The sequence below is a fragment of the Pseudomonas lactucae genome (genome assembly GCF_036688725.1).
Classification (GTDB): domain Bacteria; phylum Pseudomonadota; class Gammaproteobacteria; order Pseudomonadales; family Pseudomonadaceae; genus Aquipseudomonas; species Aquipseudomonas lactucae.
Genome location: NZ_JAQQPT010000012.1, coordinates 115344 through 171478, shown reverse-complemented (window position 1 = coordinate 171478; position 56135 = coordinate 115344). Strand labels below are relative to the sequence as shown.

At 60.8% G+C, this 56135-nt stretch carries 55 protein-coding genes (2 of these 55 cut by a window edge); 33 read left to right on the top strand and 22 right to left on the bottom strand.

The annotated features are described in order from the left end of the window. The 6 genes from pcaH to pcaR all read right to left on the bottom strand — a co-directional run. Positions 1–266, bottom strand: partial view of a protocatechuate 3,4-dioxygenase subunit beta gene (pcaH, locus tag V6M90_RS15830; protein ID WP_003172396.1) — the start only. The gene continues 439 nt to the left of window position 1, outside the view; the window shows 266 of its 705 coding nt (coding positions 1–266); its start codon is at positions 264–266; its stop codon lies beyond the left edge, outside the window. A 17-nt stretch (positions 267–283) separates the two neighbouring features. After that, positions 284–1486, bottom strand: a complete 1203-nt coding sequence (gene pcaF / locus V6M90_RS15825; protein WP_181408622.1) for a 3-oxoadipyl-CoA thiolase — start codon at positions 1484–1486, stop codon at positions 284–286. Next, positions 1483–2262, bottom strand: coding sequence for a CoA-transferase subunit beta (locus V6M90_RS15820; protein WP_003172394.1), 780 nt, complete (start codon positions 2260–2262; stop codon positions 1483–1485). Before V6M90_RS15820 ends, pcaF begins: the two co-directional genes overlap by 4 nt. Further along, complete coding sequence (locus V6M90_RS15815) at positions 2262–3119, bottom strand: CoA transferase subunit A (protein WP_003172393.1); 858 nt, start codon at positions 3117–3119, stop codon at positions 2262–2264. Before V6M90_RS15815 ends, V6M90_RS15820 begins: the two co-directional genes overlap by 1 nt. A gap of 163 nt (positions 3120–3282) precedes the next feature. After that, complete coding sequence (locus V6M90_RS15810; RefSeq protein ID WP_078731926.1) at positions 3283–4623, bottom strand: MFS transporter; 1341 nt, start codon at positions 4621–4623, stop codon at positions 3283–3285. A 146-nt stretch (positions 4624–4769) separates the two neighbouring features. Continuing rightward, positions 4770–5612, bottom strand: a complete 843-nt coding sequence (gene pcaR / locus V6M90_RS15805) for a pca regulon transcriptional regulator PcaR (RefSeq protein ID WP_003172390.1) — start codon at positions 5610–5612, stop codon at positions 4770–4772. Between the two features lie 559 nt (positions 5613–6171). On the opposite strand from pcaR, the gene V6M90_RS15800 reads away from it, so the two are divergent. Next, complete coding sequence (locus V6M90_RS15800; RefSeq protein WP_003172389.1) at positions 6172–6372, top strand: hypothetical protein; 201 nt, start codon at positions 6172–6174, stop codon at positions 6370–6372. 312 nt (positions 6373–6684) lie between these two features. Then, the gene (locus V6M90_RS15795; protein WP_003172388.1) at positions 6685–8160 is read left to right on the top strand and encodes an inorganic phosphate transporter; all 1476 of its coding nucleotides are present in this window, start codon (positions 6685–6687) and stop codon (positions 8158–8160) included. Positions 8161–8328: 168 nt separating this feature from the next. Here V6M90_RS15795 and ccoM read toward each other — a convergent pair whose 3' ends face one another. The 3 genes from ccoM to V6M90_RS15780 all read right to left on the bottom strand — a co-directional run bounded on the left by ccoM (position 8329) and on the right by V6M90_RS15780 (position 9197). Continuing rightward, the gene (gene ccoM / locus V6M90_RS15790; RefSeq protein ID WP_279654131.1) at positions 8329–8445 is read right to left on the bottom strand and encodes a cytochrome c oxidase subunit CcoM; all 117 of its coding nucleotides are present in this window, start codon (positions 8443–8445) and stop codon (positions 8329–8331) included. A 143-nt stretch (positions 8446–8588) separates the two neighbouring features. Further along, a complete protein-coding gene (locus V6M90_RS15785) occupies positions 8589–8750 on the bottom strand; it encodes a hypothetical protein (protein WP_003172386.1) in 162 nt (53 codons plus the stop codon). A 105-nt stretch (positions 8751–8855) separates the two neighbouring features. Continuing rightward, on the bottom strand, positions 8856–9197 hold the full coding sequence (locus tag V6M90_RS15780; protein WP_042944308.1) for a hypothetical protein: 342 nt from the start codon (positions 9195–9197) through the stop codon (positions 8856–8858). Between the two features lie 220 nt (positions 9198–9417). Between V6M90_RS15780 and rapA the strand changes: the two genes are divergently transcribed. Next, positions 9418–12264, top strand: a complete 2847-nt coding sequence (gene rapA, locus V6M90_RS15775; RefSeq protein WP_003172384.1) for an RNA polymerase-associated protein RapA — start codon at positions 9418–9420, stop codon at positions 12262–12264. Positions 12265–12382: 118 nt separating this feature from the next. Here the strand turns inward: rapA and V6M90_RS15770 are convergent, their stop codons facing one another. Further along, on the bottom strand, positions 12383–13729 hold the full coding sequence (locus V6M90_RS15770) for a spinster family MFS transporter (RefSeq protein ID WP_042944306.1): 1347 nt from the start codon (positions 13727–13729) through the stop codon (positions 12383–12385). A 251-nt stretch (positions 13730–13980) separates the two neighbouring features. Between V6M90_RS15770 and V6M90_RS15765 the strand changes: the two genes are divergently transcribed. Further along, the gene (locus V6M90_RS15765) at positions 13981–14349 is read left to right on the top strand and encodes a YkgJ family cysteine cluster protein (protein ID WP_003172382.1); all 369 of its coding nucleotides are present in this window, start codon (positions 13981–13983) and stop codon (positions 14347–14349) included. Between the two features lie 235 nt (positions 14350–14584). Continuing rightward, positions 14585–16780 (top strand): hypothetical protein, encoded by a 2196-nt coding sequence (locus tag V6M90_RS15760; protein ID WP_003172381.1) that lies wholly within the window; start codon positions 14585–14587, stop codon positions 16778–16780. A 45-nt stretch (positions 16781–16825) separates the two neighbouring features. Here V6M90_RS15760 and V6M90_RS15755 read toward each other — a convergent pair whose 3' ends face one another. Together V6M90_RS15755 and V6M90_RS15750 are read right to left on the bottom strand one after the other, a co-directional pair. After that, positions 16826–17914: a hypothetical protein gene (locus tag V6M90_RS15755; protein WP_003172380.1), complete on the bottom strand. Its 1089-nt coding sequence runs from the start codon at positions 17912–17914 to the stop codon at positions 16826–16828. Positions 17915–18174: 260 nt separating this feature from the next. Continuing rightward, a complete protein-coding gene (locus V6M90_RS15750; protein ID WP_332846750.1) occupies positions 18175–18477 on the bottom strand; it encodes a DUF2288 domain-containing protein in 303 nt (100 codons plus the stop codon). 341 nt (positions 18478–18818) lie between these two features. Here V6M90_RS15750 and V6M90_RS15745 point away from each other — a divergent pair, with 341 nt between their 5' ends. From V6M90_RS15745 to V6M90_RS15705, 9 genes are all read left to right on the top strand, one after another. Further along, a complete protein-coding gene (locus tag V6M90_RS15745) occupies positions 18819–19946 on the top strand; it encodes a branched-chain amino acid ABC transporter substrate-binding protein (RefSeq protein WP_003172377.1) in 1128 nt (375 codons plus the stop codon). Positions 19947–20175: 229 nt separating this feature from the next. Continuing rightward, positions 20176–21099 carry a high-affinity branched-chain amino acid ABC transporter permease LivH gene (gene livH / locus V6M90_RS15740; protein ID WP_003172375.1) on the top strand — a complete coding sequence of 308 codons (924 nt, stop codon included), beginning with the start codon at positions 20176–20178 and terminating at the stop codon, positions 21097–21099. Beyond that, a complete protein-coding gene (locus V6M90_RS15735) occupies positions 21096–22349 on the top strand; it encodes a high-affinity branched-chain amino acid ABC transporter permease LivM (RefSeq protein ID WP_003172374.1) in 1254 nt (417 codons plus the stop codon). Before livH ends, V6M90_RS15735 begins: the two co-directional genes overlap by 4 nt. After that, a complete protein-coding gene (livG, locus tag V6M90_RS15730) occupies positions 22346–23113 on the top strand; it encodes a high-affinity branched-chain amino acid ABC transporter ATP-binding protein LivG (protein ID WP_012722652.1) in 768 nt (255 codons plus the stop codon). Before V6M90_RS15735 ends, livG begins: the two co-directional genes overlap by 4 nt. 1 nt (position 23114) lies before the next feature. Continuing rightward, positions 23115–23816, top strand: coding sequence for an ABC transporter ATP-binding protein (locus V6M90_RS15725; protein WP_078731918.1), 702 nt, complete (start codon positions 23115–23117; stop codon positions 23814–23816). Positions 23817–24013: 197 nt separating this feature from the next. Further along, on the top strand, positions 24014–24310 hold the full coding sequence (locus tag V6M90_RS15720) for a BufA1 family periplasmic bufferin-type metallophore (RefSeq protein WP_332846749.1): 297 nt from the start codon (positions 24014–24016) through the stop codon (positions 24308–24310). A 26-nt stretch (positions 24311–24336) separates the two neighbouring features. Further along, complete coding sequence (bufB, locus tag V6M90_RS15715) at positions 24337–25191, top strand: MNIO family bufferin maturase (protein WP_003172370.1); 855 nt, start codon at positions 24337–24339, stop codon at positions 25189–25191. Beyond that, on the top strand, positions 25188–25964 hold the full coding sequence (locus V6M90_RS15710) for an HvfC/BufC N-terminal domain-containing protein (RefSeq protein WP_332846748.1): 777 nt from the start codon (positions 25188–25190) through the stop codon (positions 25962–25964). The genes bufB and V6M90_RS15710 overlap by 4 nt, the downstream gene beginning before the upstream one ends. Further along, positions 25961–26446, top strand: a complete 486-nt coding sequence (locus V6M90_RS15705) for a DoxX family protein (protein WP_003172368.1) — start codon at positions 25961–25963, stop codon at positions 26444–26446. Before V6M90_RS15710 ends, V6M90_RS15705 begins: the two co-directional genes overlap by 4 nt. On the opposite strand, the gene V6M90_RS15700 is transcribed toward V6M90_RS15705, so the two are convergent. Further along, a complete protein-coding gene (locus tag V6M90_RS15700) occupies positions 26443–27351 on the bottom strand; it encodes a LysR family transcriptional regulator (RefSeq protein WP_003172367.1) in 909 nt (302 codons plus the stop codon). The genes V6M90_RS15705 and V6M90_RS15700 overlap by 4 nt on opposite strands. A 104-nt stretch (positions 27352–27455) precedes the next feature. On the opposite strand from V6M90_RS15700, the gene V6M90_RS15695 reads away from it, so the two are divergent. The 3 genes from V6M90_RS15695 (at position 27456) to V6M90_RS15685 (ending at position 30544) form a co-directional block, all read left to right on the top strand. Beyond that, positions 27456–28055 (top strand): short chain dehydrogenase, encoded by a 600-nt coding sequence (locus tag V6M90_RS15695; protein ID WP_003172366.1) that lies wholly within the window; start codon positions 27456–27458, stop codon positions 28053–28055. 97 nt (positions 28056–28152) lie between these two features. Beyond that, entirely contained in the window at positions 28153–28824 is a 672-nt protein-coding gene (locus V6M90_RS15690) for a COG3650 family protein (RefSeq protein ID WP_078823544.1), read from the top strand. Positions 28825–28930: 106 nt separating this feature from the next. Further along, positions 28931–30544, top strand: coding sequence for an NAD(P)/FAD-dependent oxidoreductase (locus V6M90_RS15685; RefSeq protein WP_332846747.1), 1614 nt, complete (start codon positions 28931–28933; stop codon positions 30542–30544). Positions 30545–30621: 77 nt separating this feature from the next. Here V6M90_RS15685 and V6M90_RS15680 read toward each other — a convergent pair whose 3' ends face one another. Next, positions 30622–31716 (bottom strand): PLP-dependent cysteine synthase family protein, encoded by a 1095-nt coding sequence (locus V6M90_RS15680; protein WP_003172361.1) that lies wholly within the window; start codon positions 31714–31716, stop codon positions 30622–30624. 216 nt (positions 31717–31932) lie between these two features. Between V6M90_RS15680 and nhaA the strand changes: the two genes are divergently transcribed. The 3 genes from nhaA (at position 31933) to V6M90_RS15665 (ending at position 34830) form a co-directional block, all read left to right on the top strand. Beyond that, the gene (nhaA, locus tag V6M90_RS15675; protein WP_003172359.1) at positions 31933–33108 is read left to right on the top strand and encodes a Na+/H+ antiporter NhaA; all 1176 of its coding nucleotides are present in this window, start codon (positions 31933–31935) and stop codon (positions 33106–33108) included. A 151-nt stretch (positions 33109–33259) separates the two neighbouring features. Next, positions 33260–34498, top strand: coding sequence for an S-type pyocin domain-containing protein (locus V6M90_RS15670; RefSeq protein WP_141064249.1), 1239 nt, complete (start codon positions 33260–33262; stop codon positions 34496–34498). Next, positions 34495–34830 carry a hypothetical protein gene (locus V6M90_RS15665; protein ID WP_141064250.1) on the top strand — a complete coding sequence of 112 codons (336 nt, stop codon included), beginning with the start codon at positions 34495–34497 and terminating at the stop codon, positions 34828–34830. The genes V6M90_RS15670 and V6M90_RS15665 overlap by 4 nt, the downstream gene beginning before the upstream one ends. A 91-nt stretch (positions 34831–34921) precedes the next feature. Here V6M90_RS15665 and V6M90_RS15660 read toward each other — a convergent pair whose 3' ends face one another. After that, entirely contained in the window at positions 34922–35386 is a 465-nt protein-coding gene (locus V6M90_RS15660) for an outer membrane lipoprotein (RefSeq protein WP_003189251.1), read from the bottom strand. A gap of 157 nt (positions 35387–35543) precedes the next feature. On the opposite strand from V6M90_RS15660, the gene V6M90_RS15655 reads away from it, so the two are divergent. Further along, positions 35544–35789 carry a hypothetical protein gene (locus tag V6M90_RS15655; protein WP_003172354.1) on the top strand — a complete coding sequence of 82 codons (246 nt, stop codon included), beginning with the start codon at positions 35544–35546 and terminating at the stop codon, positions 35787–35789. Between the two features lie 50 nt (positions 35790–35839). Here V6M90_RS15655 and pdxH read toward each other — a convergent pair whose 3' ends face one another. The 5 genes from pdxH to dinG form a co-directional block, all read right to left on the bottom strand. Beyond that, the gene (pdxH, locus tag V6M90_RS15650; RefSeq protein WP_003172353.1) at positions 35840–36487 is read right to left on the bottom strand and encodes a pyridoxamine 5'-phosphate oxidase; all 648 of its coding nucleotides are present in this window, start codon (positions 36485–36487) and stop codon (positions 35840–35842) included. 27 nt (positions 36488–36514) lie between these two features. Further along, complete coding sequence (locus V6M90_RS15645) at positions 36515–37660, bottom strand: OmpA family protein (RefSeq protein ID WP_078823539.1); 1146 nt, start codon at positions 37658–37660, stop codon at positions 36515–36517. 143 nt (positions 37661–37803) lie between these two features. Next, the gene (locus V6M90_RS15640; RefSeq protein WP_332846764.1) at positions 37804–38949 is read right to left on the bottom strand and encodes a serine hydrolase domain-containing protein; all 1146 of its coding nucleotides are present in this window, start codon (positions 38947–38949) and stop codon (positions 37804–37806) included. 81 nt (positions 38950–39030) lie between these two features. Next, positions 39031–41328, bottom strand: coding sequence for a beta-galactosidase (locus V6M90_RS15635; RefSeq protein WP_332846746.1), 2298 nt, complete (start codon positions 41326–41328; stop codon positions 39031–39033). Between the two features lie 88 nt (positions 41329–41416). Next, positions 41417–43561, bottom strand: coding sequence for an ATP-dependent DNA helicase DinG (gene dinG, locus V6M90_RS15630; protein ID WP_003172348.1), 2145 nt, complete (start codon positions 43559–43561; stop codon positions 41417–41419). A 99-nt stretch (positions 43562–43660) separates the two neighbouring features. On the opposite strand from dinG, the gene V6M90_RS15625 reads away from it, so the two are divergent. Then, on the top strand, positions 43661–44125 hold the full coding sequence (locus V6M90_RS15625) for a CopD family protein (protein ID WP_003172347.1): 465 nt from the start codon (positions 43661–43663) through the stop codon (positions 44123–44125). Between the two features lie 115 nt (positions 44126–44240). On the opposite strand, the gene V6M90_RS15620 is transcribed toward V6M90_RS15625, so the two are convergent. Together V6M90_RS15620 and V6M90_RS15615 are read right to left on the bottom strand one after the other, a co-directional pair. Next, complete coding sequence (locus V6M90_RS15620) at positions 44241–44999, bottom strand: collagen-like protein (RefSeq protein ID WP_332846745.1); 759 nt, start codon at positions 44997–44999, stop codon at positions 44241–44243. A gap of 156 nt (positions 45000–45155) precedes the next feature. Next, positions 45156–45851: an OmpA family protein gene (locus tag V6M90_RS15615; protein ID WP_332846744.1), complete on the bottom strand. Its 696-nt coding sequence runs from the start codon at positions 45849–45851 to the stop codon at positions 45156–45158. Between the two features lie 190 nt (positions 45852–46041). Between V6M90_RS15615 and V6M90_RS15610 the strand changes: the two genes are divergently transcribed. The 11 genes from V6M90_RS15610 to V6M90_RS15560 all read left to right on the top strand — a co-directional run. Next, on the top strand, positions 46042–46539 hold the full coding sequence (locus tag V6M90_RS15610; protein WP_003172342.1) for a DUF6231 family protein: 498 nt from the start codon (positions 46042–46044) through the stop codon (positions 46537–46539). 4 nt (positions 46540–46543) lie between these two features. Beyond that, positions 46544–47014: a YchJ family protein gene (locus V6M90_RS15605; RefSeq protein WP_078823535.1), complete on the top strand. Its 471-nt coding sequence runs from the start codon at positions 46544–46546 to the stop codon at positions 47012–47014. Between the two features lie 19 nt (positions 47015–47033). After that, positions 47034–47516: an LEA type 2 family protein gene (locus tag V6M90_RS15600; RefSeq protein WP_003172339.1), complete on the top strand. Its 483-nt coding sequence runs from the start codon at positions 47034–47036 to the stop codon at positions 47514–47516. Further along, entirely contained in the window at positions 47513–47713 is a 201-nt protein-coding gene (locus V6M90_RS15595) for an SEC-C metal-binding domain-containing protein (RefSeq protein ID WP_003189235.1), read from the top strand. The genes V6M90_RS15600 and V6M90_RS15595 overlap by 4 nt, the downstream gene beginning before the upstream one ends. Before the next feature lie 169 nt (positions 47714–47882). Next, a complete protein-coding gene (locus V6M90_RS15590; protein WP_141064257.1) occupies positions 47883–50324 on the top strand; it encodes a penicillin acylase family protein in 2442 nt (813 codons plus the stop codon). A gap of 133 nt (positions 50325–50457) precedes the next feature. Next, positions 50458–51462 carry a ligase-associated DNA damage response exonuclease gene (locus V6M90_RS15585; RefSeq protein WP_003172334.1) on the top strand — a complete coding sequence of 335 codons (1005 nt, stop codon included), beginning with the start codon at positions 50458–50460 and terminating at the stop codon, positions 51460–51462. Further along, positions 51459–53093, top strand: coding sequence for an ATP-dependent DNA ligase (locus V6M90_RS15580; protein ID WP_305428634.1), 1635 nt, complete (start codon positions 51459–51461; stop codon positions 53091–53093). The genes V6M90_RS15585 and V6M90_RS15580 overlap by 4 nt, the downstream gene beginning before the upstream one ends. Positions 53094–53395: 302 nt before the next feature. Continuing rightward, positions 53396–54175: a transporter substrate-binding domain-containing protein gene (locus V6M90_RS15575; protein WP_003172332.1), complete on the top strand. Its 780-nt coding sequence runs from the start codon at positions 53396–53398 to the stop codon at positions 54173–54175. A 58-nt stretch (positions 54176–54233) separates the two neighbouring features. Then, positions 54234–54962, top strand: a complete 729-nt coding sequence (locus V6M90_RS15570; protein WP_003172331.1) for an ABC transporter permease — start codon at positions 54234–54236, stop codon at positions 54960–54962. Continuing rightward, complete coding sequence (locus V6M90_RS15565) at positions 54959–55669, top strand: ABC transporter permease (protein ID WP_003172329.1); 711 nt, start codon at positions 54959–54961, stop codon at positions 55667–55669. The genes V6M90_RS15570 and V6M90_RS15565 overlap by 4 nt, the downstream gene beginning before the upstream one ends. A gap of 9 nt (positions 55670–55678) precedes the next feature. Then, positions 55679–56135 carry the 5' end (the start) of a succinylglutamate desuccinylase/aspartoacylase family protein gene (locus V6M90_RS15560; RefSeq protein ID WP_141064260.1) on the top strand. 662 nt of this gene lie beyond the right edge of the window, so only the first 457 of its 1119 coding nucleotides appear in the window; its start codon is at positions 55679–55681; its stop codon lies off the right edge, out of view.

The following is a 56135-nucleotide window of genomic DNA, read 5'->3' as shown; positions in this document are numbered from 1 at the left end:
ACCGGCAGGCCGTTTTCATCCAGCACACGGCCATGAATGATGATGCGCTCGCCCTGAGGCTCGCCTTCATGCTGGGCGGTGAGGTCGTTGTCCTTCGCATCGACACGCTCGGCGCCGATGCTCGGGCCGGTGATTTCCGACAGTGAATGCGGCAAAAACACCAACGGCTGGGACGGCGAACGCAGGTTCGTCGACTGGTAGGCCGGGTGCAGGTAATCAGGTTGGGTGCCCGCTTGCGGGCGCCGGTAACCGGGCTTGTCACTCATGGAGCGGTCCTCTCTTGTTAGATGCGTTCAATCGCCAGGGCCAGGCCTTGGCCGACGCCCACGCACATGGTCGCCAGGCCTTTGCGGCCGCCGGTTTTTTCCAACTGGTGCAAGGCGGTCAGTACCAGCCGCGCACCGCTCATGCCCAATGGGTGACCAAGGGCGATGGCGCCGCCGTTCGGGTTGACCTGCGGCGCGTCGTCGGCAATGCCCAGTTCACGCAGCACCGCCAGGCCTTGGCTGGCGAAGGCTTCGTTGAGTTCGATCACATCAAAATCAGTCACGGCCAGGCCCAGGCGCTCGACCAGTTTGCGTACCGCCGGTACCGGGCCGATGCCCATCACACGTGGCGCGACACCGGCGCTGGCCATACCCAATACTCGGGCGCGAGCGGTGAGGCCGTGCTTCTTGACGGCCTCGGCCGAGGCCAGAATCAGCGCGGCGGCGCCATCATTCACACCCGACGCGTTGCCGGCGGTGACGGTCTTGTCGGGGCCATTGACCGGCTTGAGCTTGGCCAGGGCTTCGAGGGTGGTGTCGCGTGGATGCTCATCGTGCTCCACCACGGTTTCGCCTTTTTTATGGGCGACCCGTACCGGCACGATTTCCTCGGCGAAGTAGCCGGCGGCCTGCGCGGCAGCGGTACGTTGCTGGCTGCGCAGGGCAAAGGCGTCCTGGTCGGCGCGCGAAACGTTGTAATCGTCGGCGACGTTATCGGCGGTCTGCGGCATCGCATCCACGCCGTACTGGGCTTTCATCAACGGGTTGATAAAGCGCCAGCCGATGGTGGTGTCCTCCAGCTTCATGTTGCGCGAGAACGCCGCGTCGGCCTTGCCCATCACAAACGGCGCGCGGGACATCGACTCGACGCCGCCGGCAATCGCCAGCTCCATCTCGCCACTGGCGATGGCACGGAACGCAGTGCCGACGGCGTCCATGCCCGAGGCGCACAAACGGTTGAGGGTCACACCCGGAATGCTCTCCGGCAGGCCCGCGAGCAACAGCGCCATGCGGGCGACGTTGCGGTTGTCTTCGCCGGCCTGGTTGGCGCAGCCGAGGAACACCTCGTCAACGGCCGTCCACTCCACCGACGGGTTGCGCTCCATCAGGGCCTTGATCGGCAGCGCCGCCAGGTCGTCGGCACGCACGGTGGCGAGGCCGCCGCCGAACCGGCCGATGGGGGTGCGAATGGCATCACAGATAAATACGTCGCGCATCAGGCCTCTCCTGGCGCTTGGCCATGGGCGGCGGCGGTACGGGCTTCGAGGTCACGCAAGGCCGTCAGTTCTATGTCTGTAGGTTCGGCGGTGGTGTCAACCTGGTCGGCAAAACGAATCGCCCAACCGGTGGCCGCCACGACTTGTTCGCGGGTCACGCCAGGGTGCAGCGCAGTGACCACAAATTCATGGGTGCCCTCTTCCGGCTCCATGATGCACAGGTCGGTAATAATCCCTACAGGCCCGGCACCCGGCAGGCCCAGGCGTTTGCGTGAATCGCCGCCTTCGCCGTGGCCGACGGAGGTGATGAAGTCCAGCTTGTCGACAAACGAACGCGACGACTGCTTGAGGATAATCAGCACGCTCTTGGCGGAACCGGCGATCTCCGGCGCGCCACCGGCACCCGGCAGGCGCACTTTGGGCCGATGGTAATCACCGACCACAGTGGTGTTGATATTGCCAAAACGGTCGACCTGGGCCGCGCCGAGGAACCCCACGTCAATACGCCCGCCTTGCAGCCAGTAGCGGAAGATCTCACCGGTCGGCACCACGGTGTCGGCGGTCTCCGCCAGCTCGCCGTCACCAATGGACAGCGGCAACACCGAGGGCTTGGCGCCAATCGGGCCGGACTCATAGATCAGCACCACATCGGGCGACGAGGTCAGGCGCGCCAGGTTGGCCGCTTTGGAGGGCAGGCCGATGCCGACAAAGCACACCGAGCCGTTCTTGAGGCGGCGCGCGGCGGCGACGGTCATCATTTCGTTGGTCGAGTAAGCCATTACTTGGCCTCCTGCGCGGCGGCCAGCTTGGCCTGGAATTCAGTGAAGTCGGCGGTGCCATGGATGTATGCGTTGATCCATGCGGTAAAGGTCTCACGGTCGCGGGCGATCGGGTCCCACGCCTGGTAAAAACGGTTGTCGCGCTCGTTGTAGCCGTGAGCGTAGGACGGGTGCGCGCCACCTGGCACGTGGCACACCGCAGTCAGGGCCCAGGTCGGCAACACACAGCTGTTCATCGGTGCATTCAAGTCGTCGACGATCTCTTCAACGGTCACGATGCAACGCTTGGCCGCCAGCGCCGCTTCCTTTTGCACACCGAGAATGCCCCAGAGCAGCACGTTGCCCTTGCGGTCGGCTTTCTGTGCATGGATCACCGTGACGTCCGGACGCACCGACGGCACCGCCGCAAGCACTTCGCCAGTAAACGGGCAGGTCACGCTTTTGATCAGCGGGTTGACCTTGGGCAGGTCGGAACCGGCGTAGGCACGCAGCACCGCGAACGGCAAGCCCGAGGCGCCGGCGACATAGGCATTGGCCAGATCGGCATGGCTGTGCTCTTCGATTTCCAGCGGTTGCGGCCATTGCTTTTCGACCGCGTCACGCAGCCGGTGCAGGGAGCCCACACCTGGGTTGCCGCCCCAGGAGAAAATCAACTTGCGTGCGCAGCCGGCACCGATCAACTGGTCGTAGATCAGGTCGGGCGTCATGCGCACCAACGTCAGGTCTTTCTTGCCCTGACGGATGATTTCATGACCTGCGGCCGTAGGGATCAGGTGGGTGAAGCCTTCGAGGGCGACGGTATCGCCATCGTTCACAAATCGCTTCACCGCGTCGCGCAGCGCAAGAATTTCAGCCATGGGGTCGGGCTCCCGGTGTTGTTCGAAAAAGGCGCTGAGAGGGCGCCGAAGTGCTTGCAGATTAAGCCGGGCAAATGGGTCAAACAATCCGATAATCGACTAACCGTTCGATTATCGAACCGATTGTTGTCTAGCTACTCACTTGGGCGAACTCGGTCAGGCTTCAGGTTGCGTCGGCGTGGCTGACCATGCCTTTGATGACCACTGCTGTGGTGGCCAACGCCGCCGGAATCACCAGAGCGGTGAGCACCTGCTCGAAGTTCCAGCCCAGGCCGAGCAAGGTGGCGCCCATCCACGCGCCAAGAATCGCACCGAAGCGGCCGATGCCGAGCATCCACGACACGCCGGTGGCGCGGCCCTGGGTCGGGTAGAAACGGGCCGCCAGGGAAGGCATCGCCGATTGCGCGCCGTTGACGCACATCCCGGCGATCAGCACCAGGGTCGCCAGTAGCGTGATGTTGCCCAGGCTCTGCCCTACCGCGTAGGCAAACACCCCGGCCAGCAGGTAGAAAGCGCCGATCACCTTGTGAGGGTTGAACCGGTCCATCGCCCAACCCACGCCGACCGCACTCAACACGCCACCAAACTGGAACAACGCACCGATAAACGCGGCCTGCTCCATGCTGGCGCCGCTGTCCCGCATCAGCGTCGGCAGCCAACTGGTGAGCAGGTAAACAATCACCAGGCCCATAAAATAGGTGAGCCACAGCAACAAGGTGCCGGCGCTGTAGGTGCCGGAGAAAATCACCGCGAACACGTTGCGTGCCTTGACGGTTTTTTGCTCGGGCACACTGAAGTCGGTGGCTTGGGCGACGATAGTGGGCTCGATGGGTGACAGCGTTTTGCGCACTTTGTCCGTGCCGCGATTGCGCACCACCAGGTAGCGCGCCGACTCCGGCAGCCACACCAGCAGCACCACGGCCAGGATCAATGGCAGGATGCCGCCGATCAGCAGCAGGCTGTGCCAGCCGAACGCAGGGATCAGCTTGGCTGAGATAAACCCACCACCGGCCATGCCCAAGTTGAAACCGCAGAACATGCTGGTCACCAGCAGTGACTTGTGACGTTCGGGGGTGTATTCGGACAGCAGCGTGGTGGCGTTGGGCATCCCGGCCCCCAGGCCCAGCCCGGTGAGGAAGCGCAGCACCAACAGTTGATCGACATTGCTGCTGTAGGCCGACGCCAGGCTGAACGCGCCAAACACCAGCACCGCCCCCACCAGCACGACTTTGCGACCAAAGCGGTCGGCCAGCGGGCCGGAACCCAGTGCGCCAAATACCATGCCGATCAACGCGGCGCTCATCACCGGGCCGAGGCTGGCGCGGTCGATGCCCCAGTCCTGGGACAGGGCAGGCGCGATAAAGCCCATGGCGGCGGTATCCAGGCCATCGAGGAACACAATCAGGAAACACAGAATCACCACACGCCACTGGTAGCGCGACAGTGGCTGGGCATTGATAAAGGACTGCACGTCCAGGGGGGCACCGACAGAAGGTTGATTCATTGTTTTTATTCCACACCGGGGGCGGGCCGACGACCTGGGGTCGTCATTATTATTGGGCGGCGCCAGAAGCGCGCTGCCGCACAGTAATAAGCCAGGTGAAACACCGTCAATCGATTACGCCGGGATCCGTGCGATCACCGAACAGCTTAGGCGAACAGCTGTGTACTCAACTCACGGCTGGCGCTGAGCATGCTCGGCAGGAAGCGCTGCTCCAACTCGCTGCGGCTGACGCGTCCGGCGTGGGTGCTGACATTGAGCGCCGCCAAGACCTGACCCGAGGCGTCATACACCGGCACGGCGATCGAGCGCAAACCCTGTTCCAGTTCCTGATCAACAATGCACCAGCCCTGCTGACGCACTTGCTGCAGGCATTCGAACAAAGCTTCGGGCGTGGTCAGGGTGCGGCTGGTCTTGGTTTGCAGGTCGGCATGATCGAGGTAGTCCTGCAGCGAAGCATCGTCCAGCGCTGCCAGCAGGATGCGACCCATGGAGGTGCAATAGGCCGGCAAGCGCCCGCCCACCGACAGGTCCACCGAAATCAGGCGCTGAGTGGTGGCCGAACGGGCGATATAAAGAATGTCGTCGCCTTCGAGGGTGGCCATGTTGCAGGCTTCGTGGAGTTGTTCGCTCATGCGGTCCAGATAGGGCTGGGCCGACACAGCCAGAGGCGTGGACGACAGATAGGCGTGGCCAAGCGTCAATACTTTGGGCAGCAACGAATAGGTGCGCCCATCGGTGGTGGCGTAGCCGAGCTTGATCAGCGTATGCAGGCAACGACGCACGGCGGCGCGAGGAATCTCGGTGCGGTGGCTGATCTGGGCGATGGTCAGGTGGCGCTTGCGCTCCTGGAATGCCTGCACCACGGCCAGGCCACGCGCCAGGGAGGTCATGAAGTCGGGATCACCGGTAAATGCCTGGATGCGCTTGGCCGGCGAGGCAACGATCGGCGGCGCGGCTGACGCGAAAGAGTTGCGCAATTGATCGTTCATCAGGGGATCCTTTCTTTTATTGTCGACCGCAGGGAATTCGGCCGCTATTACAAGCCGCGCCGGACATGGGGCACAAGGCAGAGCCGGGAACATTGGGCGATTATCGGACGATCATTCGATTATCGCAATTCTACCGGTTGCCGACACCTGAGCGCCTTTCACGCCCCCGGTACAATTTCAGGCATGTTTTATAACACCGCATGTCGGGTAAACTTTATGACGTCAGAATATGAGCACGTATTCACATGCTCGTGTAACAAAACCCGCACATAACGTTGACGCTTTTTAACTTTATCCCGATAGTGTTATCCAAATGCGTCGCTATAATGCACCCTGTGCTCAGGTCTGCCCGGTTTCACCATCGGCACCAGAGCTCGCCAGGTCGTGCACATGCCATGCAGTGCCGGTTGCAACACTTACCTTGAATCAATGCCATAACAAGCGACGGCGCTCTCCTTCACTAGTTGAACGTTTAGAACGTTCAACTTTGAACAAGCCGAGGGCGATATTCAGGGATAACGCTGCAAGCGATTTACACTCAACTCAATTAGGTAACAACGTGACGAAAGATGAACTGCGCGCAGAACTAGAGCGCCAGGAACAACGTTACAAGGACGTTTACGGCGGGGAAGTCACCACTTACGCCGCCCAGCCTGAACCTGAACGCAAACCCTGGCGCAAGCGAGCCAGCTTGCTCGATCAGGCATTTGCCCAGGAAATTCAAAAGATCGAGCAGGAACTCAAAGCCGAAGAGCCCTAAGCGATTCAGGTTGAGCCTCAAGGTTGCAACCCTGACCAAGGGTACATAGCTATCAATTGGCTACTCGTCGCCCATCGCCTCGGTAAAATTTCATACAAATGTTTCTGGCATGACGGATTGATGACAAAAACCGTTGTTTTCGGCCCCCTGCTTTATAAATCAAAGACTTGCCAAAGCCCCGAAAACCCTGGGATGAGGGGCCTTTGCCAGTTTTTTTTTAATGAAGAAGGTAACCGATGAGCAGCTAGTGCATCGATTACCGAGGTTTTCTGGCATAATCGCGCCCCCTTACGACCGGGTCAGAAAACCTTCATGATCGATTTATTCAGCGGACTGGATGCTTGGGTTCTCGTGAGCCTGTTGCTCGCCCTCGCCTTTGTCCTCGCCTTCGAGTTCATCAATGGCTTTCATGACACCGCTAACGCGGTGGCCACAGTCATCTATACCAAAGCCATGCCGCCGCATCTGGCCGTGTTCTTCTCCGGGGTGTTCAATTTCCTCGGCGTGTTGCTCGGTGGTGTCGGTGTCGCCTACGCCATCGTGCACTTGCTGCCGGTGGAGTTGCTGATCAATGTGAATACCGGCCACGGTCTGGCCATGGTCTTCTCTTTATTGGCCGCCGCGATCACCTGGAACCTGGGTACCTGGTACTTTGGCATCCCCGCCTCCAGTTCCCACACGCTGATCGGCTCGATCCTCGGTGTTGGCCTGGCCAACGCGCTGATCAACGATATCCCACTGGCTGACGGTGTGAACTGGCAGAAGGCAATCGATATCGGCGCCTCGCTGGTGTTCTCGCCGATGGCCGGCTTCCTGGTCGCAGCCCTGGTGCTGCTCGGCCTGAAGTGGTGGCGCCCGCTGTCGAAGATGCACAAGACCCCGGACCAGCGCCGCAAGCTCGACGACAAGAAACATCCCCCATTCTGGAACCGCCTGGTCCTGGTGATTTCCGCCATGGCCGTGAGTTTCGTGCACGGTTCCAACGATGGCCAGAAAGGTATCGGCCTGATCATGCTCGTGCTGATCGGTATCGTGCCGGCGCAGTTCGTCCTTGACCTGGGCAGCACCACTTACCAGATCGAGCGTACCCGCGACGCTACCGTGCATTTGAGCCAGTTCTACCAGCGCAACAACGCCACCCTCGGCGAATTCCTGGCGCTGGGTAAAAGCGTGAAGGACGACCTGCCAGGCAAGTTCCAGTGCAACCCACAGCAGACCGAGCCGACCATCAACGCGCTCGTCAGCACCTTGAAAGGCGTCTCCGACTACCATTCGTTGAACGCCGATCAGCGCATCGAAGTGCGCCGCTACCTGCTCTGCCTGGACGATACCGCGAAGAAAGTCGGCAAACTGCCGGGCCTGGACGCACGTGAGAAGTCCGACCTCGACAAGCTGCGCAAAGACCTCACCGCCACCACCGAGTACGCACCGTTCTGGGTGATCCTCGCGGTTGCATTGGCCCTGGGCCTGGGCACCATGGTGGGCTGGAAGCGCGTGGTACTGACCATCGGCGAGAAGATCGGCAAGCAGGGCATGACCTATGCCCAGGGCATGTCGGCGCAGATCACCACCGCGACCATGATCGGCTTTGCCAACATCTTCGCCCTGCCGGTATCCACCACCCACGTGCTGTCCTCCGGCGTGGCCGGTACCATGGTCGCCAACAAGAGCGGCCTGCAAGGTGGCACGGTCAAGACCATCCTGATGGCGTGGGTATTGACCCTGCCGGCAACTGTGGGCCTGTCGGCCGGGTTGTTCTGGCTGGCGTCAAAGGCACTCGGCAGCTGATACTGCGCTGCAACGAAAAAAGGTGCGATCCGCGAGGGTCGCACCTTTTTTTATGATCAAGCCGGGCATAAGCCAAAATGTGGGAGCGGGCCGTGACAACAGCACAATAAAAAAAAGGCGACCGAAGTCGCCCAAAATGCCTTGCGTGCTCATGTAACCCGGAAAGACCTAAGGTTTTTTACGCTTGTTCGCGTCTTTCCAGATAAAAACTCCAAATCCTACAAAAAACAGCACCATGAGGCTTACAGTCAGCACTCCGGCGAATACCACATTATCGATGAACATGACCGGCCTCCTGTGCTTGCCCTGTTGCGATAGGGCTAAGTTACTGGAGAAGTCAGACGGGAAAATTGACGGGGATCAATGTCGCCCGCAACGGGGCGTAAAGAAGGGCAATAACTGACCTGCATCAATAGATGCAGGTCGTTTCAACGCTTTTTCGGTTTGTTCTTCGGCTTTTTCTTGGCTTTGCCTAACGGCATTGCCTGTTCAAACGCCTGGCGCACTTCGTTCAGGCGTTTGTCATTGAGGTCATGAACTCGCTTGGCGCGTTCGGCATTCAGGTCGATCAATTTGTCATCATCACTCATGGCTTGGCTTACGTCGTGGCGAGAAGGGCTTAATAATGCGGCCTCCCCCGCCCGGCGGCAAATCAGTGCGCGACAAAAGGCAGGCCTTCGCCCGCAACCGAGCGATCAAACCTCGACGTCCACCCACAAGCCCTGGCGCGGCGCGTCTTCGATCAGCGGCACCACGGGCACGGTGTTGTCGGCATTGAGCACGTCGCCTGGGATGGCCAGGTGTTGGTCGGGGTCTTCCTCGGCTTCACGCCGGCGTTTTTGCTGCTCCTGCTGGCGGCGTTGCTCTTCGCGCAACACAAAGGCCGACTGCTCGGCATCGCCCTTTTTCAGGTCGATCGCGCTTTCATTGGCGCCTGCTTGCACAGGCACCACGGGCGGGATATCCGGCTTCTGGCGTACCGGATCAAGTTGTGACGTGACCGGCACAACGCTGACGGGCAGCATGGGTGGCAACATAATCTTTACTCTCCTGATCAACAGGCTGTCGGCGGGCCGCAGGGCGACTTGAGCAAAAGCTCGCCAACCTGTGACCCAGTCGACACTCCCAAGTGCCCGCCATCCGTCGATCCAACTGCCGACGCCCCGTTCAAACGGAGTAGTTTTTATCAGAATCCTTGGGCGTGGGAGCCTTGTTCCGTTAACATAGTCGGCTTTTTCACGGCGGGAGTCAGGCAGCATGGCGCAGCAGTATCAACCGGGGCAACGCTGGATTAGTGACAGCGAAGCAGAGCTGGGGTTAGGCACCGTTCTGGCACAGGACGGCCGCTTGTTGACCGTGCTCTATCCGGCCACTGGCGACACGCGCCAGTATGCGCTACGGAATGCGCCCCTCACCCGCGTGAGGTTCTCGCCGGGCGACTCCATCACCCATTTCGAAGGCTGGAAAATGACCGTACAGGAAGTCGACGACGTCGACGGCTTGCTGGTCTACCACGGTCTCAATGGGCAGAACGAGCAGGTGACCCTGCCGGAAACCCAACTCTCCAACTTCATCCAGTTCCGCCTGGCCAGCGACCGTCTGTTCGCCGGGCAGATCGACCCGCTGGCCTGGTTCTCGCTGCGCTACCACACCCTGGAACACACCAGCCGCCAATTGCAGTCCTCGCTGTGGGGCCTGGGTGGCGTGCGTGCGCAACCTATCGCTCACCAATTGCATATCGCCCGGGAAGTCGCCGACCGTATCGCGCCACGGGTATTGCTGGCCGACGAAGTGGGCCTGGGCAAGACCATCGAAGCCGGCCTGGTGATCCATCGCCAACTGCTTTCGGGCCGCGCCAGCCGCGTGCTGATCCTGGTGCCGGAAAACCTGCAGCACCAATGGCTGGTGGAAATGCGCCGCCGCTTCAACCTGCAGGTTGCGCTGTTCGATGAAGAACGCTTTATCGAAAGCGATGCCACCAACCCGTTCGAAGACACCCAACTCGCCCTGGTCGCTCTTGAGTGGCTGGTGGACGACGAAAAGGCCCAGGACGCGCTGTTCGCCGCCGGCTGGGACTTGCTGGTGGTCGACGAGGCTCACCACCTGGTGTGGCACGAAGAGAAAGCCAGCCCTGAGTATTCGCTGGTCGAGCAACTCGCCGAAGTGATTCCTGGCGTGCTGCTGCTCACCGCCACCCCGGAACAACTGGGTCAGGACAGCCACTTTGCGCGCCTGCGCCTGCTGGATCCGAACCGTTTCCACGATCTGCAGGCCTTCCGCGCCGAGAGCGAAAACTATCGCCCGGTGGCCGAGGCCGTGCAGGAGCTGCTCGATAAGGGCCGGCTGTCACCGGCGGCCCACAAGACCATCCAGGGTTTCCTCGGCAACGAAGGCGAAGCGCTGCTCAGCGCCGTCAACGATGGCGACACCGAAGCCAGCGCACGCCTGGTGCGTGAGCTGCTCGACCGCCACGGCACCGGCCGCGTGCTGTTTCGCAACACCCGCGCCGCCGTCCAGGGCTTCCCGGAGCGCAAGCTGCACGCCTACCCGCTGCCGAACCCGGACGAATACCTGGAACTGCCACTGGGCGAACACGCCGAGCTGTACCCGGAAGTCAGCTTCCAGTCGCAGCCGGACATCGAGGAAGAAAACCGCTGGTGGCGCTTCGACCCACGGGTGGAATGGCTGATCGACCAGCTGAAAATGCTCAAGCGCACCAAAGTCCTGGTGATCTGCGCCCACGCCGAAACCGCCATGGACCTGGAAGACGCCCTGCGCGTGCGTTCCGGCATCCCGGCCACGGTGTTCCACGAGGGTATGAATATCCTCGAACGTGACCGTGCCGCCGCCTACTTCGCCGACGAAGAGTTCGGCGCCCAGGTGCTGATCTGCTCGGAAATCGGCTCTGAAGGCCGCAACTTCCAGTTCGCCCACCATCTGGTGCTGTTCGACCTGCCGTCCCACCCCGACCTGCTGGAACAGCGCATCGGCCGTCTGGACCGGATCGGCCAGAAGCACGTGATCGAGTTGCACGTGCCGTACCTGGAAACCAGCCCGCAAGCGCGCCTGTTCCAGTGGTACCACGAAGCGCTGAACGCGTTCCTCAATACCTGCCCGACCGGCAACGCCCTGCAGCACCAGTTCGGCCCGCGCCTGCTGCCGCTGCTGGAAAACGCCGATGACGGCGAGTGGCAAGCGCTGATCGACGAGGCCCGTGTCGAGCGCGAACGCCTGGAGCAAGAGCTGCACACCGGTCGCGACCGCCTGCTGGAGCTCAATTCCGGTGGCGCAGGTGAAGGCGATGCGCTGGTGGAAGACATCCTGGAGCAGGACGACCAGTTCGCCCTGCCGATCTATATGGAAACCCTGTTCGACGCCTTCGGTATCGACAGCGAAGACCATTCGGAAAACGCGCTGATCCTCAAGCCGAGCGAAAAAATGCTCGACGCCAGCTTCCCCCTGGGCGACGACGAAGGCGTGACCATCACCTACGACCGCAACCAGGCGCTGTCGCGCGAAGACATGCAGTTCATCACCTGGGAACACCCGATGGTGCAGGGCGGCATGGACCTGGTGCTGTCCGGTTCCATGGGCAACACCGCCGTGGCACTGATCAAGAACAAGGCGCTCAAGCCAGGCACCGTGTTGCTCGAACTGCTTTACGTCAGTGAAGTGGTTGCACCGCGTTCGCTGCAATTGGGTCGCTACCTGCCACCGGCCGCATTGCGCTGCCTGCTGGACGCCAATGGCAATGACCTGTCCGGGCGCGTCTCGTTCGAAACCTTGAACGACCAGCTGGAAAGCGTGCCACGGGCCAGCGCCAACAAGTTCGTGCAGGCCCAGCGCGATCAACTCACCCCGCGCATCAACGCCGGTGAAGAGAAGATCACCCCGCGTCACGCCGAGCGCGTGGCTGAGGCCAAGCGTCGGCTGGCGGCGGACACCGACGAAGAACTGGCGCGCCTGACCGCGTTGCAAGCGGTCAACCCGACCGTGCGTGACAGTGAACTGGTTGCCCTGCGCAACCAGCGCGAGCAAGGCCTGGCCATGCTCGACAAGGCTGCGCTGAGACTGGAAGCGATTCGGGTGTTGGTGGCCGGTTGATTACCGCCCTGCCCTGTTAAAAAAGGCCCGCGCAATGCGGGCCTTCTTTATTCACTTGAGAACAGTGCTGGTTTGCGGGCCTCATCGAGGGCTAGCCCCCGATAGCGTCACCGCGGTTTCAAGCCGTCGCGGCCGTAACCGGCACCTCAACCGCGCTCAACCCCTCTTTCATCCGCCGGGCATCACGCACAAAACTGCGCGAGGCCTGGAACAGAAACAGCATGGTCAAAAACAGCGCCACCGGAATCAGGTACATGGCGTCGTGCAAACCCACCGCTTTATAGGCCTCAGTCATCTGCTCGGCCCCCGCGGCATACATCGCCGAATGGGCGAAATGATCGGACAAGCCGCCCACCACGATCGGCCCCATGCCGCCGCCCAGCAAATACAACCCGGCAAAGAACAACGCCATCGCCGTCGCCCGCAGGCGTGGTTCAACCACATCCTGGATCGCCGTGTACACGCAGGTGTAGAAGTTATAGGCAAACAACCAGCCCACACTGAACAGCGCCACGAACACACCAATCTCGATACGTCCGGCATGCAAGGCCCAGGCGGTGGTGACGGTGGAGATGATCAGGCTGAACGCCGCGAACAGCAGTCGGCCATTGGCGACGCGTTGATGGATCTTGTCGGCAATCCAGCCACCCACCGTCAGGCCCACCAGGCCAGTCAAGCCGACGATGACACCGGTAGCGACGGCGGCGTCCTGCAGCGGCATAAGGAAATAACGCTGCAGCATCGGCACCAGAAACGAATTGCACGCGTAGGTGGCGAAGTTGAAGCACAACCCGGCCAGCACCAGCCAGAGGAAAGTAGGCACGGCCAGTACGCGACGGATCGGGCGGTCGACGCGCTCCTGGGACACCTGCACGGTTTCCGCCGCACCGCGCTTGGGTTCCTTGATATAGAACATGAACACCGCGAGGATCAGCCCCGGCACCGCTGCAATAAAGAACGGCGCGCGCCAGCTGTCGAACGCCTTGACCATCGCACCGATGGTAAAAAACGCCAGCAGCAGGCCCAACGGCAGACCGAGCATGAAAATCCCCATGGCGCGTGCACGGCGATGCGCAGGGAACAAATCGCCGATCAGCGAGTTGGCCGCCGGCGCGTAGCTGGCTTCACCGATACCGATGCCCATGCGCACCAGCAAAAAGGTCCAGAAACTGCCGACGAATCCATTGATCGCCGTCAACCCGCTCCAGGCAAACAGGCCCCAGCCCATCAGCTTGCTGCGCGAGCCAGTGTCGGCCATACGCCCCAGCGGCAGGCCGGCGATGGCGTAGACGATGGTGAATGCGGTGCCGATGATGCCGAGCTGGAAGTCGCTCAGGTGCCACTCCATGCGGATTGGCTCGATGATGATGGCCGGGATGGTGCGGTCGAAGAAGTTGAACAGGTTGGCGAGGAACAGCAGGAACAGAATGCGCCAGGCATTCGCCGCTTGGGTCGAGTTCTGCATGGGTCCGTCTCTTTTATTGTTATGAGAGCTGCGATGCACGAAGCACCCTGCTCGGGTACTTGCAACATAGTCAGGCGAGCGCCGCTTGTCTGTAATGATTCGTAAAGCTGATAGGGCATGATTTCGTCCGGTATTCCGGGACTTTCCCTACGCAAAATATAAGTGCTGCCCCCTCTTCCCAACGGCCATGGCCCAGATAGAATGGCGAGCCTTCCCGTAGTGCCCCTCCCTACTTTTTATTGATGACGCCCATGTCCGAAGCCAGTCCGTGTCTGAATTGCGGTGCCTGCTGTTCATACTTTCGTGTGTCTTTCTTCTGGGGCGAGTGCGCCTCATCGGGCGGCACGGTGCCCGACGACCTGGTGGTCCAGATCAACCCCACTCGCGTCGCGATGATCGGCACCGACCAGAAACCCGCGCGCTGCTGCAGCCTTGAGGGTGAAGTGGGTAAAGGCACCCGTTGTTCGATCTATGAGCAACGCTCAAGCCCCTGCCGAGAGTTCGATGCCTCATGGAGCCAGGGCGAGCAAAACGTCGATTGCGATGCCGCACGTGCCGCGTTCGGCCTGGCGCCGCTGGAAGCGCCCGCCTTCGAGCTGGAGCTGCCCATCAGCGCCTAGGATCAAACGAACATCGCCAGGCCAACCTGCTGACGCCGAAAATTTGGCATTTCGCCATCACTCACCTAAAGATCGGCGACGAACGGCCGATCAATCAGAGTCCGCCCAGGTTTTGCCTGGGGTTATCAGGGTCAGCCTGATTCTCCGGACAAGGACGCACTGTAAAGTCGCGAACTCCCATTCCGTGATGGCCCTTTGATTCTTTTCAGCCATCCGCCCAGGCACATGGCGCACAATGACTTCTAAAAACAGCTCTGCCACCGTGGTATCCGACGTGTTGCCCACAGCTCCTGCGGACAAACCCTCAGGTTCAAAGTCATTGAGCACCACCCCCCCGCAGGCCACCCAGCAGTACCTGTACTTCACCGAAACCAATACCGACCGTATCCTCGACAACCTCGATGGCCTGCGCGACATGGTGTTCCCGCGCCCGCCCCACCTTGAAGGCGACAGCGATCCGCGCAGCGAACAGGAATTCCCGTCGGTGTGCCTGATCGGCCTGGGGCGGTGCGGTTCAAACATCGCGCTGGACGTGGCGGAACTGGTGTACAACGCGCGCAAGTTCTACCTGAACGAATTCAGTAACGAAGACAAGCTTCAATTTAAAAAGAGCCATACAGACAAGGGTTACAGCCCTACCCAGTGGATCCGCAACAACCTGCGCCTGGGCAGCGGCAAGACCAGCAAACCGGTGTTCCTGGTCGAACCCCTGGTGATGCTCGGCGACCTGGACAAAGACATCGCCGGGCGTATCCGCTTCTCGCGCAAGGGCGAAAAAAGCGGATTCCTGCGCGACTACAGCAAGATGAAAATCATGGACCTCTCCGAAGTCCATGCCGGCGGCGCCGGTAACGCGCCGATCCTCGGCCAGTACCTGGCCAAGATCATCCTCAACAAAGACACCCAGCGCTTCTCCAGCCCCGACTGGAAGATGATCCACTCGTACCTGATCGACTCCTGCGGCATCAAGGCCAACCAGTCGCGCCTGTACTTTTCGATCTTCAGCGCCGGCGGCGGGACGGGTTCGGGGATGGCCTCGGAATTCGGCCTGGCCCAGCAGCATTCGTACATGAACAAAACGTTCGACACCAAACCCGCCGACGAGCACGACAGCAAGAGCGGCCACGCCTTTGTGTTCGAGCCGATCTTCACCAGCGGCATTTGCGTGTTGCCGAACATCTCCGACCACCGCAGTGAAATGTCCGAAGCGCTGCACATCAACGCCGGGCGACTGTTGTGCAAATACCTGTCGGAGGAATGGGATTTCTCGTACAACTTCGCCAACGAAGACAGCAGCGAAGCCAGCGTGAAAGGCCGCATCCGGCCGTGGAACGCGATGATGCTGATCTCCAACGACATCATGCGCTACGCCGAAGAAAGCGATGACGGCAACATCCAGAACATTGACGTCAATGCCATGGAAAAACACGCCAACCAGTACATCTCCCAACAGATCTTCAACATTCTCACCGCCCAGGCCGTGACTACCGACTACGACCAGAACTACTTCCGTCGCGCCGGCATCGACATCGGCGAAACCATCCGCCTGGATGCCAACGACCTGTTCATGAGCCTGGCAGGTCCCGTAGCGATTGCCTACGCCGAGTCCGTCGTCCCGGAAACCCCGGCGCCTTCGAATGACAAGTTCAAGGTGTTCGAAAAAGAGCCGCAACGCCTGAACATCGATGACCTGTTCTTCCGCTCCATCGACCTGCCGCACTTCAACAAGGTCACCCAGGCCATCGAAGGCATCAGCCTGCTGCCGATCGAGTCCAAACGCTACAAAGCTTCCCTGGAACAGTACAAGAACTCCGGCTACGACGCGGCGGCGCTGCACGACCTGCACTTCTTCAAGAACTGCTCGTCGGTGGTGTCCATCGTCTCGCTGCCCAAGGACTACAAACTGTCCTACATGGACCTGAACCGGCTCAAGACCCACCTCAACAGCCTGTTCCCCAACACCACGCTCAAGCGCTACGCGCTGGTGATCGGCGCTTCGGCCAACTTGTCGCTGACAACCTTGATCGCCAAGAGCCCATGCCTGTCGGATGACTTCCTCACCTTGATCGTCGCGTTCATCAAACGCTGCTTTGCGCGCAACCCGTATCGATTCGATGACACGCTGGACAATTCGATGCTGGACTTCATCATCCACGAGGATTTCGACGAAGACCGTATCGACGAACTGCTCAACGAATTCGAGAACCCCGCCAAGATCCTCGACACCAACTGGTACGCGATCAAGCCGATGTATGAGAAGAAGTACCGCGAGCTGATCAATGACAAAGACAAGTTTGTGTCGATCAATGACATTCGCCTGTCACGCGATTGCGTGAAGAAGGCGATCAAGTACCTGCGCGAGATCTACCGTCATCGCATCGGCAAGACCAAGGTCATTTCGTTGAATAACCATACCGGCAAGACCGCCTAGGCGATCGCGACGGCGCTGCACGGCGCCGTCGCCGCTTGAGTGTCACTACGCCCGGCGCTGGCGCAGGAAGGCAACGATGGTTTTTTCGTCAGCGCGTTTTGCGGGCCGCGGCAAATGCTTCGGCCAACCGGCGTCGGTTACGCCGAAAAACGTCCTCTGCCGCGCTTCATCCCAGCCGCTAATTTCCTTAGAGGCCGATTCCCACCAACCATGCCGACAGACCGCGTAATAGGGATTTTCAGGTGCAGAGCTGCCGTAGAGCAGGTCGCGACCGACCTTTTTCAAGTGCTTGCCCTGATTGCGCAACTTCCATTTGATCAGCAACCGCTGCCAAGGGGATGGCACCGGCTTGACCCGCGGCACCTCTAGACAGCGTGCGACCAGTTCAGGACTGAACGCTTCGCCGTACAGCGTGAAAAAATGCGCCTGCATGGCGTGGAAGAAACGCTTGTCGGCATAGTAGTGATGCACCAGCTTCCTCGCCTCGCGCACCTTGTGGCCGCGCATCGCGAAGGAAATCGCAACCTGTTCGATGGTATGGATATCGAACGAGCCCAGGGTCCACTCGTCGATCAGCCGGATCGAGGCGTCGAGCAGCGGCCCATCACTGGCGCGCACGCCACACAAGCCACTGTTGTAGAGCTTGAAGCTGTTGTCGGCCGAAATACCGTGCGCGTGCAGGTGCTGGCCCAGCTTGAGGTAGTCCGGGCGCTTGCAGACGTAGCTCCAGTCGTATTCGAACTCATCCATCACGTACTGGCCAGGCTCGATCAGGTCGAGCACGCGATGGGGAGAATTGAGGAACAGCGTGTCGGTGTCGACGAACAGGGTCTTGTCGGCAAACGTCAAGCCGTGGGCAATCGCGCAGGCCTTGCGGCGGTGCAGGTAGCCGTTGTCGCCCTGCCACTGAGACAGGGTCTGTGTGTCCAACTCAAGCGTCTCGACAGGCCAACCGGCATAGTCCTGCGGGCGATCGGTCATGACGCGGATACACAGCGACTCACCCTGCTTGAGTTGCGAGAGGGCGGTGAGGATGCTGAATTTGGCTTCGCGCCGGTAGACGTCCTGGCTACCGTAGACAAGGTAAAGCAACTGATGCGAAGTGTTCGCTAAAGAGGGCGGCGCTGACTGCATGACGAGCTCCAGGTAAACAGGCGGCGAACTTTACCGGAATTCACTGTTTCCTACGGCCATATCCGACAGACACATGTGTTTATAAATACGCAGAAACAATTGTTCCACCGATTCGGCCACGGGAGAACTGTTCCCATGACGCGCACGTCACCCAGGTCTGTGACCTTTCTCCACGGCAAGGTGCCATCACGGAGTCGGCGGTTACTGCGCTACACACTTCTGCGGGCAAAAAATACGCACCTTTTTTGTGCACGACTTTCTCAGGCTGCCCTTTCCTGGATCAAAATCCAGGGCGAAACCACCACCGCCCACAAGCCCGGGTCACGCTTGACTAGGTCCAATGCCCGCGTCGCAGACACTTCGCCCAGGCTGTTCGCGGCCAGCCAGGCAGCGACTTTCTCGCGATTATCCTGCGCCATCGCCTCCGCCGCCTCGATCAAATTCAGACCGGCATCGACCCACAATAGGGCACCCTTGGCAAAGAACGGTTCAAGCTCCTTCCAGGAAATTTCGGCGGTTTCACCGAGCAGCTTGGCATAGAGGGTGCTAGGTTCTTGCGTCATGGGAATTCACCTTGGGAAAAAATCGGCGCAATCATAACGTCGCGACCAAGGTAGAAAAACCCAGTTGCAAATGAGTCATCGAGAGAAAGTGTCAGGAAAGCCAAGGATTGCCCGAGTATCTGGCACCACCCCGCCGCAATTCTGTCTCTTTCTTTCATTTATGCGACACACCCGGGTTTTGCCCCCAGCAGCCAGCTTTTCAAGCGATCAACCGGCGCTCTACACTGTACCGGTACAGTTGCCAGGGCGGTGCCGGGGGGATATCCGAGATATCTGATCCGGTTCAGCAGCTCACGAGGCCGCTAGAACTATAAAAAATACAACAGTAAGAGTGGAGCACTATGAATAAGGCTACTAAGCAGATTTCCAAACTGTTTGCCGCTATGGTCCTGGCTGGGGTTGCCGGCCATTCGTTCGCCGCTGACACCATCAAGATCGGCATCGCCGGTCCGAAGACCGGTCCGGTAACGCAATACGGCGACATGCAATTCATGGGTGCCAAGCAGGCCATCGCCGACATCAACGCCAAGGGCGGCGTCGACGGTAAAATGCTTGAAGCCAAGGAATACGACGACGCTTGCGATCCTAAACAAGCCGTGGCGGTCGCCAACAAAGTGGTCAACGACGGCGTCAAGTTCGTGGTCGGTCACCTCTGCTCCAGCTCCACTCAGCCAGCGTCCGACATTTATGAAGACGAAGGCGTGATCATGATCACCCCGGCTGCCACCAGCCCGGAAATCACCGCCCGTGGCTACAAGCTGATCTTCCGCACCATCGGCCTGGACAGCGCCCAGGGCCCAGCGGCCGGCAACTACATCGCCGACCATGTGAAGCCTAAAATCGTTGCCGTGCTGCACGACAAACAGCAATACGGTGAAGGTATCGCCACCGCCGTCAAACAGACCCTCGAGAAGAAAGGCGTGAAAGTTGCCGTTTTCGAAGGCCTGAACGCTGGTGACAAAGACTTCTCCTCGGTCATCCAGAAGCTCAAGCAAGCCAACGTCGACTTCGTCTACTACGGCGGCTACCACCCAGAGCTGGGCCTGATCCTGCGCCAGTCCAAGGAAAAAGGCCTGAACGCCAAGTTCATGGGCCCAGAGGGCGTCGGCAACGACTCCATCTCGCAAATCGCCCAGGGCGCTTCCGAAGGCCTGCTGGTCACCCTGCCGAAATCCTTCGACACCGACCCGGCCAACAAAGCCATCGTTGAAGAGTTCACCAAGAACAAGCAGGACCCGACCGGTCCATTCGTGTTCCCGGCCTACTCGGCTGTTGAAGTCATCGCCGGCGGTATTACTGCTGCCAAGAGCGAAGACACCGCCAAAGTGGCCGAAGCCATCCACGCGGGCACCTTCAAGACCCCTACCGGCGAGCTGAGCTTCGACGCCAAGGGCGACCTGAAGGACTTCAAGTTCGTGGTCTACGAATGGCACTTCGGCAAACCTAAAACCGAAGTTTCCCCTCAGTAAGCCAGGCGTTACTGGTCCTACAAGCCCACTGTGAAAGCAGTGGGCTTTGTTTTACGAGGTTTATGGGCCTGTCACCCGCGATCCGGGCGCTGGCTCACCTGAAAATCTTAAAACCGTCACCAGCGGTTCGCTGGCAAACGCTTTGTGCAAATGTGCTCACAGAACACAGCCCAGGGCCGGAACATGACTCCACCAGTGAAATGCGTATCGGGTTTTTAGGAGCGCTGTAATGCCTGAGATCTATCATTTTTTCCAACAGCTGGTTAATGGCCTGACCATTGGCAGCACCTATGCCTTGATAGCCATTGGCTACACAATGGTTTACGGCATCATTGGAATGATCAACTTCGCCCATGGCGAGGTGTACATGATTGGTTCCTACGTGGCCTTCATCGCCCTTGCCGGGCTGGCCATGATGGGTATCCATTCCCTGCCGCTGTTGATGACCGCCGCGTTCCTTGCGTCGATCGTCGTGACCAGTGCCTATGGCTACAGTATCGAGCGCGTTGCCTACCGTCCCTTGCGTGGCAGCAACCGTTTGATCCCGTTGATTTCCGCCATCGGCATGTCGATTTTCCTGCAGAACACCGTATTGCTGTCCCAGGACTCCAAGGATAAATCCATTCCCAACCTGATCCCGGGGAGCTTCTCCTTCGGCCCGGGCGGCGCGGAAGAAGTGCTGATTTCCTACATGCAGATCCTGGTCTTCGTCGTCACCCTGGTGGCCATGCTGGGCCTGACCCTGTTCATCTCCCGCTCCCGTCTGGGACGTGCCTGCCGGGCCTGCGCCGAAGACATCAAGATGGCCAACCTGCTGGGCATCAACACCAACAACATCATCGCCCTGACCTTCGTGATCGGCGCCGCGCTGGCGGCGGTCGCTGCCGTGTTGCTGAGCATGCAGTACGGCGTGATCAACCCCAACGCCGGTTTCCTGGTAGGCCTCAAGGCCTTCACCGCGGCGGTATTGGGCGGCATCGGCAGTATTCCGGGCGCGATGCTCGGCGGGCTGGTGCTGGGTGTGGCCGAAGCGTTCGGTGCCGATATCTTCGGCGACCAGTACAAAGACGTCGTGGCGTTCGGCCTGTTGGTTCTGGTGCTGTTGTTCCGTCCGACCGGCATCCTGGGCCGTCCGGAGGTTGAGAAAGTATGAGCAGATATCTTAAATCGGCGTTTTTCAGCGCCTTGCTGGTATGGGCCGTGGCCTTTCCGGTACTCGGCCTCAAGCTGAGCATTGTCGGCATCAACCTTGAAGTGCATGGCACAGGTCCCGTGACCTTGACCATCATTGCCCTGTGCTCGGTGCTGATGTTCCTGCGTGTGCTGTTCACCCAGCAGGTCGGTGCCTTGTTCAAAGGCAACCGCGCTCCGTTGGTGTCGCCCAAGGTCAGCCAATTCCTGACCCTGCCGCGTACCCAGCGCTACATCATCATCGGCCTGATCGTGGCCGCGCTGATCTGGCCGTTCTTCGGCTCGCGCGGCGCCGTCGACATCGCCACCCTGATCCTCATCTACGTGTTGCTGGGCCTGGGCCTGAACATCGTGGTGGGACTGGCCGGCCTGCTTGACCTGGGTTATGTGGGCTTCTATGCCGTGGGTGCCTATACCTACGCGCTGCTCTCGCACTACCTGGGCTGGAGCTTCTGGATCTGCCTGCCGCTGGCGGGTATGGCGGCGGCGACGTTCGGCTTCCTGCTGGGCTTCCCGGTGTTGCGCCTGCGCGGTGACTACCTGGCGATCGTGACCCTGGGCTTCGGGGAAATCATCCGCCTGTTCCTGCGTAACCTCACCGACATCACCGGCGGCCCCAACGGCATCAGCAGCATCCCCAAGCCGACATTCTTCGGGCTGTCGTTCGACCGTAGCGCCGCCGAGGGCATGCAGACCTTCCACGAGTACTTCGGGATCGCCTACAACCCGGTGAGCAAGGTGGTGTTCCTCTACCTGGTGGCACTGTTGCTGGCATTGGCCGCGCTGTTCGTGATCAACCGCCTGCTGCGCATGCCGATCGGCCGCGCGTGGGAAGCGCTGCGCGAAGATGAGATCGCCTGCCGCGCGCTGGGGCTGAACCCGACCATCATCAAGCTCTCCGCGTTCACCCTGGGTGCTGCGTTCGCCGGTTTCGCCGGTAGCTTCTTCGCCGCTCGCCAAGGCCTGGTAACACCTGAGTCGTTCACCTTTATCGAGTCGGCGATCATCCTCGCCATCGTGGTACTGGGTGGCATGGGCTCGCAACTGGGCGTGATCCTGGCGGCGATCGTGATGATCCTGCTGCCGGAAATGATGCGTGAGTTCAGCGAATACCGCATGTTGATGTTCGGCGCCATGATGGTGCTGATGATGATCTGGCGTCCTCAAGGCCTGCTGCCCATGCAACGTCCACACATGGAGCTGCGCAAATGAGCCGCGAGATCCTGAAAGTCGAAAATCTGAGCATGCGCTTCGGCGGCCTGCTGGCGGTCAACGGCGTGGCCCTGACCGTGAAAGAGAAACAAGTGGTAGCGCTGATCGGCCCCAACGGCGCCGGCAAGACCACAGTGTTCAACTGCCTCACCGGCTTCTACAAGCCAAGTGGCGGCAGCATCCTGCTGGACGGCCAGCCGATCCAGGGCCTGGCCGGCCACGAGATCGCCCGCAAGGGCGTGGTGCGCACCTTCCAGAACGTGCGGTTGTTCAAGGACATGACGGCGGTCGAAAACCTGCTGATCGCTCAGCACCGTCACCTGAACACCAACTTCTTTGCCGGTCTGTTCAAGACCCCGGCGTTCCGCAAAAGCGAACGCGAGGCGATGGAATACGCCGAGTACTGGCTGGACAAGGTCAACCTCACCGAGTTTGCCAACCGCCCTGCCGGCACCCTGGCCTATGGTCAGCAACGCCGTCTGGAAATCGCGCGCTGCATGATGACCCGTCCGCGGATCCTGATGCTCGACGAACCGGCGGCCGGCCTGAACCCCAAGGAAACCGAAGACCTCAAGGCGCTGATCGGCGTGCTGCGTGAGGAAAACAACGCCACGGTGCTGTTGATCGAACACGACATGAAGCTGGTCATGAGCATTTCCGACCATATCGTGGTGATCAACCAGGGCACGCCACTGGCCGACGGCACGCCGGAGCAGATCCGCGACAATCCTGAAGTGATCAAAGCCTATCTGGGGGAAGCGTAAAATGCTGCAATTCGAAAACGTTTCCACCTTCTACGGCAAGATCCAGGCCTTGCACAGCGTCAATGTGGAAGTGCGCCAGGGTGAGATCGTGACCCTGATCGGTGCCAACGGCGCCGGCAAGTCCACCCTGTTGATGACCCTGTGCGGATCACCCCAGGCCCACAGCGGCAGCATCCGCTACATGGGTGAAGAGCTGGTGGGCCAGGAATCGTCGCACATCATGCGCAAGAGCATCGCGGTGGTGCCGGAAGGCCGTCGTGTGTTCTCGCGCCTGACCGTCGAAGAGAACCTGGCCATGGGCGGGTTCTTCACCGACAAGGGCGACTATCAGGAGCAGATGGACAAGGTGCTGCACCTGTTCCCCCGGCTCAAGGAACGCTTCAGCCAACGCGGCGGCACCATGTCCGGCGGCGAGCAGCAAATGCTCGCCATCGGCCGGGCGCTGATGAGCAAGCCCAAGCTGTTGCTCCTGGACGAACCGTCCCTGGGCCTGGCGCCGATCATCATCCAGCAGATCTTCGACATCATCGAACAGCTGCGCAAGGACGGTGTAACGGTGTTCCTGGTGGAGCAGAACGCCAACCAGGCGCTGAAAATCGCCGACCGCGCCTATGTACTGGAAAACGGCCGGGTGGTGATGCAGGGCACGGGTGAGCAGCTGCTGACCGATCCGAAGGTACGGGAGGCGTACCTGGGCGGCTAAGAGACGGTTGCTGAATAAACCGGATCTAAATGTGGGAGGGGCGGTGCGACGATTCGACTTGCCCCCTCCCACATTTGTTTCGCGTGATCCCTGAATAATTATTTTTCGATCCGCATGTAACGAACTCAACCCTCCCCTCTCTAGTGGTGCATGCAGGCAATCAAGCCTACTTATTCAACCGCTACTGGAGACACACCATGACCACCAAACTGTCCGCCGCCACCCTCGTCCTGGCCCTGGGTTCCGCCCTGAGTCTGTCCGCCTTGACCAGCACCGCCCACGCGGATGATGACATGCAAAAGTGCTTCGGCGTCGCTGAAGCCGGCAAGAACGATTGCGCCGCGGGCGCCGGCACGTCCTGCGCCGGCACCTCGAAAACCAAGGACCAGGCCAATGCCTGGAAACTGGTCCCCGCCGGCACCTGTGCCAAAACTCCAAGCTCCACCTCGCCGACCGGTTTCGGCCAGGAAGCGGCCTTCACCGCCAAGTCCTGAAACCCTGCGCGCTTCGAGTCTCGATCATGAACCTTTCATCCCGGCAAGCCGCTCTGCCGCGTCGGGCCGGGCTTGGGTTGAAGAACGAGCACTTCGCTGAAGTGCTCGACTCCTCACCCGACATCGGTTTCTTTGAAGTACACGCCGAAAACTACATGGTGGCCGGCGGCCCGTTTCACCACTACCTGGGGTTGATCCGCGAGCAATACCCACTGTCATTGCACGGCGTGGGTTTGTCTATCGGCGGCGAAGGCCCGCTGAACCGTGAGCATCTGGCACGGTTGGCCACGCTGATCGAACGCTACCAACCCCAATCCTTTTCCGAACACCTGGCCTGGTCCAGCCACGGCCCGGTGTTTCTCAATGACCTGCTGCCCCTGGCCTACGACACCGCCACCCTCAATCGGGTATGCGAGCATATCGAACAGGTGCAGAGCACGCTCCGGCGGCAGATGCTGCTGGAGAACCCATCGACCTACCTGCAGTTCCAGTGCTCGACCCTGGACGAGACCGACTTCATCAGCGAGACCATCCGCCGCACCGGTTGTGGCTTGCTACTGGACGTGAACAACGTCTACGTGTCGTGCATCAACCACCAACGCGATCCACTGGCCTACATCGATGCGCTGCCATTGCACGCGGTGGGTGAGATTCATCTGGCGGGTTTTGCCGAAGATGCGGACAGCCTGGGTGATCGCCTGTTGATCGATGACCACGGCGCGCCCATTGATAACGCGGTGTGGCAGTTGTACGAACAGGTATTGGCACGCATCGGGGCGGTTCCGACGTTGATCGAACGGGACAACCAGGTACCGGCCTTCAGCGTCCTGATGGCCGAAGCCCGCACAGCCGAAGGGCATCTGTCGCGAGCACGCTCATGAGCCTTCAAGCCACGTTTGCCAATGCCTTGCTGATGCCCGACCAGCCTTGCCCCGACGGCCTGTTCAGCCGCAACGGTGCCGACCCGCAAAGCCGCTTTGCGGTATACCGCAACAATGTCCACAGTTCGTTGATCAGTGCCTTGGCCGCCGCTTACCCGGTGACCTTGCAACTGGTGGGCGACGCGTTTTTTCGCGCCATGGCCGGTGTTTACGTACAAACGTGCCCACCCTGCAGCCCAGTGATCAGCGAGTACGGCAGCACATTCGCCGACTTCATCCAGGGTTTCGAACCCGCGAACAGCGTGCCCTACCTGGCGGACATCGCACGGCTGGAGCGGCTGCGGGTACGCGCTTTTCACGCGGCGGATATCCCGTCTCCCAATCAACTCAGCGTGCTCCAGCGACTGCAGGGCTCAACAGACCTCGGGCAATGGCGCCTGCAACTGCACCCCTGCGTCGCCACACTCAATTCACCCTACGCCGTGGTCGCGGTGTGGGCAGCGCATCAGACCGAGGACGCTGTCGAGACTTTGAATCCCTGGTACGCCCAAAGCGCATTGGTGTTGCGCCAGGGCCTGGAGGTCAAGGTCGTTGCCATCGACAACGCTTCGGTGGCGTTTATCGACAGCCTGAACCGAGGCATGCAACTGGAAGACGCCGTGGCACAGGCCCACGAAGCGTCGGCCGACTTCGACCCGACCCCCTGTCTGTCGCTGCTGATCCGTCACGACGCAATCACTCATCTGCTCCCGGAACAAGAGGTATCACCATGAACATCAGCCCTCCCTGCCTGATCAAACGCGTCATCGCGCTTTTCGACGCAATCCCCTACAGCCTGATCGCCTTTCTGGGGCGCTTCTCCATTGCCGCAGTGTTCTGGAAGTCGGGGCAAACCAAGGTCGAAGGCTTTGCCATTGACCTGATCAGCGGCACCTTCCAACTCGGTACGCCCAAGCTGGCCGCCTCGACCTTGCCGCTGTTTCGCAGCGAATACCACGTGCCGTTGTTGTCGCCGGAAGTGGCCGCGCACATGGCGGCATTCGCCGAACATTTCTTCCCGGTACTGATCCTGCTGGGGCTCGCCACGCGGTTCTCGGCCCTGGCCTTGATCGGTATGACCCTGGTGATCCAACTGTTCGTCTACCCCGACGCTTATCCGACCCATGGCACCTGGATTGCGCTGCTGTTGCTGCTGGTCGCCCGGGGCCCTGGGCGCCTGTCCATCGATCACCTGATCGCCCGGCGCTACCGTTAAAGTCGGTCCAGCGCCGCGCCGCTGCGCTTGAACCACTCCACGAGGTAATCCGCCAATACCTGGGTGCGCCGCGGCAAGCCGCCCTGATAGGGATGGACCAGGTACATCGGCAGGCTACGCGTCTGATAATCGCGAAGGAGGCAACGCAAGCGCCCGTCAGCCAATTCAGCCGGTAGCAGGTAGGACGGCAGGCGGGCGATACCCGCCCCCACCAGTGCGGCCTTTTTCAGCAGGTTGTAGTGGTTGGAGGCAAAGGTGCCGCTGACCTTGACGCGCAGCAACTCGTGCCGCTGGTGGTACAGCCACTCTTCGCGGCCGCTGTAGTGGCTGTTGAGCAGGCAACGGTGCGCGGCCAGGTCGGCGGGGGTCTGGGGTTCGCCATGTTGTTCCAGGTAGGCCGGGCTCGCGCAGGTCATCTCATGCCAGGCCAGCAGTGGCTTGGCCACCAGGCGTTCGTTGTCGAGGGCGCCTGCGCGTACGCCCAGGTCGAACCCGTCCCGCGCCAAGTCCCGATAGCTGTTGTTGAGCTCCAGTTCAATCTGCACCTGTGGGTACTGCTTGGAAAATTCCAGCAACAAGCCATCGAAGAATGTTTCTCCGAGCGAAACCGGCACCGTCATCCGCACCGGCCCCGTCAGATCATCCTTGAGCCGCGCCAACGCCTGACGCGCTCGATCCACCTGCGCCACCAGCGCCTGGGCCTGGGGCAACAGCGCCGCGCCCGCCGCGGTGAGGCTCAGCCTGCGGGTGGTACGGTGCAACAAGACCACGCAAAACTGCGCCTCCAACTGGCTGATCCGCTTGGACAATTGGCCCTTGCTGCAGCCCAGTTGCTGCGCCGCCACGGTAAAGCTGCCCGCTTCGATCAGTACCGCAAACGCGGCCAGGTCATCCATCTCGCTCATGGATTGTTTCCAATTGAAAACCAAAGGTTGCCTATTAGCACGTTTATCCAGTTAAAAAGCCACTCTAGACTGAACCTTCACTTACCCCTTGGAGAAACAGCACCATGAAAATCCTATTGATTGGCGCCAGCGGCACCATCGGCTCGGCAGTCAAGGCAGAACTGGCCCAGCGTCACGAGGTGATCAGCGTCGGCCGCAGCAGCGGCGACTTCCAGGTGGATATCAGCGACAGCGCCTCGATCCGCAAACTGTTCGAACAGACCGGCACGTTCGATGCCCTGGTTTGCGCGGCCGGCAGCGTGAACTTCGTCGCGTTGGGCGAGATGAGCGACAGCGACTTCGAACTCGGCCTGCGTGACAAGCTGATGGGCCAGGTCAACCTGCTGCTGATTGGCCGCGAATACGCCAACGACGGCGCCTCGTTCACCTTCACCAGCGGTATTCTCAACCGCGACCCGATTCGCACCGGCGCGTCGGCTGCCTTGGTCAATGGCGCCATCGACGCCTTCGTGAAAGCGGCAGCGATCGAATTGCCACGCGGCCTGCGCGTCAATTCCGTAAGCCCGACGGTGCTGGTGGAAGCCATGGGAAGCTACGCGCCCTATTTCCGTGGGTACAAACCGGTCAGCGGTGCCGATGTGGCATTGGCCTACGCAAAAAGTGTGGAAGGCCTGCAAACCGGCCAAACCTTTACCGTCGGTTGAGCCTACCCGTGCGTAAGAATCGCCTGAAGCGGGCAAGCGGGCTTGTGATGCAACGCCAGCCTGCGTAACGTGGCGGCACTTGTCAGGAGACCCGATAATGCGTGCCGCCCGTACCCTTGCTTTGTGTGCCTTGCTCCCCCTGTTCGCAGCCTGCCAGATGTTCGAAAGCGAGCCGGCCAAGCCCTCGACTGCCGGCCTGACCCGCATGCAGGGCGAACTGACGGCGGTCGGTGACAAGCTGCTGTTCCAACCCTGCGGCGATAAACGCAATTACTTGATCAAGGACACCGGCGCAACCGGCATCCTCCAGGAGGCAGCCTCCCTCGCTGGTCAGCAAGGCGCACTGTTCGCCGACCTGCGCGGCCAGTTCTCCGGAGTGGCCAGCGGTACTCAGGGCGAAGTGGAGCTGCAGCAGTTATACCGTGTCGAACGCTCGACCTCAGCCTGCAACGACCCTGATTTCAAGCGCATGATCCTGCGCGCCAATGGCCACAAGCCGACCTGGGTGATGAACGTGACTGCCAAGGGCATGGTGCTGGAACGCGAAGGCCAGCCACCACTCGCCGTGCCTTACGTTGAAGAGCAGATCGGCGACGGGCGCTTCAACCTGATGACTGAAGCCAACAACCAGCACGTTGAACTGTGGGTGGCCCCGCAACGTTGCGTCGACAGCGCCAGCGGCCGCCTGCAACACATGACCGCCGAGTTGCGGATCAACGGTCAAGTGCAGCGTGGCTGCGCATCTTTCGGCGGTTCGCGGGACGATTGATTGCCCACAGTGCTGTTTTAGCATGACGGGAAACCACGGTTGGGGCTTATAATCGCCGGTTTGCAAAACCGCCGGCCTTACCGAACGCCGCACACCGGATCCTGTCATGTTACGAATCACCGAACTCAAGCTGCCCATCGACCATCCCGAAGAAGACCTGCGGCCCGCCATCGTGCAGCGCCTGGGCATCGCCAGTGATGACCTGCTCGATTTCACCCTGTTCAAACGCAGCTACGATGCGCGCAAGAAGTCGTCGGAGCTGTGCTTCATCTACACCATCGACCTGAATGTGAAGGGTGAAGCCGCCCTGCTGCTCAAGTTTGCCGACGACCGCAACGTCAACCCGGCACCGGACATCAGCTACAAGGTGGTGGGCCAGGCGCCGCAAGGTCTGCTCGAACGGCCGATCGTGGTGGGTTTTGGTCCCTGCGGTATCTTCGCCGGCCTGCTGCTGGCGCAGATGGGCTTCAAGCCGATCATTCTCGAGCGCGGCAAGGAAGTGCGCCAGCGCACCAAGGACACCTGGGGCCTGTGGCGCAAAAACGTGCTCAACCCCGAGTCCAACGTGCAGTTCGGTGAGGGCGGCGCCGGGACGTTCTCCGACGGCAAGCTCTACAGCCAGATCAAGGACCCGAAATTCCACGGTCGCAAAGTGCTGCATGAATTCGTCAAAGCCGGCGCACCGGAAGAAATCCTTTACGTCAGCAAGCCGCACATCGGTACGTTCCGCCTGACCGGCGTGGTCGAAAACATGCGCCAGCAGATCATCGCCCTGGGCGGTGAAGTGCGCTTCGAGCAGCGAGTCACCGATGTGCTGATCGAAGACGGCCAATTGAACGGGGTGGTGTTGAATAGCGGCGAACAACTGCTGTCCAGGCACGTGATCCTCGCCTTGGGCCACAGCGCCCGTGACACCTTCCGCATGCTCCACAGCCGAGGCGTGTACATGGAGGCCAAGCCGTTCTCGGTGGGTTTTCGCATCGAACACCCGCAATCGCTGATCGACGCCGCGCGCCTGGGCAAATATGCCGGGCACCCGAAGCTGGGCGCCGCCGACTACAAACTGGTGCACCACGCCAGGAACGGCCGTTCGGTCTACAGCTTCTGCATGTGCCCGGGCGGCACCGTGGTCGCAGCCACTTCGGAGCCGAACCGCGTCGTCACCAACGGCATGAGCCAGTACTCGCGTAACGAGCGCAATGCCAACTCCGGCATTGTGGTCGGCATCACGCCGGAAGTGGATTACCCAGGCGGCCCGCTGGCGGGTATCGAACTGCAGGAACGCCTGGAGTCCCACGCCTACATCCTCGGCGGCAGCAACTACGAGGCTCCGGCACAGTTGGTCGGTGACTTCATTGCAGGCCAGCCCTCCACGGCGATTGGTAGCGTGGAACCGTCCTACAAACCAGGCGTGTCGTTGGGCGACCTGGCCCTGGCCCTGCCGGACTTTGCCATCGAGGCGATCCGTGAAGCGCTGCCGGCCTTTGAAAAACAGATCAAGGGTTACTCGCTGCACGATGCCGTATTGACGGGTATCGAAACGCGCACCTCGTCGCCGCTGCGGATTACCCGTAACGAATCGATGCAAAGCCTGAACGTGAAAGGCCTGTTCCCGGCCGGTGAAGGTGCCGGTTATGCCGGCGGGATTCTGTCGGCGGGCGTTGACGGTATCCGGATTGCCGAGGCGTTGGCGCGGGATATGTTGGGTATCGAGGCCTGAGAACACCGCAAATCAAAAGTGGGAGGGGCGGTGCGACGATTCGACTTGCTCCCTCCCACATTTGGTTTTGCGTCCGGTCAGATATTTGCGCGCAGGATGCTGGCCGGCAACGGTTCGCCCCGCTCCACACTGGCCGCAACGGCCGCAATCAACCCTTCCAGCACATACCCCTGCCCCGCCAGCCACGCCTGATCGTAATAGGTGGTGGCATACCGCTCGCCGCCATCACACAAGATCGCCACGATCGAGCCCGATTCGCCTGCAGCTTTCATCTGTTGCGCCGCCATCAGCGCGCCAATCAGGTTGGTCCCACTGGAACCGCCGACGCGACGCCCCAACCGCTCGGCCAGATAATGCATCGCCGCCATTGACAGCGCATCCGGCACCTTGACCATCGCATCGATCACCTTGGGTAAAAACGACGCCTCGACCCTTGGCCGGCCAATGCCTTCAATGCGCGAACCGCAGTCCAGGCGCAGGCTGGCATCGCCGGTCTGGTAGTAGTCAAAAAACACCGAGCGCTCGGCATCAGCGCACAGCACACGCGTGCAATGCTGGCGATAACGCACGTAGCGCCCGAGGGTCGCCGTGGTGCCACCGGTACCGGGACTGGAGATCAACCAGCTGGGCTCCGGGTGTTGTTCAAAACGCATCTGCTGGAAGATCGACTCGGCGATGTTGTTGTTCGCGCGCCAGTCGGTAGCGCGTTCGGCGTAGGTGAATTGGTCCATGAAATGACCACCACTTTCCCGCGCCAAGCGTTCGGATTCGGTGTAGATCTGCGTCGGATCCTGTACCAGATGGCTCTCGCCGCCATAGAAGGCAATCTGCGCGATCTTTTCCTGAGAGGTGCTCGCCGGCATCACGGCAATAAACGGCAGGCCGAGCAGGCGCGCGAAGTAGGCTTCGGAGATCGCCGTGGAACCGCTGGAGGCTTCGATCACCGGCGCACCCGGCTTGAGCCAGCCGTTGCACAGCGCGTACAGGAACAGTGAGCGGGCCAGCCGATGCTTGAGGCTGCCGGTGGGGTGGCTGGACTCGTCCTTGAAGTACAACTCGATGCCTGGCAAACCCGGCAGCGGCAAGGGGATCAGGTGCGTGTCGGCGCTGCGTTGGAAGTCCGCTTCGATGATGCGAATGGCTTCGCGGGCCCAGGGACGGTGGTCGCTCATGAGGGTGATCTCTAAGAATTTCAGCCGCAATTTTAAGATGTTTCCTACACTGCATACCGATACAGTGATGACTCAATTGGACACACAATTGCGGGTGTCCGACGCAACACGAAATCTGCCTCTCGCTTATAACAAATAAGAATATATTTTTTGTTTTAACAACTAACGGTACGGGTTAGGGTACCCACCTATTGAATCCGGATTGGAGAGCATCCCTTGGCTCTGCGTAGCACGTTCACCCGTTTCTTCCAGCTGGAAGCCGCCAGCGGTCTGTTATTGATCGCTGCCGCCGCGCTCGCGCTGATCGTCAACAACTCACCGTTGTCGCACCTGTACGCCGCGTTTCTGGATGTGCCGGTGGTGGCGCAGATTGGCGCGCTGAAAATCGCCAAACCGGCCCTGTTGTGGATCAATGACGGCCTGATGGCGCTGTTCTTCCTGCTGATCGGGCTGGAGGTCAAGCGCGAACTGCTTGATGGCCACCTGTCCAAACCGTCCCAAGTGGTCCTGCCTGGCGCAGCCGCCATTGGCGGCATGGTGGTGCCGGCGCTGATCTACTGGGCGATCAACAAGGACTACCCCGCCGCGCTCTCCGGCTGGGCGATCCCGATGGCCACCGACATTGCCTTTGCATTGGGCGTGCTGGCGCTGCTGGGCAAGCGCGTGCCGGTGTCGCTGAAACTGTTCCTGATGACCCTGGCCATCATCGATGACCTGGGTGCGATCATCGTGATTGCCGTGTTCTATTCCGCCGACCTGTCCGGCGCGGCCCTGGCTGGGGCAGGCGCCTGCCTGGTGGCCTTGATTGCGATGAACCGCCTTGGGGTCATCAAGCTCTGGGCCTATCTGATTGTCGGCTTGGTCCTGTGGGTATGCGTACTCAAGAGCGGCGTACACGCCACCCTTGCGGGCGTGACCCTGGCGTTCTGTATCCCGATGCGCACCAAGAACGCCGAGCCCTCACCGCTGCTGACCTTGGAGCACGCCCTGCACCCCTGGGTAGCGTACGGCATATTGCCGCTGTTCGCCTTCGCCAACGCCGGCGTATCCCTCACCGGCGTAAGTCTGGAGAGCTTCACCCATCACGTGCCCATGGGCATCGCCGCCGGCCTGCTGATCGGCAAGACCATCGGCGTGTTCGGCCTCACCTGGCTGGCCATCAAGACCGGCCTCGCCGCCCTGCCGAGCGGCGCCAACTGGGGCCAGGTGTTCGGCGTGGCGATCCTGTGTGGCATCGGCTTCACCATGAGCCTGTTCGTCGGTTCCCTGGCATTTGTGCCGGGCGCCAGCGAATTTGCCGGGGAGGATCGAATGGGGATCCTGACCGGGTCGATACTGGCGGCGTGTATTGGTTATGTGGTGACGGCGATGGCAAGTCGCAAGAAAGCCTGATCCTTGGCAGGAGCCGGCAAGCCGGCTCCTGATTCATCCAATTCCCCCCTCTTTCGCAGTTCCTTCCTACATCCACCCTCCTCGGCTTGCTCTAACGTCGGCACCCGGCTTCTTCGCCGGATCTCGTTAAGCACCACGCCAGGAGGGCACGATGGCAAGCAACAAGGATGTAGTTCAAGTCTGGCGATCCTATGGCACCGGGACCGGTGGGTATCGAAAGCTTGAGCCCATGAGTGAGGCTGAGTTGGCGGTTCGGACCGCGGCCCAGCAACACGCTCATAGAGAAATGATCGACCGGCAAATTGCTGAAGACGCGCGCTTTCAAGTGAGGCCGCTGCCGCCTCAGACACCCAAGGTGGGTTGCGTATTTGCCAAGTCCTGCAACTTGCCAGACGCAATCATCGATTACCACGATCCGACCGGTTATGTCCCCCTGGATCAACTCAAGGATTACGGCGAATACACATTGCTGGGTGCGCGAGAGGCTGACGCCGCTGGCCGTTTTCCCCTGCAAAAAGTCAGCGACACGGCAATACCTGCCGGGCTGGGGGCGCTGGCACTAGGTGGCACCGCGATAGCAGAAAACACAGGGGCCATTGCAGCTGCCGGCGCCAGTACTGTCGGCGCAGCCTTTCTGGCAGGCCTGGTGGCTCTGGTCTGGCCCTCCAGCCTAGGCGACAGTGCGCTCTACAGCGAAGAACAATTGCGCTCCATGACCAGGGCGCGCACTCGGGTCCGACTGCATATCGAGCAACGCGACGATGGCACTCTCAAGGGATACGCCTTCTATACCGGCAAGCATCTTGATTGGGAAATGGTCGACGTCGTGCAGTTTCAGGTATCCGGAACGCAATACATCGCCCACCTGGGTGATGGCATTGAGTTGATCTGGACACCTGCCGCAGACACCGCCGATACGCTCGGAATACCCGCACTGGAAGCGGCGCCATCGATACCACACATATGGGTGTATCCGCCGACCGAAAAAGCCGCCGCTATCATTGTCGACCCGATTTACCCGCCTGAGTACAAGGATTTCATTCTTGTCTTTCCCGCGGACTCCGGGGTCAGGCCCCTGTACGTCGTCGTGAGCTGGAAGTATGAGGACGCGCCTTATCACAGCAAGAAGGGAAACTCAGTTAAAAGTAAAAGGCCTGAAAACGGACTGAACTCACTCGATGAGTCGATAGAGGTAAATCCACCAAACTCGCGTAGACGTATAGCAATTGATCCACACACTAAGGAGTTTGTGGTGATAGACCGTACATCTGAAGGAACCTATCACGCGCATGTAAGGCCTTGGAGCGGCTTACGGCAAGAGATGAAAAACGCCTTAATCAGAGCCGGAAAAACCAACCGCAAGGGAAAAATATTGGGAGATACCAAATGACTATGCGATACCACGACCCATCATTGGATCACGATGAAGCAGTGCGTTATTTAGCAACGACGGATAGAGCCAAAGTAACAGAGGCATTGATCTCAATTGGGTTAGATGAAATAGACGGAGAGTGGGCGCAAAACACGTGCCTCCAGTTTATCGGACACCCTGACGATGACATCGCATCTGCAGCTATCGTAGCTATAGGACATATCGCACGTCGATTCGGACAGATAGATATGACGAAAGTCATCCCGGCGTTCGAACAAGCAAGAAGAAGAGGCTCCTCTTTATCCGCATCCGTAAATGATGCGATGGATGACATCGAGATGTTTACCTGACGCCCTCCGAACGCAATTCGACAAAAGCCCTAACCTATAAAAAACCCCAACCGGTCACCCGGCTGGGGTTTTGTGTTTCTACAAACGACGTTTAGCGAGTAACGCGGCTGGTACCGTCAACCGTCATGATGCGCACGCGGTCGCCAATGCGGAAGATTTCATTTTCCTGCACAGCTTGTACGTAGGCGCGCATGCTGCCGTCGTCTTCGCGAACGGTGATTTCCACGCCTTGGGTACGAGTCAGGCCTTCTTCGGTAGCCGAACCCAGCAAGCCGCCGGCGACGGCGCCGATCACGGCGGTCACGATACTGCCACGGCCACCGCCGATGGCACTGCCGCCCACGCCGCCAATGACTGCACCGGCCGCGCCGCCGATGGGGGTCTTGGTGCCTTCGATTTTCACCGGACGCAGGGATTCGATGGTACCCATGCGCACGGTCTGTACACGACGCGCTTCATCACGGGAATACGAGTCGCCGGTCAGACTCGAGGCGCAGCCACCCAACAGCAATGACAGGGTGGTAAAGCAGGCAACCAGTAAAACGGACTTACGCATAGCATCAACTCCAAAGGACAGGTCTTCATTAAACGCCGCAGCTTGACGCCTGTCACGGCAAGCCCGGCAGAAAATTGCTTTCATTCAGCCTTAGTACAGACTGCCAGCACTCAAAAACTCGACGAACGGTAGCATTCTTCTAATACCCAGGATGTTTATGGATTACTTCATCATTGTAGTCACTACGCTGGCCGGCCTGTATTTCCATGCTTGGCTTTACCTGCGGATCAAACGCTGGGTGGACCGCGACCTCGCGCTGTCCATGGCCGGTGGGGATCCGCTCAAGCGCGCCTTCATGCTGCAACAGCTGGAGCAGGCGCGCGTCTTGAACATCAAACGCGGGGATTTGACGAACTGGCTGAAGAACGCCGCGCAGCAGTACACACCCGACGCCTCACAATAGAGACGTCGGGGTGAAGTGCATCATTCAGGTGAGGTGACGAAAGGTGCAGCTCAGGGCGCCAGGCGCTCACGGGTCCAGTCGGCCCCTTGCAAGCGATAATTCAGGCGATCATGCAGGCGGCTGGCGCGGCCCTGCCAGAACTCGATGCGCTCCGGCAGCAGGCGATAGCCACCCCAATGCTCGGGGCAATCAGGCTGGGTATCGCTGAAACGCTGTTCGGTGGCCTTGAGCAGGTCGTGCAGTTCCTCACGATCACGAATGACCTGGCTCTGCGGCGACGCCCAAGCCCCCAGACGGCTGCCCAATGGACGGACCTGATAATAGGCGTCCGACTCCTCGGGCGTGACCTTGACCACCCGCCCTTCGATACGCACCTGACGCTCCAGGGTCGGCCAGAAAAACGTCATGGCCGCAAACGGCCGTGCCGCGAGCTGCTCGCCCTTGGCGCTCTGATAGTTGGTGAAGAAGGTAAAGCCCTGCGCATCCAGGCCCTTGAGCAACAGGATGCGACAGTGCGGGCGACCGTCCTGGTCGACCGTGGCCAGGGTCATGGCATTGGCCTCCACCGGTGGCTGCTCGGTTTTCACCGCATCGGCAAACCACTGGTGGAACAACGCAAACGGCTCACTCGGGGCCTGGGCCTCGCTCAAACCGTCCCGTGTGTAGTCACGGCGCATATCGGCCAGTGCCTGGGTCATGCGGCTGTATCCTTCTGGTTCAGCAGGTCAGTTTTTTGCCTGGTCGTTCGCCGGTGCATCGGCCTTGGCTTTAGCCGGTGCGGTTTTCTTCGCGGCTGGCTTGGCCGGGGCTTTCTTGGCGGCTGGCTTGGCAGCAGCTTTCTTGGTGCTTGCCTTGCCGGCAGCCGCCTTTTTAGCCGGGGCCTTTGCGGCCGGTGCCGGGGCAGGTACATTCTGCACGGCGACCATTTCAGCCACGGGCGGGGTCTTGCCCGAGTTGTACTTGCTCAGCAACGCCAACATAGTTGTACGCTGAGTGAACATAATTTCCATGCGACGATTCAGCGCACGGCCCTGGTTACTGTCGTTGGCCGCACGTGGCATCAGGTCACCCATGCCGCGCAGCATCAGACGGTCTTGCTTCAGGCCGCTGAGACTGAAGATCGAGGCGATCGATTGTGCACGCTCCTTGGTCAACGCCTGGCTGGCCGGCGCGGTGCCGGTGGCGTCAACGTGGCCCAACACCAGAACGGCGGTCTTCGGGTCGGCTTCAACAGCCTTGGCCACGCGGGTGAATGGGCCGAGAGTGACCGGCAGCAGCATCGCGGGACGTTTCGGGTTGTAGGAACCGTCTACCGGCGCAATCACCACCAGGACGTTGTCGCGACGTTCCAGTTGCAGGTTGCTGTCCTTGATGGCGGCACGCAGGCGCGGCTCGTAGTCGTCCAGCCAGGCCTGGGTGACTTTCGGATCAGGCATCTGCACGTTGGTCACGTCGACCTTGGCCAATGGCTTGGGTTTGCTTTCGAACGGCCACCACCAGTGGGCTTCAGTCTCGTTTTTGGCAACCGCAGGGGCCGGGTCGGCAGCCTTGAGATCGGCTTTCAGGTCAGCCTTGGCGTCAGCGGCCTTTTCGTCGGCGCTTTTGGAACCGAACGGCCACCAGCTGGAACCCGTGTCGGCCTTGGCTGCCGGCGCCGGCGCAGCGGCTACGGCGGCAGGTGCGACAGGCGTGGCGCCAGCGGCGGGTTTGGCGTCCGGCTTGGCGTCGGTTTGGCTCACTGCGTCCTTGGTGGCGGTTTTATCAGATCCAAATGACCACCAATGCCCACCCTCGGCATCATTTTGTGGCGTTTGTGCGCAGCCGGTCATAGTGAGGCAAAGGGCCAGGGCCAAGGACTTGTTCGATAACATGAGATATCCACAAAATGAGAAAAGATACGGGGGTCTGGATGACCCGTTAAACAGACGCTTACAGAACTTTAAAGTTACAAAATTGTGTTCAGCCTCTTCTTATAGTTGCCTTTGTAACAAAAAATTGTGAAACAGCAAGGGGTTTACAGACAACCGGCCAATATTCCGACCAACTTCTGCGCGCGCGGGTCCATAAGTACGTAAGGGCCCAGCGTATTAGTCACGAACCCAAAGGCTACATCATGTTCAGGATCGGCAAAGCCGACCGAGCCACCAGCGCCCGGATGCCCGAACGCACGCGGGCCAAGGCCGAAGGTGGCGTTAGGTAAATCCGGTTGATCCAACATGCAGCCGAGGCCGAAACGGGTTTGTGTCAATAATGTTTTATCCAGGCCGATACTGTGCTCACGGGTCAACTCTTCAAGCATGTCCGCTTCCAGCAAACTACCGTCCAATAAACCACTATAAAAACCGGCCAGGCTGCGCGCATTGCCGTGACCATTTGCCGCCGGCTGCTGCATGCGTCGCCATTCGGGTTTATTAGTACTGGTCAGAATAGACGGCGGATTGGCAAATGCGCGCGTGGTCATTGCAGTCGGTTCACGCATCATTACTTGCAACAACCGTTGTGCGGCTTCATCGCCCATATTGCCTTTGCTGCGCGCTATATGAGCCACGCGATAAAACTCTTCATCCGCCAGGCCCACATGAAAGTCCAGCCCAAGTGACCGCGCCACCCGCGCCACAATCGACTCACCCGGCCCACGTCCGTCGGCGCGGCGCAGCAATTCGCCGACCAGCCAGCCATAGGTGATGGCCTCGTAGCCATGGCCCTGGCCCGGCGTCCACCACGGCGCTTCGGCGGCCAGGGTGTCAACCATCAGTTGCCAGTCATACAGGGCTTCGGCAGGCAGCATCTCGCGGATCGCCGGCAACCCGGCCTGATGGCAGAGCAACTGGCGCAAGGTGATGGTTTCCTTGCCGGCTGCCGCGAATGCCGGCCAGTACCTGGCCACGGGCGCGTCCAGTTGCAACTTGCCCTCGGCCACCAATTGCAGGGCCGTGACGGCAGTGAAGGTCTTGGTGCAGGAGAACAGGTTGACGATGGTATCGCTGTGCCAGGCTTCGGCGCCGTCCTTGTCGGCGGTGCCGGCCCACAGGTCGACCACGGTTTCGCCGCCGATCTGGATGCAAAGCCCGGCGCCACGTTCCTGCGGGTCATCGAACAACGCGGCAAACGCTTCGCGTACCGCTTCGAACTGTAGTTCGTAATGACCCTGAATCTGCACCTGAGCGACCTCGAAAACGCCATGAAAAGTGGCGGTCATTGTTCCAGCCCTTGTGGCTTTTGTGAACCCGTCAACGTTCAATCAATGACCATTTCCCGAATGCCCACCGGCATGCCCGGCGCCCTGCCCCGAGCCTTTGCCGTCATGCCCGGGTTTGCCGCCTTCGCGTTCACGCACCTCGTCGTCCGGCTTGGCCTTTTGCGCCTCCTTGCCCAACTGATCGACCGCCTCCAGGTTGCTTTTGCGCACACTCTCGACAAACCCCTGGAACGGCATATCGGTAATGCCCACCAGGCCGAAGTGGCCGTTTTCGCCGTCCAGTAAGCGACCGGTCACCGGCTGATCCAGGTATTGAAACCAATGCACGCCGACAATCGACGGTTCGGCCATGGCTTGCTTGAGAAAGCTGGCATACGCCGCGCCGCGATCCTCTTCCCGCGCCAACTGGGTCACACCGCCCCAGAACGGCCCTCGGTCGGCGGAGCCGAAGTTGAACTCGGTGATCAGCACCGGTTTGTCCAGCGCCCGCAACGCGGCGAAGTCATAACCGTCCTGCGGCTTGAGGGTGTACATGTTGAAGCTCAGCACGTCGCAATACTGCGCGCAGGACGCCACCGCTTCCGGCGTGCTGACGGCATAGCGGCCGCCCAACAACAGCTGGTTGGGCGCGTGCCATTTGAGCGAGTCGGAAATGGTCTTGAAGTAGGCGTCGGCAAAGGTCTTCTGGAAATACTTGAAGTCCGCTTCGATTTCCGGATGTTCGGGGTTGGGCATCGGCGGCTCGAAGCCTGGGTCTTCCATCAGCTCCCAGCCGGCCAACTGGATACCCCAGGCTTTCGACAGCCCCTCCTCGTTACGGTACTTGTCGCGCAGTTGCTTGAGGAACGCGCGTTTGGCCGGCACGTCGGTGGTCATGCGCAGTGTGCCGTAGGCCAAGGCGTAGCGGGATTTGGCATCATCACCCGGACCGGCCCAGGCCAATTCGTTATCGGCGAAGAAACCGATCAACCACGGGTCGTCGCGGTGATCGCGGGCGGCAATGGCCACGGCGCGCTCAGTGGCCATGGCGAAGCGCGGGTCGAACGGGTCGGGCATGCCGCCCCACCAGTCGGTGCCGGTGCTGATGCTGGCGTAATCGCCGACGATCGACAGCGGCAGGGTGTACGGCACGCGGTCGGCGGCGGCCAGAGCATCGTCGCTCCAATTGCCTACCGTGTTGAAACCCCAGGCCTGAAGGCGGTCGAGGGTGTGAGCGACCCAACGTTTCTGGTCGAAGCCTTCACCACCATAGGTTCGCTGCAGGTTGGCGCCGTAGAAATCGTACCAACGCCCGGCACCAAAACTACGTCCTTCGCCCGCGCCATTACCGCTGCGGTTGTCGCCGCTGCCGTAGTACTTGTCAAAGGGCTCACCGGCCTTGGGCAGCGCGGCAAACATCCACTCACGGCCGGCTACGTAGGTCTGGCTGTTGTCCGGGGCCACGGTATTGACGCCCAGGGAGTAGAACGGATGGCCCAGCGGAGTCACCAGATACCAGCGACCGTCGCGTTTTTCGGTGCGGAAAAACCCGCTGGCCTTGAACGCCGGGCCTTTGTTCCAGCCGCCGTATTGATCCAGTGAGGATTTGTCCCGCGTGGCCAGCCAGCCTTGGAGCTGAGTCTGTTCCTTGGCCGCGGCCGCCTTGAGCTGCTCGTCACTGCTGACCTTCTCGGGCCAGCGCGCACGGGTGGATTGACCATAGGCATCCACCAGTTCGCTGTAGGCAGCCTTGAGCACCGGTTCGCTGTCCTGCACGCCAAAGCGTTCCAGCAGGATGCTTTGCGCCGCGTTGGGCTTGAGCATCGACAAGGTCACCGAGACCACCTGGCTGCGGTCGATGTCCCCGGCACTTGCGGCCAGCAACACGCGCTGCCCCTCGACGGTGATCGGCATCGGCGGGCCGGCCTTCATGCCCTGGCTCAGCGGCGAGTTCGCTTGCAGAGGGATCAACAGGGTCTGGGCAGGGCCGGCCGGCAGGTCGATGCGGCTGACCAGTGTCTTGCCGTCACTGCTCTGCACCTTGACGTAGAGGGTCAGCGCCCAGTCCATGGCGCTCTGGATGCGCAGGCTCATGGCGCCCGACTGTGACCAGTCCCACACGCCATTTTGCGGACTGAGCACCAGGCTGGGCTCGGCAGCCGGGTTGAACGTGATGCGGCGCAGTACCTCGCCCTCCGCGGTTTGTTCGGCGTTGTATTGCGGCAGGCTGGCGTCCTGGGTCGCCACCTTGACCACATCGGCCGGACGGACGAAGTTGAACAGCGTCTGTTGCCCGGCTGGCGCGGCCATCAAGGGCACAGCGAACAACAGGGCAAAAAGGGCGGGCAGCGTGCGAATCATACGAGCAAGGTTCTCCCAGACGGCCGGTGAATGGCCTGATGAAATACATGAGATAGACCACGGAGTGGGCGAATCCGCCCACGGTGGCTTAAGAAATTTCGCGCCTGAAGGGAGGCAAAGCATTAAGGATGGCTTTGCCATAGCGCTGAGTGACCAAACGACGGTCGAGCAAGGTGATGGTGCCGCGGTCCTCTTCGGTACGCAGCAAGCGCCCGCAGGCCTGCACCAGCTTCAGGGAAGCATCCGGCACCGAGATTTCCATGAATGGGTTACCGCCCCGCGCCTCGATCCACTCGGCCAACGCCGCCTCGACGGGATCGTCCGGCACCGAGAACGGGATCTTGGCGATCACCACGTGCTCGCAGTAGGCACCGGGCAAGTCGACGCCTTCGGCAAAACTCGCCAGGCCGAACAGCACGCTGGAATCGCCACCGTCCACCCGCGCCTTGTGCTTGTTCAAGGTTTCCTGCTTGGACAGGTTGCCCTGGATAAACACCTGCTTGCGCCAGTCGCGGTCGAGACCATCGAACACGTCCTGCATCTGCTTGCGCGAGGAGAACAGCACCAGGGTGCCGCGCGAACCTTCCACCAGCTCCGGCAGGTCACGGATGATCGCCGCGGTGTGTGCCGCTGCGTCCCGTGGATCGGCCTTGAGATCGGGCACCCGCAGCACGCCGGCATCCGCATGGTGGAAGGGGCTCGGCACTACCGCAGTGACGGCTTTTTTCGGCAACCCGGCGCGCATGCGGAAACGATCGAAGGTGCCCAGGGCGGTCAGCGTGGCGGAAGTCACCAGGCAGCCGTAAGCCACGTTCCACAGGTTGCGGCGCAGCATTTCGGCGGCGAGGATCGGGCTGGCGTTGACCTCGATATCAAACAACGCACCGCTTTCCGACAGGGTCAGCCAACGGGCCATGGGCGGGTTGTCTTCCGGGTCTTCGACGGTAAAGGCGGTCCACAACTCCCAGTTGCCCTGGGCGCGGGACAACAGGCTGCCGAACAGCGGGTACCATTCTTCGGCCTGGTTGCTGGCGATACCGATATTGACTTCACCATCCATGCCTTCCTTGAGCAGGTCGGTCAGGCGGGTGAACAAGTCGGTCAGACGCGAAAAACCTTTCTTCAGCTCGATGCCCATTTCGCGCATATGCTCGGGAATCATTCCGCCGACAAACCGGTGGCGCGGTCGCTCACGGCCTTCCACGTCTTCGCCGGGCTTGAAATCGGCGACCTGTTCGCAGGCGCTGAACATGAACTGCTGCTGGGTCTTGATCTCCCGCGCCAGCTCCGGCACTTGCTCGATCAGCTTGCCCAGATCGCCGGGCAACGGGTGCTGGGCCAGCAATTTGGTGAGGTTCTTGGCGGTGGACTCCAGCCAGTCGGCAGTGGAGCGCAGGCGGGTGTAATGGGCAAAGTGGCCGATGGCCTTGTCCGGCAGGTGATGCCCCTCGTCGAAGACATAGAGTGTGTCACGCGGGTCGGGCAGCACGGCGCCGCCGCCCAGGGCCAGGTCGGCCAGCACCATGTCGTGGTTGGTGACGATCACGTCGACCTTGCCCATGCCTTCGCGCGCCTTGTAGAACGCGCACTGGCCGAAGTTGGGGCAATGACGGTTGGTGCATTGGCTGTGGTCGGTGGTCAGGCGCGCCCAATCGGCGTCTTCCAGGGCGGTGGGCCAGCTGTCGCGATCGCCGTCCCATTTGTTGCCGGCCAGTTTCTCGATCATGCTGGTAAACAGCTTCTGGCTGACTTCATCAACCTCGATCTTGAAGCCTTCTTCTTCGAACAGCGACGCCGTGGCGGTTTGCGCGTGGCCTTCCTGCAACAGCACGTCGAGTTTGGACAGGCACATGTAGCGGCCACGGCCCTTGGCCAGGGCGAAGGTGAAGTTCAGGCCGCTATTGCGCATCAGGTCGGGCAAGTCTTTGTAGACGATCTGCTCCTGCAGGGCCACGGTGGCGGTGGCGATCACCAGGCGCTTGCCGGCGGCCTTGGCGGTGGGGATCGCCGCCAGGCTGTAGGCCACGGTCTTGCCGGTGCCGGTGCCGGCTTCGACGGCCACGACCGCGGGCTCACCGTCGCGGCGGCCTTCGTCGTCGGTGTCGATATCCCCGAGGACCTTGGCCACTTCGGCGATCATCAGGCGTTGGCCGTAACGCGGTTTCAAGCCCTTGGCTTCGAGAAAACGCGAATAGGCGCCCTGGATCGTGGTTTTGAGTTCAGTGCTGATCATGAATAGTCGGGCGCAAAAAACGCTGGATAAATTTTCAGTGGTTCGGATCGGCCGCTATCATACCCCGCTAATTAATCCCGCGCAGAACGGAGTACCACAATGACCGCGTTTAGCCTCGCCTACACCCTGCATGTATTGGCCGCCCTGATCTGGGTCGGCGGTATGTTTTTCGCCTGGATGATCCTGCGCCCCGCCGCTGTGGCGGCACTTGAGGGCCCTGCCCGGCTCACGCTGTGGGCAAATGTGTTTCAACGTTTTTTCGTGTGGGTGTGGGTCGCCGTGCTGATTTTGCCGATCAGCGGTGTAGGCCTATTGCAGCTGCGCTTCAACGGGTTTGAGACGGCTCCGCGCTATGTGCAGGTGATGATGGGTTTGTATCTGGTGATGACGGCATTGTTTATCCGCATCCAGACGCTGAAGTTTCCGGAGCTGAAGGCCGCGGTGGCGGCTAAGGATTGGCCGGCGGGCGCGGCAACGCTGGGGCAGATTCGCAGGCTGGTGGGGAGTAACTTGATTGTGGGGTTGTTGGTGGTGGCGATTGCTTCGGCTCGACCGATGTTTTGAGCGCCTCATCGCAGCATGGGTATCCACCAACTTCCGCTGAGCGAAAAATCCACGGCCAATGGGCTGTTGTGAGCGGGCAAGCCGGCTTGCCCGCGATGGCGTCAGAGCAGACGATTCAGAGCCGCTGAATAGTCACAGAACCCGCAGGTCCCACCGGCCCCGGCTGCCCTTCCAACCCTGGGCGGCCCTTTTCGCCGCCATCGGCGCGGTACACCAGACAGCCTTTGGATTCGCCACCCTTGCCAGGTTTACCGGCGGTTCCGGGCAAACCACCTGCCCCGCCCTCGACCCACACTTTGATCTGCTGCGCCGGGAACTCCTTCGGCAACTCGACGCGCACCTGCGCGCCCGCGGCGCCCGGCAGGCCGTCACCGCCGTTGTCGCCATTGAAGCCACGCCCGGCCGAGCCCCAAGTGCAACCCGGGTCTTCGCCGTTAGCGCCATCGAGCCCGGCATAACCCTGGGCACCCGCGCCGCCACGGGCATCCACCGAGAGTTCTTCAGCCGTCAGGTTATTGATGCGCAAGGTCAGGTCACGTCCGGCCTTGGCGGGTTTTTCATGGGTGCCGGGCGCGCCTCGCGACGTGATCTGGCTGCCGTGCTCCAGTTGTGCGTGGCGAACCTGCAATTGCAGCGCAGTATTGCCGGGCACAATGGCGATGCGTGCGTCGCGGCCCAGATGCAGTTGATCCACCGTGACCTGGCTGATGCTGGACGGGATCAGCAAGGTGCCATAATCCGCCACATCCAGGCGCTCCAGTTGCAACACGCTGGTGCTGCTGGGCAGACGCATCAACGAGTTGGTTTCAACACGGACGCTTTGAGCCAGGGCTACGGGACTGACCAACAGGGCCAACAAAAAAACCTTACGCATCATGGGGCTCCTGAGTATTTTCAAATTTTTCTTTGGACGCACAGTAACGACTTCTACGGGCGCTTTGCCAGTGAAGGATCAAAAAAGTTAATAAAGGGGAGGTTTCAACGAGGATCGCCGGCAATGCCCCTGTGGAATCCACAGGGGCAAGGGCTGTCAGCGATTGATCTGGATTTGCGTACGGCGGTTCAAGGCCCGACCCTCTGCGGTTTTGTTGTCGGCCACCGGCTGGCTTTCGCCCGCGCCGACAACTGACACAAAGCTACTGCGCGGCACGCCACGGCTGATCAGGTACTCCGTGACCGAATGCGCACGTTTTTGCGAGAGCTTCTGGTTATAGGCATCCGCACCGACACTGTCGGTGTGCCCGCTGACCCGCAGTTGGGCGCTCGGGGCTTCCTGCTTAAGGCGCGCGGCGATGGTGTCGAGCGTGGTCTTATCGGCTGTTGTCAAGTTGGCCGAGTCGAATTGAAAGTGCACGTCACGGATCACGATGGTTTCTTCCTTGACCACGGCCACCTCTTCAACCGCAGCCGCCGGAGGCGCGGGCGGGCAACCATTGGCATCCACCTGCATGCCTTTAGGCGTACCCGGACATTTGTCGCGGCTGTCCGGCACGCCATCGCCGTCTTCATCACCATCGCCGTGCACCCAGCAATAGGCGCCGGCCATTCCGCCGACGATCAATGCGCCATAGCCGGCATAGGCTGAACTTTCCGTAGCGCCGATCGCTGCACCGGTCACACCGCCGACGGCGGCGCAGGTCGGCCAATCGTTTTTTTGCAAACCTGCGCAACCTGTCAATACTCCGGTTAGCAGAACCAAGGGTAGAGCTGTACGCATGATGCTCATCAGTTTTCTCCTGGAGGGATCGGCGGGGGCCGATAAAAAGAGTAAAGACCGCTCTTTTCAACCACGCCAGTCAGCCTCGCCCCCGTATTCATTGAGGTTGGCCGCTCAGGTAGGAGTTTTCGCAGTCACCCGCTCTAGGCCCGCGCGCTTAGCCGCGTTAGTCTCTAGGGTCATGATGTGAGGATCTTTGATGAACGCCGGTATTTCTGTCCGTACCCCCCAGCAAGCGCTGGCCGCCCTGCTCGACCTGCACCAGCCCAAACGCCTGTTGCTGTTGGGTGCCAGCCAGTTTCCGGCGCTGGATGCTTTCAAGCAAGCGCACCCCGACACTCAAGTGTCCGTGGCGGCGCCTGGGCCCTTGCCCGCAGAACTCGCCGCCCAGCGTTTTGACCTGGCGCTGGTGGTGGACTGCCTGGAGCACCTGTCAAAACCACAAGGCCTGACCTTGCTTGGCGGCATTCGCAACCTCAACGCCAGCCGCATTGCCGTATTGGTCGACCTGGGCGCCTGCGATTGGAAGGACACCGACTTCTTCTCCCTGGCCCTGCAGGCCGGCGAACGCTTCCAGCGCGATGAACAGGTGCTGACACTGTTTACCTACGACCTGCTTGACTATAAACAGGTGCCCGACTGGCTCAACGCCCGGTTCTGGGCCAACCCGGAAAATTTTGGAAAGTATTGGTGGTAACCCAATGAGTACATCCATTTGCCCCTGCGGCAGTGGCAACCTGCTGGATGCCTGCTGCGGCCATTATCACGCCGGGCACCCGGCACCTTGCGCCAGCGCGTTGATGCGTTCGCGCTACAGCGCCTATGTACTGGGCCTGGTGGACTACCTGGTGGCCACCACGCTGCCCGCGCAACAGGCCGGTCTGGACCGTAACGCCATGGCCGCCTGGAGCGCCCAGAGTACCTGGCTCGGCCTGGAGGTAGAAAACTCGGAGGTGTTCGGTGGCCAGCCGGAACATGCGTTCGTGACCTTCACCGCGCGCTGGCATGACAGCACCGGCGAACATAGCCACCGCGAACGGTCTTCTTTCGTACAAAATGGCGAACGCTGGTATTTCATCGACCCGACGGTGGAGGTGAAGGCCGGACGCAACGATGCCTGTTTGTGCGGCAGCGGGCAAAAATTCAAGAAGTGCTGTTCCAGCTACTTCTGACCACCACAGGACCCACGCCATGCTCCGGATCTACAGCTTGATGCTGGCGTTAACTTTCGGCCTGACCGGTTGTGCGTCGTGGTTCGAAAATGACTTGCCCCCGCCCCACGTTTCCCTGGTGAAGGTCGAAGTGGTGCGAGCCAAGTTGCTGGAGCAGAAATTCAAGCTGTACTTTCGCGTGGACAACCGCGACGACGCCGACCTGACCGTGCGTGGCCTGATCTACAAGGTCACCCTGGGTGATTTTGTGCTTACCGAAGGCGAGTCCAACGAGTGGCTCACCGTACCGCCGCGAGGCCACGCGTTTTTCAAGGTGTCGGTGCGCACCAACCTCTGGCCGCAGATACGGGATGTGGTGCAGATGCTGAAAAAACCCAGGCGGCCCGTGCCTTATCGCCTGGAAGGCGAGCTGAAAACCGGATTATTCATCGGTTATGACGTGCAGGTAGCCCACAATGGCGAGATAATCCCCGGTGATTTTATTCCGGAGCAACATCGATGACTCAGCAACCCCATGTCCATGGTCCCGACTGCAACCACGATCACGATCATCATGATCACGACCACGGTCATGTCCACGGCCCGAACTGCGGCCATGCTCACCAGGAGCCCGTGCGCAACGCCTTGAAGGACGTTGGCCGCAACGATCCTTGCCCGTGCGGCAGCGAGAAGAAGTTCAAGAAGTGTCACGGGGCGTAAGCCACACAGATAATCCTGATGCCTGATGTGGGAAGGACTTGCTCCCTCCCACATTGATTTGTACAAGACTCAAGTTCTCACGCAATTGCCACAACTCCTGCTTGCGTCGTTTCGCCGCGCTCACTAACGTAGCGCCTTTACTGACGCTACCCCCCGCAGGAGCTTTGCCATGGCCTCGCCAGCCCTCTCACATTTTCTTCCCCGGTTCGGCGTTGCCGCGGCAGTGGCCAGTGCATTAAGCCTGGCCGGTTGCCAGCTCCAGAGCACCCAGGACACCCTGCCTCCCGTCGCCGGTGTGCAGCCAATCAAGGGCCTGGCACAGAATGTGTCGGTGCGTCGCAATGCTCAGGGCATGCCGCTGATCGAAAGCAACACCTTCCACGACGCGCTGTTCACCCTTGGTTATGTGCACGCCAGTGACCGCATTACCCAGATGGTTACCCTGCGTCTGCTGGCCCAGGGCCGCCTGGCTGAGATGTCCGGGACCGAGGTGCTGGATGTCGACCGTTTCATGCGGGCGGTCAACCTGAAGAAAAGCGCCGGCGAGCTGTATAACGCCTCCTCGCCGCGCCTCAAGCGCTTCTTCGAAGTGTATGCCCGTGGCGTCAACGCCTACCTGTTCCGCTACCGCGACAAGCTGCCGCCGGACCTGGCCCAGAGCGGCTACAAGCCCGAGTACTGGAAGCCGGAAGATTCGGCGCTGTTGTTCTGCCTGCTGAGTTTCAGCGAGTCGGCCAACCTGCAGGAAGAACTGGCCTCCCTGGTGCTCGCGCAAAAAGTCGGCGTCGACAAACTGGCCTGGCTTACCCCAAGCGCACCGGATGAACCGATCCCCCTGGCCGAAGCCGACAAACTCAAAGGCGTGAACTTCAGCCAGATCAGCGGCCTGGCCGGGCTGGACACGGTCAGCCAGCAACTGGGCAGCCTCAATGCGCTGGCGGTCACCACCTCGAGCAACTGGGCGATCGGCCCGCAACGCAGCCGCAGCGGCAAGAGCCTGTTGGCAGGCGACCTGGCCGCCCAGCCGCAAGCCCCGTCGCCGTGGAGTTACGTGCAGATCCGCGCCCCTAAATACCAGGCGGTCGGTGCCTCGATTGCCGGCCTGCCGACGCTGTTGTCAGGGTTCAACGGCAAAGTGGCGTGGAGCATGAGCACGGTCAAGGGTGACACCCAGGATCTGTTCCTGGAAAAGGTCAAACGCCAGGGCAACGCGCTGTACTACGAGAACAACGGCAAATGGCTGCCGGCGGGCGTGCGTAACGAAACCTTCTTCGTCAAAGGCCAACGCTCGATTCGCGAAGTTGTCTACGAAACCCGTCACGGCGCCCTGCTCAACAGCAGCCAGGCGCTCACCAGCGGTCTGGGCCTGGCCCTGCAAACCGCCGACTTCAAAGACGACAAGAGCCTGGATGCGTTTTTCGACCTGTCCCGCGCGCAAAACGCCGGCAAGGCGTCCGACGCGACCCGGGAAATCCGCGCAATTGCCCTCAACATGATCTTCGCCGACGCCAGCAACATCGGCTGGCAGGTCACCGGCCGCTTCCCCAACCGCCGCGAAGGCGAAGGCCTGCTGCCCTCACCGGGCTGGGACACACGTTTTGATTGGGATGGCTACGCCGACGCGATGCTGCACCCCTATGACCAGGACCCGGTCCAAGGCTGGATCGGCACCGCCAACCAGCGCACCGCACCGCGCGGTTATGGCATGCAGTTGTCCAATTCCTGGGACGCGCCGGAGCGCAGCGAGCGTCTCGCGCAGCTGGCCAATGCGGGCAAGCACGACAGTCGCAGCCTGATCGCCATGCAATACGACCAGACCACCACCTTCGCTGCCAAGCTCAAGACCATGTTCCAGGCACCGGGCATGGCCCAGCCGCTGAAACAGGCAATCGATGCACTGCCGGCCGCCGACCAGGCCAAGGCGCGCGAAGCGCTGAATCGCCTGATGGCCTTCGACGGCCGCCTGGCTGCCACCTCCGCCGACGCGGCGATCTACGAGCTGTTCCTGCAGGAAAGCAGCAAACAGATTTTCCTCGACGAACTCGGCCCGGAAAACAGCGCCAGTTGGAAGGCATTCATCAGCAACGCCAACCTGTCCTACGCCGCCCAGGCCGACCACCTGCTGGGCCGCGAAGACAGCCCGTTCTGGGACGACGTGCGCACCGCGCAAAAAGAAGACAAACCAGCGATCCTCGCCCGCAGCCTGGCGGCCGCGATGACCGCCGGCGACAGCCAGTTGGGCGCCGATCACAAGGCCTGGCAATGGGGCAAGCTGCACAGCACCACCTGGAAGAACGCCGCCGGCCAGATCATTCGTGGCCCGCTGGCGTCCGGTGGCGACCACAACACCTTGAACCCCTCGCCGTATAACTGGGGGCAAAACTTCGACACCACCCAGGTGCCGGCGCTGCGCATGATCGTCGACTTCGGCCAGGCGGAACCGATGATGGGCCAGGGCGGCACCGGCCAATCCGGCAACCCGGCCAGCCCCAACTATGCCAACGGCATCGACCCGTCGCTCAAGGCGCAATACCTGAGCTTCCCGATGCAGCCGCAGAACTTCGAAAAGGCGTATGGGAAGACGCGGTTGACCCTGACCCCAGGCAAGTAAACGCTTCAAAATGTGGGAGGGGCGGTGCGACGATTCGACTTGCCCCCTCCCACATTTGCCCCGATGCATTCAGATAGAACTTCTGCGCTCGCCCCCGCCTCATACCTGATAAGCCCACCTCCCCGGTCACCCCATGGACCTTGTCATCGCCCGCCCCGAAGGCCTCTATTGCCCTGCCGGAGATTTCTACATTGATCCCTGGCGCCCGGTCGAACGTTCGGTCATCACCCACGCTCACGGCGATCACGCCCGTACCGGCAACGAGCATTACCTGGCGGCGGCACCCGGCGAAGGTATCCTGCGCTCACGCCTGGGCCAGGACATCAACCTGCAAACCCTGGCCTACGGCGAACAACTGCAGCACCACGGCGTCACCCTGAGTTTCCACCCCGCCGGGCATGTGCTCGGTTCAGCCCAGGTGCGCCTGGAATACCGGGGCGAAGTCTGGGTGGCGTCCGGCGACTACAAGGTCGAGCCCGACGGTACCTGCACGCCTTTCGAACCGGTGCGTTGCCACACCTTCATCACCGAATCCACCTTCGGCCTGCCAATCTACCGCTGGCAACCCCAAGCGCAGATTTTCGCCGGGATCAACGACTGGTGGCAGGCGAACATCGCGACCGGCAAGGCCAGCGTGTTGTTCTGCTATTCCTTCGGCAAAGCGCAACGCATCCTGCATGGCATCGACGCCAGCATCGGCCCGATCCTCAGTCACGGCGCGGTCGAACCCTTGAACCGGGTGTATCGCGAGGCCGGCATCTATATCCCAGAAACTCTCTACGCCGGCGATTTCAAAAAGACCGACCCACAGTTGCGCCAGGCGCTGATCATCGCTCCGCCGTCCGCCGGCGGCAGCAGTTGGATGCGCCGCTTCGGCGACTACAGCGATGCCTTCGCCAGCGGTTGGATGCGCTTGCGTGGCACACGGCGGCGGCGTGGCGTGGACCGCGGCTTTGTGCTGTCGGACCACGCCGATTGGCCGGGCCTGTTATGGGCTATCGAACAAACCGGCGCTGAGCGGGTGATGGTCACCCACGGTTCTGTCGGCGTATTGGTACGCCACCTGCGGGAAAAAGGCCTGGACGCCCAGGGTTTCAGCACCGAATACGGTGATGACGAAGAGGAAGCCACAGCATGAAGGCCTTCGCCGAGCTGTACGCCAACCTCGACGCCACCACGTCCAGCAACGCCAAGCTTGCGGCGTTGCAGGCCTATTTCCGGGAAGCGCCAGCGCAAGATGCGGCCTGGGCGGTGTACTTTCTATCCGGCGGGCGGCCCCGGCAATTGGTGCCGACGCGTCTGTTACGGGACATGGCCACCGAAGCCTCGGGTATCGAACCGTGGTTGTTCGAAGAAAGCTATCAGTCGGTGGGCGACCTGGCAGAGACAATTTCCCTGCTGCTGCCGGAATCGACCCACACCTCGGAAGACGGCTTGGCCGTGTGGCTGGAAGAAAAACTTTTGCCCTTGCGCGGTCTGCCACCGCAAGAGCTGGCCGCCCGTTTGCCAGTACTGTGGGCGCAACTGGATCAACCCAGCCTGATGGTGTGCATCAAGTTGATCACCGGCAGCTTTCGGGTCGGCGTGTCCAAACTGCTGGTCACCCGCGCCCTCGCAGCCATGGCCCATCTGGACAGCAAACGCGTGGCCCAGCGCTTGGTGGGTTACACCGACCTGTCCAACCGTCCTACAGCTGAGGGCTACCTCAAGCTGATAGCCGCCGAATCGTCTGACGAACACGCCCAACGTGGCGGGCAGCCTTATCCGTTTTTTCTCGCCCATGGTTTGTCGCAACCGGTGGAGCAATTCGACGCGCTGCTCGGGTCACCCGCCGACTGGCAAGTGGAATGGAAGTGGGATGGCATTCGCGCACAACTGGTCAAGCGCGAAGGTCGGTTGTGGGTCTGGTCGCGGGGTGAAGAGCTGGTCACCGAGCGCTTCCCTGAACTCCACAGCCTGGTGAGTGGCCTGCCCGATGGCACAGTGATCGACGGTGAAATCGTGGTGTGGAAAGACTCGGTGCAACCCTTCGCCCTGCTGCAACAGCGCATAGGCCGCAAGACCCTGAGCAAAAAAGTGCTTGAGGACGCGCCGGTCGCGGTCCTCGCTTACGACCTGCTGGAATATCAGGGCGATGACTGGCGCAACCGTCCCCAGGCCGAACGTCGAGCGCAGCTCGAACGGGTGATTGGCGAATGCAACAGGCCCGTGTTGCTGGCTTCGCCGCTGTTGCAGGGTGAAACGTGGGCGGCGTTGGCCGAACAGCGCGAAGCCTCGCGCAGCCTCGGTGTGGAGGGCATGATGCTCAAGGATCGCCAAGGCCTGTACGGCGTGGGCCGCACCAAGGACATGGGCCTGTGGTGGAAGTGGAAAGTCGACCCCTTCAGTGTCGATGCAGTGCTCATCTACGCGCAACGAGGCCACGGCCGGCGCGCCAGTTTGTACAGCGACTACACCTTTGCGGTGTGGGACGGCCCGCCCGGCAGCGAGCGCAGCCTGGTGCCGTTCGCCAAGGCATACAGCGGACTGACCGACGAAGAAATGCGCAAGGTCGACGCAATCGTGCGCAAAACCACGGTGGAAAAATTCGGCCCGGTCAGCAGCGTGACGCCGAGCATGGTGTTTGAGCTGGGATTTGAAGGAATTGCCCTGTCCAAACGCCATAAAAGCGGGATTGCGGTGCGCTTTCCAAGGATGCTGCGCTGGCGGCAGGATAAGGCGGTGGATGAGGCGGATAACTTGGCCACCCTGCAAGACCTGTTGGCCTGACGCTGAACCCTGGTGGGAGGGGGCTTGCTCCCGATATAGGAGTGCCAGTCACTGACTACGCTGACTGACACTCTGCCATCGGGCGCAAGCCACACGACCCAAAAAAGTGCACTCAATTTTCAATGCCCATTTTCGGGCATTTCCTACGCTCAGAACTCCTTCGTCCCACCTTTTAAAACGATCATTCGGAGCCACATTCGGAACTATGGTGCAGAAATTGCTACCAGTGATCCGTCTGACACCGTTCAGTAACAGTCCTAAACGCGCCACAAGCGCTTATCTTGGTTTCCAGGGATTACATAATGAAAAAAGCATTGCTGACCCTTTCTGCACTGGCTCTGTGCATGGCCGCCGGCGTCGCCACGGCCAAGGAATACAAGGAATTGCGTTTTGGTGTCGATCCGTCCTACGCGCCGTTTGAATCCAAAGCCGCCGACGGCAGCCTGGTGGGCTTCGATATCGACCTGGGCAATGCCATCTGCGCTGAGTTGAAAGTGAAGTGCAAGTGGGTCGAGAGTGACTTCGACGGCATGATTCCGGGCCTGAAAGCCAACAAGTTCGACGGCGTGATTTCGTCCATGACCGTGACCCCGGTGCGCGAAAAGGCCATCGACTTCTCGAGCGAACTGTTCTCCGGCCCAACGTCGCTGGTGTTCAAGAAAGGCGCGGGTTACTCCACTCCTGAGTCGCTCAAGGGCAAATCCGTGGGCTACGAGCAAGGCACCATTCAGGAAGCCTACGCCAAGGCCGTGCTGGACAAGGCCGGTGTGACCACCAAGGCCTACGCCAACCAGGACCAGGTCTACGCTGACCTGACGTCCGGGCGCCTCGATGCATCCGTGCAAGACATGCTGCAAGCTGAACTGGGCTTTTTGAAGTCCCCAGCCGGTGCCGGCTACGAAGTCAGCGCGCCGATCGACGACCCGCTGCTGCCGTCGAAAACCGCGATCGGTATCAAAAAAGGTAACACTGAACTCAAGGCCCTTTTGGATAAAGGTATCAAAGCGTTACACGATGATGGCAAGTATGCCGAGATTCAGAAAAAACACTTTGGCGATCTGAACCTGTACAGCGGCAAGTAATGCCCCGGGGCGCCCCTCTTTTGGAGGGGCGCTTTTTTATCGCCATAGGTCCTGATTTATGTTCGAAGATCTGTTGCAAACCCTCGGGCTGAGCGCATTCAGTTTGAAGGGTTTCGGCCCGCTGTTGCTGCAAGGCACCTGGATGACCCTCAAGTTGTCGGTACTGTCCCTGGCCGTCAGCGTATTGCTGGGTCTGCTCGGCGCCAGCGCCAAACTGTCCAGCCTGCCCTTCCTGCGCATTCCCGCCCAGCTCTACACCACGCTGATCCGCGGGGTGCCCGACCTGGTGCTGATGCTGCTGATTTTCTACAGCCTGCAAACCTGGCTCACCGGTCTTACCGACTTTATGGAATGGGAATACATCGAAATCGACCCATTCAGCGCCGGGGTCATCACCCTGGGCTTTATCTACGGTGCCTACTTCACCGAGACGTTTCGCGGCGCGATCCTCGCCGTGCCCCGCGGCCAACTGGAAGCCGCCACCGCGTACGGCCTCAAGCGCGGGCAGCGGTTTCGCTACGTGACTTTCCCGCAGATGATGCGTTTTGCCCTGCCCGGCATCGGCAACAACTGGATGGTGATGCTCAAGGCCACCGCCCTGGTGTCGATCATCGGCCTGGCCGACCTGGTCAAAGCCGCCCAGGATGCGGGCAAGAGCACCTATCAGTTGTTCTATTTCCTGGTACTTGCCGCGCTGATCTACCTGTTGATCACCAGCGCGTCCAATTTCGTGTTGCGCCGTCTTGAACGTCGTTACTCCGCAGGCGCCCGGGAGGCCGTGCGATGATCGAACTCTTGCAGGAATACTGGCGCCCGTTCCTTTACAGCGACGGCCAGCACATCACCGGACTGGCCATGACGATGTGGTTGCTCAGCGCCGCACTGGTGATTGGTTTTGTGGTGTCGATTCCGTTGTCCATCGCGCGCGTATCACGCAAGCGCCTGGTGCGTTGGCCGGTGCAGTTCTACACCTACCTGTTTCGCGGCACACCCCTCTATATACAGCTGCTGATTTGCTACACCGGCATCTACAGCATCGCCGCCGTGCGCGCCCAACCGGTGCTGGATGCATTCTTTCGCGATGCGATGAACTGCACCATCCTGGCCTTTGCACTCAACACCTGCGCCTATACCACGGAGATTTTCGCCGGGGCCATCCGCAGCATGGCCCACGGCGAAGTCGAGGCGGCCAAGGCCTACGGCCTCAGCGGCTGGAAACTGTACGCCTACGTGATCATGCCCTCGGCCCTGCGCCGTTCGCTGCCCTACTACAGCAACGAAGTGATCCTGATGCTGCACTCGACCACCGTGGCCTTTACCGCAACGATCCCGGACATCCTTAAAGTCGCGCGGGACGCCAACTCGGCCACCTTCATGACCTTTCAGTCGTTCGGCATCGCGGCACTGATCTACCTGGCCGTGACCTTCGCCCTGGTCGGCCTGTTTCGTCTGGCGGAGCGCCGCTGGCTGGCCTTCCTCGGCCCGAGCCATTAAGGAGCCTTCATGCGGCATCAGTTACATGATCTGATCGCGCCGGTGCCAGGCACCGCGCGGCAGATCCACAGTTTCCACTTCGGCCCTGCGCAGGTCGAAGGCAAGGTCTACATCCAGTCGTCGCTGCATGCCGATGAGCTGCCGGGCATGCTGGTGGCCTGGCACTTGAAGGCGCGCCTGACCGAGCTGGAAGCGGCCGGGCGGTTGTCGAGCGAAATCGTATTGGTGCCCGTCGCCAACCCCGTGGGCCTGGAACAGGTGTTGATGGACATCCCGCTGGGCCGTTACGAACTGGAGAGCGGACAGAACTTCAATCGCCTGTTTGTCGACCTCAGCGAAGTCGTCGGCGACCAGGTCGAGGCGCTGCTCGGCGATGACGCGCAGCACAACGCCCGGTTGATCCGCGCCGCATTAAGCAGCGCCCTGGCCGGACACACCGCCGCGACCCAATTGCAGTCCCAGCGTT

What these genes read in the sequence shown, in the direction of transcription:
- V6M90_RS15750 (WP_332846750.1), bottom strand. Translation starts at nt 18,477, where the DNA reads ATGACGCAAGAACCTAGCACCCTCTATGCCAAGCTGCTCGGTGAAACC.
- V6M90_RS15620 (WP_332846745.1), bottom strand. Translation starts at nt 44,999, where the DNA reads ATGCGTAAGGTTTTTTTGTTGGCCCTGTTGGTCAGTCCCGTAGCCCTG.
- V6M90_RS15700 (WP_003172367.1), bottom strand. Translation starts at nt 27,351, where the DNA reads ATGAGCGAGATGGATGACCTGGCCGCGTTTGCGGTACTGATCGAAGCG.
- V6M90_RS15585 (WP_003172334.1), top strand. Translation starts at nt 50,458, where the DNA reads ATGGACCTTGTCATCGCCCGCCCCGAAGGCCTCTATTGCCCTGCCGGA.
- V6M90_RS15580 (WP_305428634.1), top strand. Translation starts at nt 51,459, where the DNA reads ATGAAGGCCTTCGCCGAGCTGTACGCCAACCTCGACGCCACCACGTCC.
- V6M90_RS15660 (WP_003189251.1), bottom strand. Translation starts at nt 35,386, where the DNA reads ATGCGTAAGTCCGTTTTACTGGTTGCCTGCTTTACCACCCTGTCATTG.
- V6M90_RS15610 (WP_003172342.1), top strand. Translation starts at nt 46,042, where the DNA reads ATGAACGCCGGTATTTCTGTCCGTACCCCCCAGCAAGCGCTGGCCGCC.
- V6M90_RS15735 (WP_003172374.1), top strand. Translation starts at nt 21,096, where the DNA reads ATGAGCAGATATCTTAAATCGGCGTTTTTCAGCGCCTTGCTGGTATGG.
- V6M90_RS15615 (WP_332846744.1), bottom strand. Translation starts at nt 45,851, where the DNA reads ATGAGCATCATGCGTACAGCTCTACCCTTGGTTCTGCTAACCGGAGTA.
- V6M90_RS15575 (WP_003172332.1), top strand. Translation starts at nt 53,396, where the DNA reads ATGAAAAAAGCATTGCTGACCCTTTCTGCACTGGCTCTGTGCATGGCC.
- V6M90_RS15810 (WP_078731926.1), bottom strand. Translation starts at nt 4,623, where the DNA reads ATGAATCAACCTTCTGTCGGTGCCCCCCTGGACGTGCAGTCCTTTATC.
- livH (WP_003172375.1), top strand. Translation starts at nt 20,176, where the DNA reads ATGCCTGAGATCTATCATTTTTTCCAACAGCTGGTTAATGGCCTGACC.
- ccoM (WP_279654131.1), bottom strand. Translation starts at nt 8,445, where the DNA reads ATGTTCATCGATAATGTGGTATTCGCCGGAGTGCTGACTGTAAGCCTC.
- V6M90_RS15695 (WP_003172366.1), top strand. Translation starts at nt 27,456, where the DNA reads ATGAAAATCCTATTGATTGGCGCCAGCGGCACCATCGGCTCGGCAGTC.
- pdxH (WP_003172353.1), bottom strand. Translation starts at nt 36,487, where the DNA reads ATGACCCAGGCACTGGCCGATATGCGCCGTGACTACACACGGGACGGT.
- V6M90_RS15600 (WP_003172339.1), top strand. Translation starts at nt 47,034, where the DNA reads ATGCTCCGGATCTACAGCTTGATGCTGGCGTTAACTTTCGGCCTGACC.
- V6M90_RS15645 (WP_078823539.1), bottom strand. Translation starts at nt 37,660, where the DNA reads ATGTTATCGAACAAGTCCTTGGCCCTGGCCCTTTGCCTCACTATGACC.
- V6M90_RS15710 (WP_332846748.1), top strand. Translation starts at nt 25,188, where the DNA reads ATGAGCCTTCAAGCCACGTTTGCCAATGCCTTGCTGATGCCCGACCAG.
- V6M90_RS15765 (WP_003172382.1), top strand. Translation starts at nt 13,981, where the DNA reads ATGTCCGAAGCCAGTCCGTGTCTGAATTGCGGTGCCTGCTGTTCATAC.
- V6M90_RS15770 (WP_042944306.1), bottom strand. Translation starts at nt 13,729, where the DNA reads ATGCAGAACTCGACCCAAGCGGCGAATGCCTGGCGCATTCTGTTCCTG.
- V6M90_RS15665 (WP_141064250.1), top strand. Translation starts at nt 34,495, where the DNA reads ATGACTATGCGATACCACGACCCATCATTGGATCACGATGAAGCAGTG.
- V6M90_RS15725 (WP_078731918.1), top strand. Translation starts at nt 23,115, where the DNA reads ATGCTGCAATTCGAAAACGTTTCCACCTTCTACGGCAAGATCCAGGCC.
- V6M90_RS15655 (WP_003172354.1), top strand. Translation starts at nt 35,544, where the DNA reads ATGGATTACTTCATCATTGTAGTCACTACGCTGGCCGGCCTGTATTTC.
- rapA (WP_003172384.1), top strand. Translation starts at nt 9,418, where the DNA reads ATGGCGCAGCAGTATCAACCGGGGCAACGCTGGATTAGTGACAGCGAA.
- livG (WP_012722652.1), top strand. Translation starts at nt 22,346, where the DNA reads ATGAGCCGCGAGATCCTGAAAGTCGAAAATCTGAGCATGCGCTTCGGC.
- V6M90_RS15565 (WP_003172329.1), top strand. Translation starts at nt 54,959, where the DNA reads ATGATCGAACTCTTGCAGGAATACTGGCGCCCGTTCCTTTACAGCGAC.
- V6M90_RS15590 (WP_141064257.1), top strand. Translation starts at nt 47,883, where the DNA reads ATGGCCTCGCCAGCCCTCTCACATTTTCTTCCCCGGTTCGGCGTTGCC.
- V6M90_RS15720 (WP_332846749.1), top strand. Translation starts at nt 24,014, where the DNA reads ATGACCACCAAACTGTCCGCCGCCACCCTCGTCCTGGCCCTGGGTTCC.
- dinG (WP_003172348.1), bottom strand. Translation starts at nt 43,561, where the DNA reads ATGATCAGCACTGAACTCAAAACCACGATCCAGGGCGCCTATTCGCGT.
- V6M90_RS15670 (WP_141064249.1), top strand. Translation starts at nt 33,260, where the DNA reads ATGGCAAGCAACAAGGATGTAGTTCAAGTCTGGCGATCCTATGGCACC.
- V6M90_RS15780 (WP_042944308.1), bottom strand. Translation starts at nt 9,197, where the DNA reads ATGTTGCCACCCATGCTGCCCGTCAGCGTTGTGCCGGTCACGTCACAA.
- V6M90_RS15685 (WP_332846747.1), top strand. Translation starts at nt 28,931, where the DNA reads ATGTTACGAATCACCGAACTCAAGCTGCCCATCGACCATCCCGAAGAA.
- V6M90_RS15570 (WP_003172331.1), top strand. Translation starts at nt 54,234, where the DNA reads ATGTTCGAAGATCTGTTGCAAACCCTCGGGCTGAGCGCATTCAGTTTG.
- V6M90_RS15760 (WP_003172381.1), top strand. Translation starts at nt 14,585, where the DNA reads ATGACTTCTAAAAACAGCTCTGCCACCGTGGTATCCGACGTGTTGCCC.
- V6M90_RS15755 (WP_003172380.1), bottom strand. Translation starts at nt 17,914, where the DNA reads ATGCAGTCAGCGCCGCCCTCTTTAGCGAACACTTCGCATCAGTTGCTT.
- V6M90_RS15815 (WP_003172393.1), bottom strand. Translation starts at nt 3,119, where the DNA reads ATGGCTGAAATTCTTGCGCTGCGCGACGCGGTGAAGCGATTTGTGAAC.
- V6M90_RS15625 (WP_003172347.1), top strand. Translation starts at nt 43,661, where the DNA reads ATGACCGCGTTTAGCCTCGCCTACACCCTGCATGTATTGGCCGCCCTG.
- V6M90_RS15785 (WP_003172386.1), bottom strand. Translation starts at nt 8,750, where the DNA reads ATGAGTGATGATGACAAATTGATCGACCTGAATGCCGAACGCGCCAAG.
- V6M90_RS15745 (WP_003172377.1), top strand. Translation starts at nt 18,819, where the DNA reads ATGAATAAGGCTACTAAGCAGATTTCCAAACTGTTTGCCGCTATGGTC.
- V6M90_RS15795 (WP_003172388.1), top strand. Translation starts at nt 6,685, where the DNA reads ATGATCGATTTATTCAGCGGACTGGATGCTTGGGTTCTCGTGAGCCTG.
- V6M90_RS15605 (WP_078823535.1), top strand. Translation starts at nt 46,544, where the DNA reads ATGAGTACATCCATTTGCCCCTGCGGCAGTGGCAACCTGCTGGATGCC.
- V6M90_RS15635 (WP_332846746.1), bottom strand. Translation starts at nt 41,328, where the DNA reads ATGATTCGCACGCTGCCCGCCCTTTTTGCCCTGTTGTTCGCTGTGCCC.
- V6M90_RS15820 (WP_003172394.1), bottom strand. Translation starts at nt 2,262, where the DNA reads ATGGCTTACTCGACCAACGAAATGATGACCGTCGCCGCCGCGCGCCGC.
- V6M90_RS15705 (WP_003172368.1), top strand. Translation starts at nt 25,961, where the DNA reads ATGAACATCAGCCCTCCCTGCCTGATCAAACGCGTCATCGCGCTTTTC.
- pcaR (WP_003172390.1), bottom strand. Translation starts at nt 5,612, where the DNA reads ATGAACGATCAATTGCGCAACTCTTTCGCGTCAGCCGCGCCGCCGATC.
- V6M90_RS15595 (WP_003189235.1), top strand. Translation starts at nt 47,513, where the DNA reads ATGACTCAGCAACCCCATGTCCATGGTCCCGACTGCAACCACGATCAC.
- bufB (WP_003172370.1), top strand. Translation starts at nt 24,337, where the DNA reads ATGAACCTTTCATCCCGGCAAGCCGCTCTGCCGCGTCGGGCCGGGCTT.
- V6M90_RS15680 (WP_003172361.1), bottom strand. Translation starts at nt 31,716, where the DNA reads ATGAGCGACCACCGTCCCTGGGCCCGCGAAGCCATTCGCATCATCGAA.
- V6M90_RS15690 (WP_078823544.1), top strand. Translation starts at nt 28,153, where the DNA reads ATGCGTGCCGCCCGTACCCTTGCTTTGTGTGCCTTGCTCCCCCTGTTC.